General features: G+C 40.3%; 56 protein-coding genes (2 of these 56 running past the window's edge). 14 read left to right on the top strand and 42 right to left on the bottom strand.

What is annotated here, in order from left to right; translation table 11 throughout:
• Positions 1-1,589 carry the 5' portion of a translational GTPase TypA gene (gene typA / locus PCNPT3_RS01340; RefSeq protein WP_015464074.1) on the bottom strand. The gene continues 238 nt to the left of window position 1, outside the view, so 1,589 of the gene's 1,827 nt are visible here — the first part of the coding sequence; its start codon is at positions 1,587-1,589; the stop codon falls past the left edge of the window.
• A 398-nt stretch (positions 1,590-1,987) separates the two neighbouring features.
• Between typA and glnA the strand changes: the two genes are divergently transcribed.
• The 4 genes from glnA (at position 1,988) to glnG (ending at position 6,607) form a co-directional block, all read left to right on the top strand.
• On the top strand, positions 1,988-3,406 hold the full coding sequence (gene glnA / locus PCNPT3_RS01335; RefSeq protein WP_015464073.1) for a glutamate--ammonia ligase: 1,419 nt from the start codon (positions 1,988-1,990) through the stop codon (positions 3,404-3,406).
• Positions 3,407-3,577: 171 nt separating this feature from the next.
• Positions 3,578-4,120 carry a DUF4124 domain-containing protein gene (locus tag PCNPT3_RS01330; protein ID WP_015464072.1) on the top strand — a complete coding sequence of 181 codons (543 nt, stop codon included), beginning with the start codon at positions 3,578-3,580 and terminating at the stop codon, positions 4,118-4,120.
• A 10-nt stretch (positions 4,121-4,130) separates the two neighbouring features.
• Positions 4,131-5,201 (top strand): nitrogen regulation protein NR(II), encoded by a 1,071-nt coding sequence (gene glnL / locus PCNPT3_RS01325; RefSeq protein WP_015464071.1) that lies wholly within the window; start codon positions 4,131-4,133, stop codon positions 5,199-5,201.
• A gap of 11 nt (positions 5,202-5,212) precedes the next feature.
• Entirely contained in the window at positions 5,213-6,607 is a 1,395-nt protein-coding gene (gene glnG / locus PCNPT3_RS01320) for a nitrogen regulation protein NR(I) (RefSeq protein WP_015464070.1), read from the top strand.
• A gap of 55 nt (positions 6,608-6,662) precedes the next feature.
• Here glnG and putP read toward each other — a convergent pair whose 3' ends face one another.
• The 7 genes from putP to fruB all read right to left on the bottom strand — a co-directional run bounded on the left by putP (position 6,663) and on the right by fruB (position 17,592).
• A complete protein-coding gene (putP, locus tag PCNPT3_RS01315; protein ID WP_015464069.1) occupies positions 6,663-8,147 on the bottom strand; it encodes a sodium/proline symporter PutP in 1,485 nt (494 codons plus the stop codon).
• Between the two features lie 296 nt (positions 8,148-8,443).
• Complete coding sequence (recG, locus tag PCNPT3_RS01310) at positions 8,444-10,516, bottom strand: ATP-dependent DNA helicase RecG (protein WP_015464068.1); 2,073 nt, start codon at positions 10,514-10,516, stop codon at positions 8,444-8,446.
• 162 nt (positions 10,517-10,678) lie between these two features.
• Positions 10,679-11,689, bottom strand: a complete 1,011-nt coding sequence (locus tag PCNPT3_RS01305) for a hybrid-cluster NAD(P)-dependent oxidoreductase (protein ID WP_015464067.1) — start codon at positions 11,687-11,689, stop codon at positions 10,679-10,681.
• A 65-nt stretch (positions 11,690-11,754) separates the two neighbouring features.
• A complete protein-coding gene (hcp, locus tag PCNPT3_RS01300; protein WP_015464066.1) occupies positions 11,755-13,416 on the bottom strand; it encodes a hydroxylamine reductase in 1,662 nt (553 codons plus the stop codon).
• Positions 13,417-13,794: 378 nt separating this feature from the next.
• Positions 13,795-15,522, bottom strand: a complete 1,728-nt coding sequence (gene fruA / locus PCNPT3_RS01295) for a PTS fructose transporter subunit IIBC (RefSeq protein WP_015464065.1) — start codon at positions 15,520-15,522, stop codon at positions 13,795-13,797.
• A gap of 16 nt (positions 15,523-15,538) precedes the next feature.
• On the bottom strand, positions 15,539-16,480 hold the full coding sequence (gene pfkB / locus PCNPT3_RS01290; protein WP_015464064.1) for a 1-phosphofructokinase: 942 nt from the start codon (positions 16,478-16,480) through the stop codon (positions 15,539-15,541).
• Positions 16,481-16,482: 2 nt separating this feature from the next.
• Positions 16,483-17,592, bottom strand: coding sequence for a fused PTS fructose transporter subunit IIA/HPr protein (gene fruB / locus PCNPT3_RS01285; protein WP_015464063.1), 1,110 nt, complete (start codon positions 17,590-17,592; stop codon positions 16,483-16,485).
• Between the two features lie 214 nt (positions 17,593-17,806).
• Between fruB and cra the strand changes: the two genes are divergently transcribed.
• Complete coding sequence (gene cra / locus PCNPT3_RS01280; protein WP_015464062.1) at positions 17,807-18,790, top strand: catabolite repressor/activator; 984 nt, start codon at positions 17,807-17,809, stop codon at positions 18,788-18,790.
• Positions 18,791-18,810: 20 nt separating this feature from the next.
• Here the strand turns inward: cra and PCNPT3_RS01275 are convergent, their stop codons facing one another.
• The 4 genes from PCNPT3_RS01275 to PCNPT3_RS01260 form a co-directional block, all read right to left on the bottom strand.
• Positions 18,811-20,178 (bottom strand): DUF3482 domain-containing protein, encoded by a 1,368-nt coding sequence (locus PCNPT3_RS01275; protein WP_015464061.1) that lies wholly within the window; start codon positions 20,176-20,178, stop codon positions 18,811-18,813.
• Positions 20,171-21,589 carry a DUF2868 domain-containing protein gene (locus tag PCNPT3_RS01270; RefSeq protein ID WP_015464060.1) on the bottom strand — a complete coding sequence of 473 codons (1,419 nt, stop codon included), beginning with the start codon at positions 21,587-21,589 and terminating at the stop codon, positions 20,171-20,173. The genes PCNPT3_RS01275 and PCNPT3_RS01270 overlap by 8 nt, the downstream gene beginning before the upstream one ends.
• A gap of 66 nt (positions 21,590-21,655) precedes the next feature.
• A complete protein-coding gene (trmH, locus tag PCNPT3_RS01265; RefSeq protein WP_015464059.1) occupies positions 21,656-22,342 on the bottom strand; it encodes a tRNA (guanosine(18)-2'-O)-methyltransferase TrmH in 687 nt (228 codons plus the stop codon).
• Between the two features lie 214 nt (positions 22,343-22,556).
• The gene (locus PCNPT3_RS01260) at positions 22,557-23,144 is read right to left on the bottom strand and encodes a superinfection exclusion B family protein (protein WP_015464058.1); all 588 of its coding nucleotides are present in this window, start codon (positions 23,142-23,144) and stop codon (positions 22,557-22,559) included.
• A gap of 911 nt (positions 23,145-24,055) precedes the next feature.
• Between PCNPT3_RS01260 and PCNPT3_RS01255 the strand changes: the two genes are divergently transcribed.
• Together PCNPT3_RS01255 and oxyR are read left to right on the top strand one after the other, a co-directional pair.
• Positions 24,056-25,543, top strand: a complete 1,488-nt coding sequence (locus PCNPT3_RS01255; protein WP_041771337.1) for a sodium:solute symporter — start codon at positions 24,056-24,058, stop codon at positions 25,541-25,543.
• Positions 25,544-26,075: 532 nt separating this feature from the next.
• Positions 26,076-26,978: a DNA-binding transcriptional regulator OxyR gene (gene oxyR / locus PCNPT3_RS01250; RefSeq protein ID WP_015464056.1), complete on the top strand. Its 903-nt coding sequence runs from the start codon at positions 26,076-26,078 to the stop codon at positions 26,976-26,978.
• A 78-nt stretch (positions 26,979-27,056) separates the two neighbouring features.
• Here oxyR and rplQ read toward each other — a convergent pair whose 3' ends face one another.
• The 28 genes from rplQ to rpsJ form a co-directional block, all read right to left on the bottom strand.
• Entirely contained in the window at positions 27,057-27,437 is a 381-nt protein-coding gene (rplQ, locus tag PCNPT3_RS01245; protein WP_015464055.1) for a 50S ribosomal protein L17, read from the bottom strand.
• Between the two features lie 39 nt (positions 27,438-27,476).
• Positions 27,477-28,463 carry a DNA-directed RNA polymerase subunit alpha gene (locus tag PCNPT3_RS01240; protein ID WP_015464054.1) on the bottom strand — a complete coding sequence of 329 codons (987 nt, stop codon included), beginning with the start codon at positions 28,461-28,463 and terminating at the stop codon, positions 27,477-27,479.
• A gap of 25 nt (positions 28,464-28,488) precedes the next feature.
• Positions 28,489-29,109, bottom strand: coding sequence for a 30S ribosomal protein S4 (gene rpsD / locus PCNPT3_RS01235; protein WP_015464053.1), 621 nt, complete (start codon positions 29,107-29,109; stop codon positions 28,489-28,491).
• A 33-nt stretch (positions 29,110-29,142) separates the two neighbouring features.
• Positions 29,143-29,532 (bottom strand): 30S ribosomal protein S11, encoded by a 390-nt coding sequence (gene rpsK / locus PCNPT3_RS01230; protein WP_015464052.1) that lies wholly within the window; start codon positions 29,530-29,532, stop codon positions 29,143-29,145.
• Positions 29,533-29,546: 14 nt separating this feature from the next.
• Positions 29,547-29,903 carry a 30S ribosomal protein S13 gene (gene rpsM, locus PCNPT3_RS01225; protein ID WP_015464051.1) on the bottom strand — a complete coding sequence of 119 codons (357 nt, stop codon included), beginning with the start codon at positions 29,901-29,903 and terminating at the stop codon, positions 29,547-29,549.
• 129 nt (positions 29,904-30,032) lie between these two features.
• Complete coding sequence (rpmJ, locus tag PCNPT3_RS13645) at positions 30,033-30,146, bottom strand: 50S ribosomal protein L36 (RefSeq protein WP_015464050.1); 114 nt, start codon at positions 30,144-30,146, stop codon at positions 30,033-30,035.
• 39 nt (positions 30,147-30,185) lie between these two features.
• Positions 30,186-31,514 (bottom strand): preprotein translocase subunit SecY, encoded by a 1,329-nt coding sequence (gene secY, locus PCNPT3_RS01220; protein ID WP_015464049.1) that lies wholly within the window; start codon positions 31,512-31,514, stop codon positions 30,186-30,188.
• A 6-nt stretch (positions 31,515-31,520) separates the two neighbouring features.
• A complete protein-coding gene (rplO, locus tag PCNPT3_RS01215) occupies positions 31,521-31,955 on the bottom strand; it encodes a 50S ribosomal protein L15 (RefSeq protein ID WP_015464048.1) in 435 nt (144 codons plus the stop codon).
• A gap of 2 nt (positions 31,956-31,957) precedes the next feature.
• Positions 31,958-32,140: a 50S ribosomal protein L30 gene (rpmD, locus tag PCNPT3_RS01210; protein ID WP_015464047.1), complete on the bottom strand. Its 183-nt coding sequence runs from the start codon at positions 32,138-32,140 to the stop codon at positions 31,958-31,960.
• A 6-nt stretch (positions 32,141-32,146) separates the two neighbouring features.
• The gene (gene rpsE, locus PCNPT3_RS01205) at positions 32,147-32,647 is read right to left on the bottom strand and encodes a 30S ribosomal protein S5 (protein WP_015464046.1); all 501 of its coding nucleotides are present in this window, start codon (positions 32,645-32,647) and stop codon (positions 32,147-32,149) included.
• 11 nt (positions 32,648-32,658) lie between these two features.
• A complete protein-coding gene (gene rplR, locus PCNPT3_RS01200; protein ID WP_015464045.1) occupies positions 32,659-33,009 on the bottom strand; it encodes a 50S ribosomal protein L18 in 351 nt (116 codons plus the stop codon).
• A 9-nt stretch (positions 33,010-33,018) separates the two neighbouring features.
• Complete coding sequence (gene rplF / locus PCNPT3_RS01195) at positions 33,019-33,552, bottom strand: 50S ribosomal protein L6 (protein ID WP_015464044.1); 534 nt, start codon at positions 33,550-33,552, stop codon at positions 33,019-33,021.
• Positions 33,553-33,562: 10 nt separating this feature from the next.
• The gene (rpsH, locus tag PCNPT3_RS01190) at positions 33,563-33,955 is read right to left on the bottom strand and encodes a 30S ribosomal protein S8 (protein WP_015464043.1); all 393 of its coding nucleotides are present in this window, start codon (positions 33,953-33,955) and stop codon (positions 33,563-33,565) included.
• Between the two features lie 25 nt (positions 33,956-33,980).
• Positions 33,981-34,286, bottom strand: a complete 306-nt coding sequence (gene rpsN, locus PCNPT3_RS01185) for a 30S ribosomal protein S14 (protein ID WP_015464042.1) — start codon at positions 34,284-34,286, stop codon at positions 33,981-33,983.
• 10 nt (positions 34,287-34,296) lie between these two features.
• Positions 34,297-34,836, bottom strand: a complete 540-nt coding sequence (gene rplE, locus PCNPT3_RS01180; RefSeq protein WP_015464041.1) for a 50S ribosomal protein L5 — start codon at positions 34,834-34,836, stop codon at positions 34,297-34,299.
• Positions 34,837-34,848: 12 nt separating this feature from the next.
• Positions 34,849-35,163: a 50S ribosomal protein L24 gene (gene rplX, locus PCNPT3_RS01175; RefSeq protein ID WP_015464040.1), complete on the bottom strand. Its 315-nt coding sequence runs from the start codon at positions 35,161-35,163 to the stop codon at positions 34,849-34,851.
• A gap of 9 nt (positions 35,164-35,172) precedes the next feature.
• On the bottom strand, positions 35,173-35,541 hold the full coding sequence (gene rplN, locus PCNPT3_RS01170) for a 50S ribosomal protein L14 (RefSeq protein ID WP_015464039.1): 369 nt from the start codon (positions 35,539-35,541) through the stop codon (positions 35,173-35,175).
• Positions 35,542-35,715: 174 nt separating this feature from the next.
• Positions 35,716-35,967, bottom strand: a complete 252-nt coding sequence (gene rpsQ / locus PCNPT3_RS01165) for a 30S ribosomal protein S17 (RefSeq protein WP_015464038.1) — start codon at positions 35,965-35,967, stop codon at positions 35,716-35,718.
• Positions 35,967-36,158, bottom strand: coding sequence for a 50S ribosomal protein L29 (rpmC, locus tag PCNPT3_RS01160; RefSeq protein WP_015464037.1), 192 nt, complete (start codon positions 36,156-36,158; stop codon positions 35,967-35,969). The genes rpsQ and rpmC overlap by 1 nt, the downstream gene beginning before the upstream one ends.
• Positions 36,158-36,568: a 50S ribosomal protein L16 gene (rplP, locus tag PCNPT3_RS01155; RefSeq protein ID WP_015464036.1), complete on the bottom strand. Its 411-nt coding sequence runs from the start codon at positions 36,566-36,568 to the stop codon at positions 36,158-36,160. Before rplP ends, rpmC begins: the two co-directional genes overlap by 1 nt.
• Positions 36,569-36,580: 12 nt before the next feature.
• Complete coding sequence (gene rpsC / locus PCNPT3_RS01150; RefSeq protein ID WP_015464035.1) at positions 36,581-37,270, bottom strand: 30S ribosomal protein S3; 690 nt, start codon at positions 37,268-37,270, stop codon at positions 36,581-36,583.
• Between the two features lie 3 nt (positions 37,271-37,273).
• A complete protein-coding gene (gene rplV / locus PCNPT3_RS01145) occupies positions 37,274-37,609 on the bottom strand; it encodes a 50S ribosomal protein L22 (RefSeq protein ID WP_015464034.1) in 336 nt (111 codons plus the stop codon).
• Between the two features lie 8 nt (positions 37,610-37,617).
• On the bottom strand, positions 37,618-37,893 hold the full coding sequence (gene rpsS / locus PCNPT3_RS01140; protein ID WP_015464033.1) for a 30S ribosomal protein S19: 276 nt from the start codon (positions 37,891-37,893) through the stop codon (positions 37,618-37,620).
• A gap of 14 nt (positions 37,894-37,907) precedes the next feature.
• Complete coding sequence (rplB, locus tag PCNPT3_RS01135) at positions 37,908-38,735, bottom strand: 50S ribosomal protein L2 (protein WP_015464032.1); 828 nt, start codon at positions 38,733-38,735, stop codon at positions 37,908-37,910.
• A gap of 11 nt (positions 38,736-38,746) precedes the next feature.
• A complete protein-coding gene (gene rplW, locus PCNPT3_RS01130; protein ID WP_015464031.1) occupies positions 38,747-39,046 on the bottom strand; it encodes a 50S ribosomal protein L23 in 300 nt (99 codons plus the stop codon).
• The gene (gene rplD / locus PCNPT3_RS01125) at positions 39,043-39,648 is read right to left on the bottom strand and encodes a 50S ribosomal protein L4 (protein ID WP_015464030.1); all 606 of its coding nucleotides are present in this window, start codon (positions 39,646-39,648) and stop codon (positions 39,043-39,045) included. The genes rplW and rplD overlap by 4 nt, the downstream gene beginning before the upstream one ends.
• 14 nt (positions 39,649-39,662) lie before the next feature.
• A complete protein-coding gene (gene rplC, locus PCNPT3_RS01120) occupies positions 39,663-40,301 on the bottom strand; it encodes a 50S ribosomal protein L3 (protein WP_015464029.1) in 639 nt (212 codons plus the stop codon).
• A gap of 14 nt (positions 40,302-40,315) precedes the next feature.
• Complete coding sequence (gene rpsJ / locus PCNPT3_RS01115; RefSeq protein ID WP_011771756.1) at positions 40,316-40,627, bottom strand: 30S ribosomal protein S10; 312 nt, start codon at positions 40,625-40,627, stop codon at positions 40,316-40,318.
• A 558-nt stretch (positions 40,628-41,185) separates the two neighbouring features.
• On the opposite strand from rpsJ, the gene PCNPT3_RS01110 reads away from it, so the two are divergent.
• The 4 genes from PCNPT3_RS01110 to PCNPT3_RS01095 all read left to right on the top strand — a co-directional run bounded on the left by PCNPT3_RS01110 (position 41,186) and on the right by PCNPT3_RS01095 (position 48,095).
• Positions 41,186-43,165, top strand: a complete 1,980-nt coding sequence (locus PCNPT3_RS01110; protein ID WP_015464028.1) for a GNAT family N-acetyltransferase — start codon at positions 41,186-41,188, stop codon at positions 43,163-43,165.
• Entirely contained in the window at positions 43,156-43,848 is a 693-nt protein-coding gene (locus tag PCNPT3_RS01105; protein ID WP_015464027.1) for a pseudouridine synthase, read from the top strand. Before PCNPT3_RS01110 ends, PCNPT3_RS01105 begins: the two co-directional genes overlap by 10 nt.
• A gap of 369 nt (positions 43,849-44,217) precedes the next feature.
• A complete protein-coding gene (locus PCNPT3_RS01100) occupies positions 44,218-45,300 on the top strand; it encodes an outer membrane beta-barrel protein (RefSeq protein ID WP_015464026.1) in 1,083 nt (360 codons plus the stop codon).
• An 11-nt stretch (positions 45,301-45,311) separates the two neighbouring features.
• On the top strand, positions 45,312-48,095 hold the full coding sequence (locus tag PCNPT3_RS01095; RefSeq protein ID WP_015464025.1) for an Ig-like domain-containing protein: 2,784 nt from the start codon (positions 45,312-45,314) through the stop codon (positions 48,093-48,095).
• 52 nt (positions 48,096-48,147) lie between these two features.
• Here PCNPT3_RS01095 and PCNPT3_RS01090 read toward each other — a convergent pair whose 3' ends face one another.
• Together PCNPT3_RS01090 and PCNPT3_RS01085 are read right to left on the bottom strand one after the other, a co-directional pair.
• Positions 48,148-50,340, bottom strand: a complete 2,193-nt coding sequence (locus PCNPT3_RS01090; protein WP_015464024.1) for an alpha/beta fold hydrolase — start codon at positions 50,338-50,340, stop codon at positions 48,148-48,150.
• A gap of 208 nt (positions 50,341-50,548) precedes the next feature.
• Positions 50,549-53,791, bottom strand: a complete 3,243-nt coding sequence (locus tag PCNPT3_RS01085) for a DEAD/DEAH box helicase (RefSeq protein WP_015464023.1) — start codon at positions 53,789-53,791, stop codon at positions 50,549-50,551.
• 1,215 nt (positions 53,792-55,006) lie between these two features.
• On the opposite strand from PCNPT3_RS01085, the gene PCNPT3_RS01080 reads away from it, so the two are divergent.
• The 3 genes from PCNPT3_RS01080 to PCNPT3_RS01070 form a co-directional block, all read left to right on the top strand.
• Positions 55,007-56,875: a fructose-specific PTS transporter subunit EIIC gene (locus PCNPT3_RS01080; RefSeq protein ID WP_015464022.1), complete on the top strand. Its 1,869-nt coding sequence runs from the start codon at positions 55,007-55,009 to the stop codon at positions 56,873-56,875.
• A gap of 115 nt (positions 56,876-56,990) precedes the next feature.
• Positions 56,991-57,296, top strand: coding sequence for a PTS fructose transporter subunit IIB (locus tag PCNPT3_RS01075; RefSeq protein WP_015464021.1), 306 nt, complete (start codon positions 56,991-56,993; stop codon positions 57,294-57,296).
• On the top strand, positions 57,296-57,671 hold the beginning of the coding sequence (locus PCNPT3_RS01070) for a PTS sugar transporter subunit IIA (protein WP_015464020.1). The gene runs 395 nt beyond the window's last position; 376 of the gene's 771 nt are visible here — the first part of the coding sequence; its start codon is at positions 57,296-57,298; the stop codon falls past the right edge of the window. Before PCNPT3_RS01075 ends, PCNPT3_RS01070 begins: the two co-directional genes overlap by 1 nt.

Here is a 57,671-nt window from a genome sequence, read left to right as displayed (position 1 = left end):
CGGTTATGCATACCGATGATTTGACCTTCGTATACTTCTGTTGCATGACCTAAGAACAGACGACCACGATCTTGTAAGAAGAACAATGAGTAAGTAACCGCTTTACCCGCTTGATTACAAACTAATACGCCGTTTTGACGTTGACCAATATTGCCACCTTTATGGGGACCGTAATGATCAAAACTATGGTAAAGAAGACCAGAGCCAGATGTCATTGTCATAAATTCAGTTTGGAAACCGATCAAACCACGACTTGGGATCATAAAGTCTAAACGTATACGGCCTTTGCCATCTGGGATCATGTTAGTCAATTCAGCTTTACGTATGCCTAATTGCTCCATGATGCCACCTTGATGCTGATCTTCACAATCAACAGTCAATGTTTCCATTGGCTCATGCAACACACCGTCAATCATTCGTTCGATAACTTCAGGACGAGATACTGCGAGCTCGAAACCTTCACGACGCATGTTTTCAATTAAGATTGCAAGATGTAGTTCACCACGACCTGATACTTTAAATTTATCAGGATCACCCGTTTCTTCCACTTTAAGTGCAACATTATGCACAAGCTCTTTATTTAAACGGTCTAAAATATTACGTGAAGTAACGAATTTACCTTCTTTACCACAAAATGGTGAGTTATTAACTTGGAAAGTCATGGTAACCGTTGGTTCATCAACACTAAGTGGTGGTAATGCTTCAACATTATTTGGTGCACAAACTGTATCAGAAATTTTAAGTTCGCCTAAACCACTGATTGCAACAATATTACCCGCTTCTGCGATATCAATATCGTAACGCTCAAGTCCTAAGTAACCTAATACTTGGCCAACTTTACCTTTACGCTGTTTACCATCACTACCAATTACGGTTACTTGTTGGTTAACTTTAACACTACCACGCATAATACGACCTACGCCGATAACACCAACATAAGCATTATGATCAAGTTGTGAGATCTGCATTTGGAAATCACCATCGCGATCACCTTTTGGTGGTTCAACATGATCTACAATTGCTTGGAATAATGATTCCATGTTTTCTGTTGGCTCTTCAGTTTCTGAATTAGCCCAACCATTAAGTGCTGATGCGTAAATAACTTTAAAGTCTAACTGCTCATCAGTAGCACCTAAGTTATCAAACAAATCAAATACTTGATCCATTACCCATTCAGGACGCGCGCCAGGTTTATCAATTTTGTTAATAATAACAATTGGTTTTAAACCTTGTGCAAATGCTTTTTGTGTTACAAAACGAGTTTGTGGCATAGGGCCATCAACTGCATCAACAAGCAAACAAACACTGTCTACCATAGACATAATACGCTCAACTTCGCCACCGAAGTCAGCATGTCCAGGAGTATCTACGATATTGATGTGGTAACCGTTCCACTCAATCGCTGTGTTTTTAGCAAGGATAGTAATGCCACGCTCTTTCTCTAAATCATTAGAGTCCATGACGCGTTCTTCATTACCGCCACGTGTGTGTAATGTTCCTGATTGCTCTAGCAATTTATCAACAAGGGTAGTTTTACCGTGATCAACGTGAGCAATGATGGCAATATTTCTTAATTTATCTAACGACATGATGCGCCTCAAAATAATAATGGTAGAAAAATACCAATTAGGTTAATTTACAGGGAGTGAAATTGGCCTAATTGGTATCTGTTTGGTTACTTTAGAACACAGTAAATGTATCCGAACCGAAGTGCGCACATTGTAACCATTATTTGAGAAATAGAAAGTTTTAACTACGTCACAATAAATATAAATGCACAATAAATAATTTATTTTGTATATTTGCGTATTTAAGACATATCTCAGCACCATTTATGCGCAAAAAAGCACCTAAATGGTGCAAAGTTCAATTTAATATCATCAAGCCCCTTATAAATGCTACTCTGCAAGTTGGCATGGTTCTCGCTATACTTGTTTATTAGTTATTGTTAAACACATCATTATTTATATCAATTGAGGTTGTAAAAATGTCTGTAAAAACTGCACAAGACGTACTTGATCTGATTCAAGAGCAAGACGTAAAATTCGTTGACTTACGTTTTACTGATACTCACGGTAAAGAGCAACACGTTTCAGTACCCTTTCACCAAGTAACCGAAGATTTTTTTGAAGACGGTAAAATGTTTGATGGGTCATCAATTGCAGGCTGGAAAGGTATTCAAGATTCAGACATGATTTTAATGCCCGATCCAAGTACTGCGGTCATTGACCCTTTTACCGATGAGCTAACGCTAAACTTGCGGTGTGATGTTCTCGAGCCAAAAACTATGCTTGGTTACGATCGCGATCCCCGCTCTGTCGCTAAACGCGCAGAAGCGTACATGCGCTCAACTGGTCTTGCGGATACTATTTTATTTGGCCCTGAGCCTGAATTCTTCCTATTCGATGACGTTCGTTACTCAAACAGTATTAATGGTGCTTTTTATGCGATTGATGCTAAAGAAGCGTCTTGGAACTCTGGCACTGTTTACGAAGAAGGTAATACAGGTCATCGCCCAGGTATTAAAGGCGGTTATTTCCCAGTTTCACCCGTTGATAGTGGCCAAAATATTCGCTCGGCTATGTGTTTGATCATGGAAGAGATGGGCTTGATCGTTGAAGCGCATCACCATGAAGTTGCGACTGCCGGTCAAAATGAAATTGCTTGCCGCTTTAATACCATTGTAAAAAAAGCAGATGAATTACAAATTTACAAATATGTGGTACACAATGTAGCGCACGCTTACGGCCAAACAGCCACCTTCATGCCTAAACCTCTTGTGGGCGATAATGGCTCAGGTAATCATTGTCACCAATCACTTGCGAAAGATGGCGTGAATTTATTCTCTGGCGACCTTTATGGTGGTCTATCACAAATGGCGCTCTATTATATTGGCGGTATTATTAAGCATGCTAAAGCTATCAATGCTTATACTAATGCATCAACTAACTCATACAAACGCCTTATCCCTGGTTTTGAAGCCCCTGTCATGCTTGCTTATTCTGCGGGTAACCGTAGTGCATCTATTCGCATTCCTGTTGTGCCTTCACCGAAAGCATCACGTATCGAAGTGCGTTTCCCAGATCCAACCATGAACCCTTATTTAGGTTTTTCTGTGATGCTAATGGCAGGTCTTGACGGCATTAAGAATAAAATTGATCCGGGTGAAGCGCTTGATAAAGATCTTTATGATCTTCCTCAAGAAGAAGCGGATTCAATTCCACAAGTTGCCGTATCTTTTGAAGAGGCGCTAGCAGCCCTTGATAAAGACAGAGAGTTCCTTCTTCACGGTGACGTGTTCTCGAACTCTTCAATTGATGCTTTTATTAAACTTAAAAAAGCAGAGTGTGAAGCCGTTTCACAAGCAACACATCCAAAAGAGTTTGAATTGTACTACAGCGTATAATTACGTTTCCCATACAATATTAAATATAAAAACCCGCACTTATGCGGGTTTTTTTATATTTTAAAAGGTATGCTTAGTTTTACATGCAAACGAGATAAGCAAATATCGAGTCTCATGCAAAAAAATTAAACACAAACATCGAATACTTTATTTTGTATAAGGAATATACTCATGCCTTTATTCATTTACCTCTTTTTCTTCGGCCTTTTCAGTGCCAGTGTTTACGCCTCCGATACCACCATTTATAAAACTATAGATGCCCAAGGTAATGTGCATTTTTCCGATAAAGCCAATGAAAACAATAAACCTATCGAGATTAAAATCAATAATGTTTTTGCTGTGCCTAACAAAAGTGAAGTGAACACATCGCAACATATCATTGAAAAAAAATCCTTTGAAAAACAAAAAACAAAAATTATCGCTTATCAAGCCAATATCAATTATCCACGCAATGATATGGCACTGCGCAGTAATAATGGGGAACTAAAGGTACAAGTCAAAATTTCACCTAATATGCTCAGTACTCAAAAGTTACAATTATATATAGATGGCGTCAAAGTCGGTAAAGCGCAGCACACAACGACAATCACACAACAAAGCGTTGGCCGTGGCACGCATCTATTGCAGGTTTATTTAATCGATAAAGATAAACAAATTCTCCATAAAAGCCCCGTTATTAGAATGCACCTTTTACGCGCCAATGTTAAAAGATAAAAGATAAAAAATGCTAACAACTCAACTCACCCAGCTACCCTTTGCACTTTTAGAAGAAGCACAAACCGCTTTTCTGGTTATTACGCATAACGGGGAGATCATTTATGCTAACCCCGCCTGTGAACTGCTTCTTTTACAAAGTACGCAGCGTCTCAAAGCGCAAACATTGGCGCAATTAGCAGAGCAGTTTCATTTTGATAAGCGTTACATTGAAAAAGTATTTAAAACACATAATGCATTTACGCAAAGTGAAGTCTCATTACTTATCGAAGGGCGCCCACTTTTATTAAATTTAAGTGTCAGCCCTCTGCTTTTTAATGAGCAAGCCCATGTACTTATTGAAATGCAAGGGATCAGCCAGCAACGTAAATCGAGACAAGTGTATTACCAGCAACACCAACAACAAGTCGCACAAGATTTGATGCGCTCTTTAGCGCATGAAATTAAAAATCCATTAGGAGGATTACGTGGCGCAGCACAATTACTTGAAGCCGAATTAGGTAGTGAAGATTTGAAAGAATTCACCCAAATCATTATTCAACAAGCAGATAGATTAAGTGCGTTAGTAGACCGTTTACTCGGCCCTACCGCCATAGGGACAAGAAAACGTGACAATATACACGTTGCGTTAGAGCAGGTGCGTAAACTCGTACAAATAGACCTTCCGGATAGCATCCACTTACATGTGGATTATGATCCCAGTATCCCCGACTTTGAAATGCAATCGGATCAACTGCAACAAGCTTTTCTTAATATTGTGCAAAATGCAGTGCAAGCTCTTAGTAGTGCAAATACCCAAAATGCAAAAATAACCATACGCACACGCAGTGCGCACCAGATAACCATTAATGGGAGGCCACAACGCCTTGTGGCTGAAATAAAAATAACCGACAATGGCCCAGGTATTAGTAAGCACTTACAAGATACGCTTTTTTTCCCCATGGTGACGGGCAGAGAGAAAGGTACAGGGCTGGGGTTGTCAATCGCACAAACGCTAATAAAACAACACCATGGACGAATTGAATACCAAAGTTGCAGTACACAAACTGAGTTTTTGATCTATTTACCAATCATTTTATAAAGAGAGAAATAATGGCAACAGCATGGATAGTGGATGACGATCATGCCATTCGTTGGGTATTAGAGCGCACCTTAAAAACAAAAAAAATAAGTTATGCCAGTTTTCCCGATGCAGAGCGTTTATGGGAGCAATTACAAATAGAGCAACCTGAAGTCATCATTTCTGACATCCGTATGCCCGGTCAGGATGGTCTTGCATTAATGCAGCGTATTCATCAAAAATTTCCATCGCTCCCCATTATCATTATGACGGCGCACAGTGACTTAGACAGCGCCGTTAGCGCTTACCAAAGTGGCGCTTTTGAATATTTACCCAAACCTTTTGATATTCATGAAGCGAGTACCATGATCCAGCGGGCTATTAGCCATAGTTTGGAATTAAAACAAAAGCGTGCACAGCCTGAAATACCGTTACATACACCTGAAATTATTGGCGAAGCGCCGGCGATGCAAGATGTATTTAGAGTCATTGGTCGCCTTTCGCGATCTAGCATGAATGTATTAATAAATGGCCAGTCAGGTACCGGTAAAGAGTTGGTTGCACACGCATTACATAAACATAGCCCACGTAGCCAGCAAACATTTATCGCCTTAAATATGGCAGCCATCCCAAGGGAGCTTATCGAAGCTGAACTTTTTGGACATGAAAAAGGTGCCTTTACGGGGGCAGTAAATAGTCGAAAAGGACGCTTTGAACAAGCCGATGGAGGCACCTTATTTCTTGATGAAATTGGAGATATGCCACTTGATGTACAAACTCGCTTACTGCGCGTGCTTTCCGATGGACAATTTTACCGTGTTGGGGGCGCGCAAGCGATACAAGTTGATGTGCGTATTATCGCGGCAACTCATCATAATTTAGAAGAAAAAGTAAAAAATGGCGATTTCCGAGAAGATCTCTTTCATCGTTTAAACGTGATCCGCTTACAGCTTCCTGCCTTGCATGAGCGCCGTGAAGATATCCCTTTATTAAGCCAACATTTTTTACAACAAATTGCCCTTGAACTCAAAGTTGAACAGAAAAAAATTAGCAACGCATGTCAAAAACATTTACAGGGTTTATTGTGGCCAGGTAATGTTCGCCAGCTTGAAAATTTGTGTCGCTGGCTAACGGTGATGGCCAGTGGTCAAGAGATACATATTAATGACCTTCCGCTTGAAATCAGCGCTCAAACAGCTGATATGCCAAGTGATACGCCACAATGGCAAAAAAACTTAGTACAGTGGACCTTGGCCGCCTTACAAAATGGGCAGCAAGATTTACTGAGTGAGGCGTTACCTCAACTCGAAAAGTTAATGCTACAAACTACCTTATCCTTTACCCATGGTAAAAAATTAGAAGCAGCTAAAAGACTCGGCTGGGGCCGTAATACGTTAACCCGTAAATTAAAAGAATTTAACCTTTAAAAAAAGGAGACAATAAACATTGTCTCCTTTTTTATTTAATTGAGTTTAATTAAATTTAATCAAACTCAATTAAGTTCTTTTCATACGTAGCATACTGATCCAATACCTTTTGACTCGGTTTTGCGCTCATTAAGCTAGCGACAACAATCGCAATACTTGCAAAAATAATACCGGGTACGATCTCATAAAGATCAAAAATCCCTCCCGTTAACGGCTTCCAAATCAAAACGCTAACGCCACCGACAAGCATTCCCGCTAACGCGCCATTGCGAGTCATGCGTTTCCAATACAAGCTTAGGATCAATACAGGGCCAAATGCGGCACCAAAACCCGCCCACGCATAAGAGACTAATCCTAATACCGAACTTTCTGGCGTCATGGCTAAATAGAGTGCTAATAACGATAAGAAAATAACACCTAAACGCCCCACCAACATAATTTCTGCTGAAGAAGCTTGCGGACGAATAAGTTGTTTATAAAAATCTTCCGCTAATGCAGAGGAAGAAACCAGTAACTGAGAATCTGCCGTACTCATGATAGCGGCTAAAATAGCCGCTAATAAAACGCCGGCCATTAAGGGATGAAAAATAGTATTTACTAAGATCATAAATATTTTTTCACCATCAACAAGCTCGCCCTGCACATAAATAAGGCCAACGAGCCCCACTAAAACAGCACCACACATGGATAATGCCGTCCATATCACCGCAATACGTCTGGCTGCCACGAGATCTTTATTACTGCGCGTCGCATTAAATCGAGCCAATATATGAGGCTGACCAAAGTAGCCTAAACCCCATGCTAATAATGACACAATGGCAATCCATGATAAGGGTTGCCCATCAATACCATTCCATAGCGTTAATAATTCGGGGTTAATTTGATAAAGATCGACGCTTAATTGTGAAAAATCACCTTGCATCGCGGCCAAAGGTACCACTAATAAAGCGGCAGACATTAATAATCCTTGTACCAGATCTGTCCATGCCACAGCTAAAAAACCACCAAATAAGGTATAAGACACCACACAAACCGTGCCTATCACAACAGCGTAGTGATAATCTAAGCCAAAGACTGTTTCAAATAATTTACCGCCAGCAACTAAGCCTGAACTCGTATAAAACAAGAAAAACATCAGAATAAAGAAGGCTGCCATCGTTTGTAGTATTTTAGAGTTATCTTGAAAACGACGTGAGATATATTCAGGGAGTGTTAACGCATCATCCGTTGTAATACTAAAAGTACGTAGACGTTTGGCGCAAATATACCAGTTTGCCCACGTTCCCAATAATAAACCGCCCGCTAACCATAATGATTCTATCCCCGCAGCATAGGCATAACCGGGTAGCCCCAGTAGTAACCAGCCACTCATATCAGATGCACCTGCAGAGAGAGCTGCCGGCCACGGCCCGAGTGTCCGTCCACCTAAAAAGTAATCTGCCGAATTTTTTGTACGTTGATATGCATACCAGCCAATAAATAACATCACCAAAAGATAAGCTATAAAGACAGAGGTGATCGCGAAATTATTCTCAATCATAAAAGTTCCTGATCATTAAAAGGGTGATGAGCATAACAAAATTCAACATTTTTATCCTCTCATCTATATATCAACAAAACAAAAGTCATTGATACTCAAGGTGAAAAGTTAACTTTGAAGTGTAAAATTCAAACAGAGGGGATCTACCTTGATATTTTATAACGACAGGTCAAAAACAAAGATAAGTTTGATTGCCTTTGGAGTAAAAAGATGCACTTTTAATAAGTATTTTTACTCCTCTCTGATAAAACATTTTTAGGTGACATAGGTATAAAACTTCCACCTAAAATTTTTCTCTATACTTGTCCGTAATCTTGCTTATCACCGAGCCAACGCGTCGTTAACGGCGTGATATATTGTGGATGTTGAGTCAGTAATAGCCCCGCTAAACGTTGCACGTCCGGCAGCAAGCTTTGGTCACGCAGTAAATCAGCAATTTTAAAACTTGCTACACCTGTTTGCTTGGTACCTAAAACTTCACCTGGGCCTCGAATTAAAAGATCTTGCTCTGCAATATAAAAGCCATCATTACTGCGTCGTAATATTTGTAAGCGTTTTTTGGCAACATTCGATAACGGATCTTTATAAAGTAAAACGCAATGACTCGCAACAGTGCCTCGACCCACACGGCCGCGTAATTGATGTAATTGCGCAAGACCTAAACGCTCCGCATTTTCAATGATCATTAAACTCGCGTTAGGAACATCAACTCCGACTTCAATCACGGTTGTTGCCACCAGTAAATCTAATTCACCACTTTTAAAGGCATCCATAACATACTGTTTTTCTAACGCGCTCATTCGCCCATGTACTAAACCAATGCGTAAATCAACTAATGAAAGTTGTAAATTATTCGCAATATCTTCGGCCGCTTGGCATTGCAACACTTCCGACTCACAAATTAACGTGCACACCCAATAAGCTTGGCGACCTTGATTTTTACAGGCTTGATAAACACGCTTGATAATATCGCCTCGACGCATTTCAGGTAACACCGTAGTTTGCACCGGCATGCGCCCCGCGGGTAGCTCATCAATTACCGAAATTTTCAAGTCTGCATAAGCTGTCATCGCCAAAGTACGGGGGATAGGTGTCGCTGTCATGGTCAATTGATGTGGCGCAACGTCACCTGATTGCCCTTTACTGAGTAAGGCCAGCCGCTGATGTACACCAAAGCGATGTTGCTCATCAACAATGATCAATTGTAAGTTTTTAAATACGACGTTATCTGAGAAGAGTGCATGCGTACCAATCACCATTTGCGCGAGACCCAATTGTATATCTAGCGTTTGTGAGCGCTTCTCTTTGACTTTCATTTTCCCTGATAACATGCCAACGCGAACTCCAAGTGGCGCAAACCAGTTTTGAAAGGTCAAACGATGTTGCTCAGCCAATAACTCGGTGGGTGCCATTAATGCCACTTGATAACCCGCTTCTATCACACTTAATGCAGCGAGTGCTGCAACTAAGGTTTTCCCAGAGCCCACATCGCCTTGTACGAGGCGCATCATCGGAATGTTTTTTTGTAAATCATCGGCTATTTCAATGCCAACTCGTAGCTGGGCCTGCGTTGCAGTGAATGGCAACGCGTGCAGTAATTTTGGCGCAAGTATTGTGCTTTTAGCAATGTCCATGCTTTTATTTTTTTGCACCGCGCTACGCATCATTAACATATTGACTTGTTGTGCTAATAATTCTTCTAAAATTAAACGTTGTTGGGCAGGATGACTGCGCGCTTCAAGTTGTTCAATGCAGGCATCGGTAGGTGGTTGATGCAAATAAAGTAGCGCATCTTGTAGGCTTAAAGGATGGCTCAGCAAATGCGTTGGTAACACTTCTTCTATGCCATTTTGCTGTAAAAGTTGTAACGATTGTAATACTAATTTACGTAAATTATTTTGCTTTAAGCCGTCGGTACTAGGGTATACAGGCGTTAAGTGACCACCTTGTGTGTTTTCCTGACGTTGGTCGATAAAATGATACTCAGGATGAGTGACTTCAACACCTTGATAGCCTCGCTTAAACTCACCAAAACATTGTATCAGCCGACCTTCTGTAAACGCATTTTGTTGAGCCACATTAAAATGAAAAAAATTAAGACAAGCAATACCACTCTCATCACGAATTTTACATTTTAAAATGCGTCGTTTTCCCTTTTGTACTTGGCAACTGACAATACGCCCAGCAATACTCACTTGCATGCCATCTTGTAATTGTGAAATGGGATATACACACGCACGATCTTGGTAATGTAATGGTAAATGAAAAAGAAGATCAACAACATTATGCATGTTTATTTTGGCTAATTTTTCTAACATCTTTATGCCAACACCATGAAGAGCACTTAATGGAATTTTTTCTAGTTTCATATTTATCCTAACGCATTACATCACAATGATATTTTACACTGTTTTATAAACTATAAGATAATAAATAAAAATGCCATTATCTTTTTAAGGATATGGCACAATAAAAAGTGTATTTCATCCTAATACCATAAAATACAAAATTAAGATTTTTTAGCATAAAATTTAAAGCTCAACCACTAAATCAGAATAAGCTCGACTACTGCAACTCAGAACATAACCTTGTTTGATTTGCTCCGCACTAAGCATCGCCTCACTACTGCTTTTAACATCGCCAACCACTTTACATTTACACGCGCCGCAAACACCAGAGCGACAAGCTCCAATTATCGGCACACCCGCCATTTCTAATGCTTCGAGTAATGTTTGATTATTTTTTATGGTCAAACTTTTCCCATATTGTGGTGCGAAAATCTGAAATGTCTCTGTCTCGTTATGCTCTTCTACTGTGTTTTTTAGCGCAACAAAACTTTCTTTGTGAAAAAATTGCATATCGAAGTCATGCTCTATCAACAATGATTTCAGAACATCCATATACGCAGTTGGTCCACACGTGAAGATTGTTTTCCCTTTAAGATCAGGAACCAGCTGTACAAAGTTAGTTTCGTTTAAACGTCCTTTTATTCTACCCTCATGATCTGTTTCCTCTAAAATAAACGAAACACGAAAATTATCATAGCGCTGATGCAGTGACATTAACTGTTTTTCCATAATAATATCTTTATCACTACATGCACTGTAAATAAAGTGAATATTTACCGCTTGTTCTGTGTCTAAAAGATAGCGCGCAATCGATATACAAGGCGTAATACCACTACCAGCACTAAACAGTACAATCTCGTTTGTTAACAGATTATCTTCAAGCGTAAACTCTCCCGCCGGCGCCATAGCCGGTAAGCCTATACCCGCTTGTAAATTATCAAGTAAATAATTAGATACTTTACCACCCGCTACTCGTTTGATGGTGATCGAGATTGATTCAGGTTTTGAGGGTGTTGATGCAAGCGAGTATGCACGATATTCCAACTCACCGGCGACATCTACAGCAAAAGTAATAAATTGTCCGGCTTTATAATAAAAGACACTATTATCGAGTTTTTTAAATTCAAAGGTGCTGGCATCCGACGTTTCATCGGTACGTTTTACACAGATAATAGATTCAAATTGAGATTGCATGTTTCATCCTTCTTTTGGCTAATTAATCATTAATTAATTAGCCATCATTAATTATTTAGCGAGTATTATTTACCAAGCATTGTTTTTAGATCTGATTCAACATCCGTTATCATCGTTAATCCAAATTTCTCATTTAATATATTGAGTAAATTGTCTGTAAGAAAAGCAGGTTTAGTGGGTCCAACACGAATATCTTTGATCCCTAAAGATAATAAAGTGAGTAATACCACAATAGCTTTTTGCTCAAACCAACTTAAAACGATACTTAAAGGCAGATCATTAACACCACAATCAAACTCTTTAGCCAGTGCTAACGCTAATTGAATTGCAGAATAAGAGTCATTACATTGACCGACATCCAATAAACGTGGGATCCCATTTATATCCCCAAAATTTAATTTATTAAATTTAAATTTACCGCATGCCAATGTTAAAATAAGGCAATCTTGTGGGATAGCTTTAGCGATATCGGTATAATAACTACGCTCAGACCTCTCACCATCACAACCACCCACTAAAAACAAATGTTTAATATTACCCGCTTTAACTTGTTCAACCACAGCAGGCGCTGCATCCATCAAAGCATTACGTCCAAAACCGATAGTGATTTCATGAGGGATTTCAGAATATTTAAATCCTTCTGATGCTAAAGCAGATGCAATTACAACGCTAAAGTCATCCTCTTCAATATGTTTTACGCCCGGCCAGCCAACGATACTGCGAGTGAATATACGATCAATATAATCCCCTACATTAGGGTCAATAATACAATTTGAAGTCATCACAATAGGGCCAGGAAAACGTGAGAATTCTTCTTGTTGGTTTTGCCATGCACTACCGTAATTCGCCACTAAATGAGAATATTTTTTCAAACCGGGATAAGCATGAGCAGGCAACATTTCACCATTGGTATAAACATTAATCCCCGTACCTTCGGTTTGCTTTAATATCATCTCTAAATCACATAAATCATGACCAGATACTAAAATAGCTTTACCGGCTACAGATTTTACGTTGACGGTGGTAGGTTGTGGATGACCAAATTTAGTTGTCTCACCTAAATCTAGTATTTCCATTATTTTATAATTCATAAGCCCAATTGCCATACTTATTTCAAGCAATTTACCCAGATCGTCAGGATCAGTTGCAAGCCATGCAAAAATCTTATGAAATTCAGCATTGATTGTCTCACAACTTTGACCAAGGATATAAGCATGCTCCATATAAGCGGCAGCACCTTTTAATCCATACAAGCATAATAGGCGTAAGCCCATAACATCTTCAGAAACCAGCTCTTTGCCTCGATTAACGGCAACACTTGATGCCTGTTTAAGCAACATTTCACGATCACTTGCCAACGTGAATGTAGACACTTTAGTCTCTGCTACTGGTTTTTTACCCGAAACTAAACAAGCAGCTTCGTATTTACCTTTAAGCTGCTCACGATATTTTTGCGCTTGATAAGCGTAACCTTCTATTCTATCCGCTTCAAAATTAACATTGGTTAATGTAGCAAAAAAAGCCTTAGGGACAAAGGCATCAATAGTTGCATCTATAATGCCAAATTCACGCGCTTTTTCAGCATAAAAAGAAGTACTTTGTAATGCATAAATTAGCAAATCTTGTAAATCTGATACCTCTTCTGTTTTACCACACATACCTTTTGAGTATGAGCAGCCATCGGCAACAGGTGTACGAATAGTTTGTTCACATTGAATACAAAACATAATTTTCTCTTTTTTTGTTGCTCTATAGCTTGTCTATTAATAAAGCGATAGAGATATTAAACCTCAATTTCGAAAAGAAAATACCATAGCAAATTACTCAAGTATTGATCTGGATCCTCTTTTAATTGGAAGTTATTTAAAAAATACGAATTATTTTATGTAGTGATAATCAATAGTATCTGGCGGGTAAAAAAGCAGGTGTAACAAGTAAATTATTTTTTATCATTAAAGAAAGAACAGTTTTAAATTGCCCGATGCAGTCTCGATAAACTTGCAGATTGAACATTAATATCGTTTTATTTGCTGACTTTGAAGAAGAGTCACACCCCTAAATTTTAAATGCCTCAGGAATAAAAACGGAGGCATTTAAAGTATGTTTTATATAGAGACGCTTGGCGTTACGTCTTGTTTTTTAAGTAGGGCGTAACTTATTCCCGTCACTAAGGTTCCCGCTATAATTGCAAAGACATATAAACCAACCGGTGTAATAGCGTGTGGAATAAATAACACGAATAACCCACCGTGTGGCGCCATTAACTGCGCCCCAAAATACATTGATAAAGCCCCTGTTAATGCACCGCCGGCAATACAACTTGGAATAACGCGCATGGGATCGCGCGCAGCAAATGGGATAGCCCCTTCTGAAATAAAGCACAATCCCAGAACGAAAGCAGCTTTACCCGCTTCTTGCTCACTCTGATTAAATTTACGTTTCATCAGGAACGTTGCAAGACCCATACCGAGTGCAGGCACCATACCGGCAGCCATAACAGCGGCCATTGGCGCATAAGTTTGCGATGCGAGTAAACCCACACCAAAGGTATACGCGGTCTTATTAACAGGGCCACCTAAGTCAAAGCACATCATTGCGCCTAGAATAAGACCTAGAATAACCGCATTGGCAGATCCCATATTATTAAGAAATTCAGTTAATGTGGTCATCGCAAAGGCCACCGGGGTACCGACGACATAAATCATGATAAGACCGGTACTTAAACTTGCAAAAAGTGGGATCACTAAGATGGGTTTTAAGGCTTGCATTGATTGTGGTAATTTTAATTTATCCGCAATAAATTTAGCAATATAACCGGCTAAGAAACCCGCAATAATACCCCCTAAGAAACCAGCGCCCGTTGAACTTGCTAGCATGCCACCTATCAACCCTGGCGCAAGACCGGGTCTATCTGCGATAGAAAAAGCAATAAATCCAGATAAAACAGGGATCATCAATGCAAAGGCAGTGCCACCACCGATAGTCATTAAGGCGGCAGCCAATGTGCCCTCCTCTTTAAACGCTTCAATACCAAATATAAAAGACAGTGCAATAATAAGTCCACCTGCCACAACGATAGGTAACATATGCGACACACCTGTCATTAAATGCTTGTAGATACCTTTATCTGACGACGCAGATGCATCACCATTTTGTGTATTACCATGGCGATATAAAGCCCCCTCTGTGAACGCTTTTTCAAGCGTTTGGGTGGTTTTTTTCAACGCTAAACTGGTGCTTGTTTGATATATTTTTTTACCGTCAAATTGCGCCAGGTTAATATCAATATCAGCAGCGATGATGACAATATCAGCCTCTTTAATGTCTGTCTCGCTGAGTTTATTTTTAGCCCCCACCGAGCCACGTGTTTCAACCTTAATGTGATAACCTAAACGCTCGCCTTCTTGTTGCAACGCTTCGGCTGCCATAAAAGTATGTGCAACCCCTGTTGGGCACGCGGTGATCGCCACAATTTTTTTAATAGTGCTCACTTTATCTTGGTTTTCTAGCTCGACACTTTTGGTCAAGATCTCAGCAGATTTAAGCGCCACACTTAAATATTTTTTAGCATCTACAAAAACGGCGTCAATCGATGAGCGGTACACTTTATGGCCAATAAACCGCGCGTCATCAATGTTCACATCCGTTGCCAGCACAATGCAATCTGCTTGTGCGATTTGCTCAGCACTTAATAGCACGATATCGGTGACGCTCGAATGGCATTCTATATCGGCGTGTAAGTTTAAATCTTGTGCTGCTTTTTCTAATAATCCAGCAGCAATTAAGCTATTGGCTATGCCTGTCGGGCAAGCCGTTACAATTGCAATTTTCATTATTTTTGTCCTTAAATTAAGAAATGACGATGTCTGCGCTCATGGCGACAACTACCTTGATGTCTTGCACTCCAACCCCTACTTGGGTGACAGCTAACGCTGAAAGTGCCGTTGCAAAGCGTAATACTTTTTCTTTACTCCATTGATTCAAATATCCCCAACATAACGCTGCTACTAACGTATCTCCCGCACCGACCGTACTCACGACGTTCATTTTTGGCGCGCGCGCACATAGCCAGCCTTCATGGTTTAACCACATTAGCCCCTCTGCGCCGAGTGAGATCACGACATTTCCAATCGAAGAATCCAATAACTGTTGGCCGGCGTGGCGGCGCGAATGCTCGCTACTTAATGCATGGCCAACATATTGCTCTAATTCATCAATATTGGGTTTAACCAGCCAAGGTTTCGCTTTAAAACCTGCGCTTAAGGTGGCATTACTGCTATCAAAAAAGACTTTTTTACCTTGGGCCTTTAATTGTGCGATCCACTTTGCACATAATTGCGCGCTAATTCCCGGCGGTAAACTGCCTGCAAGTACGAAAACATCATGACTTAAGGCAAGTTCTTGTAAGCGTTTTTCAAATTGACAAATAGCGTCACTATCAATGCTTATGCCGGGGAAATTAATATCACTGACACAATTGTTTTCTTCGACCACTTTGACATTAATGCGCGTATTGCCCGCCACTCTAATAAATTCATCTGCAACGCCAAGACGTTTAAATAATGCGCAAAAGTCAGCGTCGTTACCCATACCAAGAAATCCGGTAAGGGTGACCTTCGCGCCTAATTCAGACAATACTTTACCGACATTGACGCCTTTACCTGCCGGCTGAAAAGCCGATTTTAATACATTATTAACAGCGCCTTTATTAAGACGCGTCAAATGCCCCGTCAGATCTAATGCGGGATTTAACGTAATCGTGACCACTTTTAATGCTTTGATTTTATCCATGCTTATTCTTCTCCTAAGCCTAAATCGATAGCGACAGATAAAGCGTCGAGAGCTACCTGCGCATCAATTCCGTCCGCATGGAAAGTTAATAAATCACCACAATTGACGCTCAAAGAGATAACTTTCATTAAGTTCTTCGCATCGACTGATAACCCTTGCGCATTGCTCACTTGAATAGCCGCTTTATATTGCTTTGCTATCTTCACAAGCATCGCGCTTGGGCGCGTGTGCAAACCATGCTTATTGTTAATTTTGAAACTTGCAGATAGGCCTTGTTGCCTTTTTTCACTCAGTAAGCGTATGATTTCAGGTTTAGTTTGTTGATATAATTTATGCACCTCTTGGCCGTAAATCACATCCACTAAACACTGCATATTGACGTGATGCTGCTCATCACATCCCGCTAAAATTAATAAACCTTGTACTGGATGGCCTTCTTCTTTAAACGCCTTTAATGGCGTCACAAAAGCCAGTGCACTTTTTTGAACACTTGTTGCTGTTTTAGCAAGCCATAAACCTTGTCCTAAATAAGTCACTTTTTGAGTAATAACATCAACAACCCCCGCTTTGCTGATAGCGTCTTGGTTTTTTAATAGCCCCGCGCTTACCGCGCACAGTTGCACTAAAGAGTTCACCGGAAAATCTAATTCGATCAAGGCGTCATTAAGCATTAAAGGCGACGCTTCTTGGGTATTTAATATTGCTAATAATTGGGTTTTGCTTTGACAGTTCTTTAACGCCTCTTCCACCCCAGTGGCGCTTAACACTTTGGTTAACTGTTTTAAAATACTTAAATGTTCATCCGATTTAGCGGCAATGGCGATAGCTAAATAAACGCGTTGACCCTTTCCCCAATCAACACCCTTAGGAAAATGATGTAATTGCACGCCGGTTTTTTTAACCAATGATCGCGTCTCTAATGTGCCGTGGGGGATTGCAATCCCATTGCCTAGATAAGTGGAATGTTGTACTTCTCGGGCCTGCATGCCACCGCCATAAGTTTTTTCTACGTAACCCTTTTCATATAAATTTTTCGCTAAATTTTCAATGGCAATTTCTTTATTGATGGGCGATTGATTTAACTCAATATCATTAACCGAAAGTGACAACATGATTGAACTCCTTGAACGCTTACATAAACTGAATCGTTTCAGCTAATTATCAAAAAAAGAGATCTCAGTATTAATATAATTAAATACACTTGCTGAAACCTTTCAGCTATTATACTGAAGCATCTTTATACAGATCTCAATTGTTCTTCATGTATTGTGTTGAGAAACTATGAGGCACTGCACAAAATTGTAATTATTATAGGTATGATAATAGATGACATTAGATAAAATCGCCAAACTTGCGGGCGTTTCCCGTACGACGGCTAGCTACGTAATAAATGGCAAAGCCAGTAAATATCGCATTAGTCAGAAAACGCAGCTGAAAGTGATGGAGATCGTTAAGCGCTACAATTTTAGTGTGAATCCTGCAGCACGTGCACTGCGAGGCGGAAGCAATCATTTATTAGGCCTTATCATCCCGGATCTTGAAAATAATAGTTATTGTAAACTTGCCAAATTACTTGAGCGTAATGCACGTCAAGCGGGCTATCAATTAATTATTTGTTGCTCTGATGATGATATGCAAACAGAAATGAAAGTGGCGAACACGTTACTGAGTCGACGTATTGACGCTCTGTTAGTCGCCACCTCTTTACCGCTAGATCACGCTTTTTATTACGATATACAAGCAAAGGGCGTACCTATTATCGGTATTGATAGAGCCCTGAATGATGAAGTTTTTGCTTCCGTGATCAGTGAGGATTTAGAGGGATCTTATGCATTAACCCAATCCCTGCTCTCCAAAAATATTAACAGTATTGGTTTAGTCGGCGCAGTGCGCGATTTGGGAATATCAAAAGAGAGAGAGCAAGGTTTTTTAGCAGCGATTAAGCAATACCAACCCAATATTCAATATTCCATAGCCTATGGCGATCACTTTAGCCCAGAGCAAGGCCAAGCACAGTTACAAAGTTGGGCGCGTAATAATCACTTTCCTGATGCTATTATTGCCACGTCATATACCTTATTTGAAGGAGTGCTCGATCATTTACTATTACATCCAGAATTAATGAAGCGCACTAAACTTGCCACCTTCGGTGAGCATCGTCTACTTGATTTCTTACCCAGTAAAATACAGTCTTTAGAGCAGAAATTTGAACTCATTGCCGAGCGCGCCTTAACACTGGCGTTGCAATCTATTAAAACGAACGTACAGCCGGGAATTGACGTCATTACCCGAAAAATAATTCGCCGATAAAGCGCGATATATTGGTATTATTATATATTAGCGACCAACTTATCTTTGAATTTTTGGCGTTTAGCTAAGTGCGAATTAGATGAATGCGCATTTAATGATGACCACTGCGGGTAGCGGTGTAATGTTTTTTGATATTGAGCACATTGCTGTGCAATGCTTTTACTCACCGGCGTTGCGCCTACTTGAAATTCAATCTTATCCAGACTTGCATGCCCACGTTGCTGCAAAACATGTAGCAACTTTAATTGGCGTAAATACAAAACTTGTAACGTCTGAAGATCTAAACAAATATAACGCTCCCCTTTAATTTTTGCATGGATCTCATCATAATAACGCGCTTTAACGCTCCAAACCGCCCCGATAATACCACCAGACAATGCGGCTGCGCCGAGCGTTATTCCGCCCACTGCTAAATCGATAGCAAGACCAACACCGGCGCCTTTTGCTACCAAACTTCCCAGTTCAAGCCCATATTCTTGTATATTTTCACCGGAAAAAAGATCTAGCTGCCAAGCGCCTTGCGTAATACTTAATTCACTTTCCTGTAAATCTTGTTGCCTAAATTGATACAAGGCTAATAACTTTTTAACACATGCAGACTCCGCCACGCGCACTTTCTTTTGTAGCATTAACATCGCACTATGACAGGCCTCTTGCGTATCTTCCACGCTATAACGCAACGCCCCACATTCAATAATAAGCTCTGCCATCAATTGCTTTGCAAGCGTTAATAATGATTGCCACTGCACTTGGCGCTGCGCTATCAACGCACTTAATAAGGTTTCTTTCTCTGCCAGTAAGGTTTGCATTTTGTGATAAATTTTTAATTCATCACTAAATTTAAAATTAACATTATCAAAGCCAACATACGCATGAAAATTTAAGCGAGCTAATTGCGCCACCCAACGCGCCGTATTTTCTTGCTCACCTTTAATAAAGTTAAGCACGGGTATGATAGGTTTTGCGGCATAACTTAATATTTGTAACTCATCGCGATACTTACCCAATGTTGGGGCGCGTACATCAATGACATAAAAAATCAGATCATTTGTTAATAAAGTGCGCAACACTTTCGCTTCTTGTTGCAAGTCGTCATGATCGGTAATGTGTTCTAAAAAGTATTGTAAACGCTCAATACCATCAACGCGTTGCTCTTTAAAATAAGAGTCTAATACCTCTAACAAGCGGCTACTATCTTCGAGCCCTGGGGTGTCATAAAGCGCTAATTGTTGCGAGGCATCAATTACTAAAGCGCCCCCTTCTACATGCCTCGTGGTCCCCGCACTGTCTGCAACTTCGCCAAAGGTAACATCGCGCAACAAAGTGCGTATTAATGATGTTTTTCCCGCATTCGTATGCCCTACAACCGCTACGGATAAACTAATCATGTTGACTCCTTAACTGCATAATATTATCTAAACTAATATCGGCTTGTAATAACAATTGATACCACTGACTTAAACGCTGCGCACCTTGCGCTACCGATATACTGCCATCATCAATCAAAAGGACATACAGTGTTTTTTTAGAAGAGGAGTGAAGTAAGGTTAATAGACGTTTTAGACCTCTATCTGGGAGTTGCTTTAATGCCACATAAATGACGATTGTAGGTACTTGGATCTCATTGATAGCGTCAATAAACTTTTGTTGCTGGCGATGATCACAAATATTTTCTAGTTGGGGATCTAAGCCCTGCGTTTTTAAATGCCGAGATGCTATTGCCATCGATGCATCTGAAAGCTCTATGGCAAGCGCAAAAAAATCAGAGGGTAAAACAACCGAGTGCGCAGTTGGATCGGGGATGGAGGCAGTAATTGAGCCTTCCTTATCGGCATCGACCACCCCTAAATTAATGCTGTTAGGTAATAATTTTTGGCGTAATTGCACATAATAAAAAAGACTTTCATCAATAGCATAGTGTTTATGCTGTCGGCCTAATAAATAATGCATCAATAGCAATAAACATAAACGAGGCAAAGCCCCATAAAGCGCGAAACTACTGATCAATAGCATTGACCATACAAAACGTAAATCACCCTCATTTAAGGCGCTTTGTATACCGAGATGACTGCTCGCTATCTGCTCTGCACTGGGCACTGGGATCCCTAATAAATGCGGGATGGTAGCCAGACTTTGGGTAAAGGTTTGTAAATGCGCTGCCGACAATAAACTACTTTGCCAAATAAAATCAACTTGATGGGTAGCCAGCATTAATAGCAGCATCAATATTGCCCCACTAAAATAACTAAACCACAACAGATGCGTTAAACACGATAATTGGTAACGGCCTATTTTCCCACTAAAAGCATAACCAAAGTAAGCCTTAAAAACACACCAAAAATGTACATGACGAGGTGCACTACCTTGTCTATATTTTTCGAATCGATTAATAAAAAACAAACTAAGTCGCCCTAAAAAGGGGGATTGTAAGGACAGGGGACGGAAAAATAAAAATAACCAGACAAAAAACATGATCAGATTAGGTAAGAAAAAAAGAGAAAAAGCCCAAAAAAAGTTAACTTGCATGCCCTGTGCACTAAAGAAAAACTGTTGCACGGCACTCGCACCTAAACAGAAAAACAATAGGCCAAACAAACAAAAACACTTTTGAGTTAATCTTTTGAAATTATGTAATAGAGGGGATATGTTTAATGCTTTATCTAAACGTAAACTACGTTGGCACAGTAACGTTGAAAAATTACTTTCCACTTTTGGTTCTGATTGCACGTCTAACGTGGGGAGATCTTGCTCAATTTCTCGGATAATATCCGCAAGCAAATAGGGCTGAATCTTTTGCAATACACACTCCAGTAGTGATAGGCGCTGCTTTAAGTACAATGACGACCTAAAGCAACGACAACTATTTTATTTTTTAGTTTGACGGATCTCTTGCCACCATAAATCAGGTGCATCTATTTGCCCTTCACTATCTAGTGCAGGATAAGGGATCTTTTTTTGTTTACATAATTTCGTAAAAATGGGATGCCCACCCTCGAATAAAATGCGATGTTTCTCAGCATCACTAAGACGACACTCACCGTACATACCCGCATTTTCACGCTGACGTTGCGCTTCATATAATATAAGCGCAGAAGCCACCGAAACATTTAAAGACTGACACATACCCAGCATTGGTATGATCACATCTTGATCTGCAAGCGCTAATGCCTGCGCACTAATACCTGTTTTTTCTTGGCCCATCAAAATAGCCGTGGGCTTAGTATAATCTACCTCTCTAAAATCAATCGCTGTGTCCGAGAGATTAGTCGCAATGATTTGCATGCCTTGGGCGCGCAACGCCGCAATTGCATCTTCAATATTTTCATGAGTATGTATTTTAACCCAGTTTTGACTGCCTGTTGCCGTCACGCCACATACTTTAGTCGTTTTCGTTTCGCGCGTTGCATGTACGTCATTAACGCCAACCGCATCTGCCGTGCGCACAATCGCCGCCAAATTGTGAGATTTATGCACATCTTCTAATAATACCGTCAATTCAGGCTGGCGATGGTTTAGCATATTAGTAATGCGAGCAAAACGTTCTGGAGACATAAGGGTTCTCAAAATAAGATAAAATAAATAAGGAAGGATTATAGCAGGCATTGAGAGCAGACTGAAATAGGCTTAACCTGCAAAATAGTGACATGACGGGACGTATTTTATTAAAAGAGGCTTTAAAAGAGAAAAAAGTGAAAAGAGAAAGTAAATACCCGTTCGCATTTAAGATGCAAAGGAAGGCAGTACCTTTTGCATCTTAATAAAAATATTATAGAGAGATATAATTACTGCGCGCGTATTCAGGGCGGGCCGCCTTTAATAGCGTTGCTTCTTCTTCTGTCAATTTTCCAACCGGTAAGCCTAACACTCTAAGGGTTAATAACTGACGTGCGTCGATGGCAATAGACAACTTAATGATGCGTGAGTTACCTTTGATTTCTTGCGTCTCAAAAGACGGCACCAATACACCTGATTCCATTAAATTACTGATAGCCGGCTCACTCATTGGCAGTGCTAATACATTTTTGCGTTGGATAATAAATTCACGTAAAACGGCTTTTTCTTCAAAATCTAATTGGCGGATCATCTTATTACGACGATCGCTCAGTTGACGCTCTTCAACGCGTCGCTTAAAAGTGCCAAAAAAACCACGAAGACATATTGTTAATAGATAAGAGCCTGTCAATAAAGCTAATACCCACACATAAGGGGTTGTCAAAAATGAGGCATTATCAACATTGCTTTTTTGAAAGACAGACGTCGGCAAAGTTAACAAGGTTGCACAGACGATACAGATCCAAGCCATTGTAGTGGCGATGCTTTGTTGCTCTTTAATACGTTCGATGAATGCTATCATGTTCGGGCTCCTGCCAAAAATTTGTAAGACCCTTTTACTTAAGCAACTTACATGCCAACTTACATACCAACTTAAACATAAAAAGAGATGTAAAACAGAAACCTATAACCCCTTAATAAAAAAACGGACATTAAAAACAAATCACAGAGATCATTCTTTCCTTGCTCGGTCGAAAATTCGAATTATGTGGCACTAACATCAGAAGATACTTTTCCTGACATACAATGATGTAGCTAACGCATAAAACGGTGCACCAGCGTCATAGCTTAAGCGAGATCACCTGTCCGAGTTTGATCATTGACATTCGTCACACCGGCTAGCGTCGACAACATACCAAACCAAGACTTACATCTTAAACATTAATGCCTCTTACCTTTCTAATCTGATGGTTTTGTTCAGCAATATGATGAGGTATTTAACAGCCAACACATCAATCATACAGAGCACATTTCCACCTAACCAAAGGGAACTATTTGATAAACCACGATTTAAAGTTAAATGCTCAAAATAAATATTTCGATCCGAAAATATATATTCCTGACAACAACTTGCTTTACGCCGTCAACTGAGCACAGAGCCGCATTTCTGCAATGGCTGTTTTTCACTTTTCTGTGACTCTTATAATGATCTAGTTCGCATTTGAAATATTAATCAATTGAAGTTTCACTCCAAAAAATACAACATGAAGCGAATATTTAAAATACAGTTTACTTTTGGAGTTTAGCTACATACAAAGTAATAGCGATTGTTTCTGCTATGGCACAGGCGAGTCTCTATGGTGGTGTTTGCTACCTTTCAATGTGAAATTATAATAGCCATTAATTGGTGTTTGTTTATGGGCACAAGAGTAAGAAAAGGATGTTTTATGCTTGTTTTTTAGATTTGTTATTACAAATAAAGGTTATCTTATTATGCATATACAAGCTTTTGGAACATTAAATTATATTGTTGTCTTTTTGTACTTAACGGTAATATTAGGTATCGGAGTTTATTTTTCGCGTCGACAAAAATCAGCAGATGATTATTTCAAAGCCGGAGGGCGAATACCTGGTTGGGCTGCGGGGATCAGTGTTTTTGCAACGACATTAAGCTCCATTACATTTATGTCTATCCCCGCTAAAGCATATACGGGTGATTGGACTTTTTTAGCCGGGCAATATGTTGCTATCGCGGTCTTACCCTTTGTATTTTGGTTTTATATTCCCTTTTTTCGAAAATTAAATTTAACGTCGGTTTATGAATATTTAGAGTTGCGTTTTGATGTGAAAATGCGTTTATTTGCTAGTTTTTCCTTTATGATTTTTCATATTGGGCGCATTGCTATCATTACCTATTTAACCGCGCTTGCCTTAATTCCGTTTATTGAGATCAACCCGCTTACCATTGTGTTTGTGATCAGTATATTGTGTATCATTTATACATTTTTAGGGGGTATTGAAGGGGTTATTTGGACAGACGTAATACAAGGGATCATGTTGTCGTTTGCGGGCGTGTTAGTCTTTGTCATGATCTGCTTTAATGTTGATGGCGGTGTAGTAGAAGTTTTTAATATGTCGGCAGATGCCGATAAATTTTTCCCCATGGATAAATTTTCTTGGAGTTGGACAGATTCAACCGTGCCCGTTGTCATGATTGGTTTCTTTTTTGCTTCCTTGCAACAATTTACGGCCAGTCAAGATGTCGTACAACGCTATATTGTGACAAAAAATCTAGAAGAAACGAAAAAATCATTAGTGATGAATGCCAAATTAGTGGCTGTTGTACCTGTCTTTTTCTTTGCCGTAGGCTCAGCTTTATTTGCTTATTATTCGCAACAACCTGACCTCTTACCGGATAATTTTAATACGGGTGGTATTCTGCCTTTTTATATTATTTCACAAATGCCAGCAGGTATTGCAGGGCTCATTATCGCTGCTATTTTTGCAGCCTCACAATCGAGTATTTCGAGTAGCCTAAATAGTATTTCAGCCTGTTTTACCTCCGATGTATATTGTAAAATTAATAAACAGGCCTCATCAGTACAACAATTACAAATAGGTCGATATGTCACTGTGGGTGCGGGACTCCTAAGTATTACGGCATCATCTTATTTAGTTTTAGCGAACGAAAGTGAAATATGGAATACCTTTAACAGCCTATTAGGTTTATTAGGAGGCCCCATGACAGGATTATTTATGCTCGGTATCTTCTTCCGCAAAGCAACAGCTAAAAGCGCAATGCTAGGTGTGATAGTCAGTGTTATTAGCGTGCTGTTTGTCAAAGAATATACGCATCTTAACTTCTTCTTTTATGGCGTCATTGGATGTATTTCCGTCGTTATTGTTGGGGTTATCGTCTCCTTTTTTGACAAAGTAAATGAGTTAAACGTTGATAGCTCGTTAACCATATCTACAAAATAATAATATTAGTTTCCCCAAACGATAGCGTTTTATATTCGCTTTAACCTAAAGCATCACAGCAAGTCATAAAGCAGATGTCATATTGATTAAAATCGATATTTAAAGAGAGTCGTGATGAAAGTTCATCGAAAATTAGCACTCTTATTGGTAACGGAGAGAGGCGGATATAAATTTTATTTAATCCGCCTTAATTTAATGACTTGCCCAATCTTAACCATAGCAATACTTTACACCTGCTAACGTTAATTGCGCGCCAACCCAAAAATGCCATTTTAATCTTGATAGTCCTATTCTTAATATTTGGGAAAATATCGCAACCGAGCAACCGCTTAGCTTACGCCATCGACGGCGGGAAAAACCCCTTCCTTTTACTCAAAAGCAGTAAACACACCCCCATTGCAATAGATAAGACCTATTGATATTTTGAAAACTTAAGACTTCTCCATTGTCATTTAACACAGAGTTGGCGATAATGGTTTTTCTCACTATAAAATATCAGTCGCGTATTTATCTATAACAGAAGGTTTTCATTATGAACTTTAGAGATTTAGAGTATTTGATTGCACTCGAAGAACTCAAACACTTTCGCAAAGCAGCTGAAAAATGTTTTGTTAGTCAGCCCACTCTAAGTGGTCAGATCCGTAAACTAGAAGAAGAGCTCAATGTGCAATTAATGGAGCGCTCATCACGTAAGGTGATTTTCACGCAAGCAGGATTAGACATTGTTGCCAAAGCTAAAAACATTTTAGTTGAAGCTAAATCGCTTCGTGAGATAGCAAAAAGTCATAATCAGCCGATGCACGGACAGCTACATATTGGCTTGATCCCGACCGTTGCCCCTTATTTATTACCCTTGATCATTCCGAGTATTAGAAAAGAATTTCCAGACTTAGAAGTATTTTTGCATGAAAATCAAACCAAAGTACTGCTTAAACAATTAGAAAGTGGTGAATTGGATTGCTTAATGTTGGCTCTTTTGCCGGATATGCAAGCATTTCACAACTACCCTTTGTATGTAGAGCCATTAGAGCTGGCTTTATCTGAGACGCATCAATGGGCGAATGAACATCAAATCGATATTAAAAAACTTTCTGGTGAGCGGGTGTTAATGCTCGCAGATGGGCATTGTTTACGTGACCAAGCGCTCGGATTTTGTTTTGCAGCAGGCGCTATTGAAGATAATAGCTTTAAAGCGACTAGTTTAGAAACGTTGCGACATATGATAGGTGCAGATAATGGCCTTACCTTGCTACCACAACTTGCGATACCACTTAATCGCCATCAAGCTGGCATTAAATATATTCCTTTTATGGCGCCTATTCCCACACGATCTATTGTTTTATTGTGCAGAAAAAACAGCGTGCGCACACAGTGTTTTGAACAACTATCAACATTGATAACCAGCAAGGTCAACAAACAGCTAAAGATGTATTAAATCTAAACACACTCATAAATATCAGACACAAAAAAGCCGAACAACTGTTCGGCTTTTTTAATGTAACTTAAAAGAGGCTTACGCTTCTTCGTCTGCTACTACTGGGCGATCTACGAACTCGATGTAAGCCATTGGGGCTTTATCACCAGTACGGAAACCACATTTAATGATGCGTGTGTAACCACCAGGACGGTTCGCGTAGCGAGGTCCTAATTCATTAAATAGTTTAGCTACGACCGCGTTATCACGCGTGCGAGCAAAAGCTAAACGACGGTTAGCAACGCTATCCGTTTTAGCTAGTGTAATTAAAGGTTCAACTACACGACGAAGTTCTTTTGCTTTTGGTAAAGTAGTCTTAATTACTTCATGCTCAACAATTGAACTCGCCATATTGCGAAACATAGCCTGACGATGGCTGCTGTTTCGGTTAAGTTGACGTCCACTGTGACGATGACGCATGACTTAATCCTTATTATTCGTTATTCGACGATTGGTAAATTAATCTTCGATTAGGCTTGCAGGTGGCCAGTTTTCTAAGCGCATGCCTAGAGACAGTCCACGTGATGCAAGAACATCTTTGATTTCAGTTAGTGACTTCTTGCCTAAATTAGGCGTTTTAAGAAGTTCAACTTCTGTACGTTGTACCAAATCACCGATATAGTGAATCGTTTCTGCTTTCAAACAGTTAGCAGAACGAACAGTTAACTCTAAATCATCTACTGGGCGCAAGAGAATTGGATCAAACTCAGGTTTCTCTTCTTTCTCAACAGGTACATTAGCTTCACGTAAGTCAACAAATGCGTCTAATTGCTCAGCTAAAATTGTAGCTGCGCGACGAATTGCTTCCTCAGGATCTATCGTACCGTTTGTTTCCATATCGATGATAAGTTTGTCTAAATCCGTACGTTGTTCAACGCGAGCAGACTCAACACTGTAAGCGATACGCTCAACAGGACTGAAACATGCATCAACGAGTAAACGACCGATTGGACGCTCATCTTCTTCACTATGGATACGTGTTGAAGCCGGAACGTAACCGCGACCTGATTCAATTTTAATACGCATGCTGATTTCAGCATTGCCCGTTAAATGACAGATCACATGTTCTGGGTTGACTATCTCTACATCACCATCATGGATGATGTCGCCTGCAGTAACAGGACCAGCGCCAGACTTAGTTAAGCTAACTAGAACTTCGTTTTTACCTTCAAGCTTAACAGCAAGACCTTTAAGGTTAAGAAGAATCTCAAGGATATCTTCTTGAACGCCTTCCTTGCTGCTGTACTCATGTTGTACACCATCAATTTCGACTTCAGTTACCGCTGCACCAGGCATAGACGATAATAAAATACGGCGAAGTGCATTACCTAGAGTGTGGCCGAAACCACGCTCAAGTGGCTCTAAAGTCACTTTGGCTCTTGTTGCGTTGACTTGTTCGATATCAACTAATCTTGGTTTTAGAAAATCAATTACAGAACCCTGCATTTGTGTCCTCTCTTAGCAGTTAACTTTACTTAGAGTAAAGCTCGATGATTAACTGTTCGTTAATCTCAGCAGATAAATCTGAACGTTCAGGTTGACGTTTAAACTCGCCTTCCATCTTCGTTGTATCAACTTCAACCCAAGCTAGGGCTTCACGCTGACCAGCGATCTCTAATGCAGCACTAATACGAGCTTGCTTTTTAGATTTTTCACGGATTGCGATAACATCGCCAGCTTTCACGTTGAAAGAAGGTATGTTTACAACTTTACCGTTAACAGTTAGCGCTTTATGGCTAACTAGTTGACGAGATTCAGAGCGAGTAGCACCAAAACCCATACGGTAAACAACATTGTCTAAACGACCTTCAAGAAGTTGAAGAAGGTTTTCACCAGTGTTGCCCTGTAAACGAGCTGCTTCTTTGTAATAGTTACGGAATTGCTTTTCTAGTACACCGTAAATACGACGAACTTTTTGCTTTTCACGTAGTTGTAAACCGTAGTCTGATAGACGAGGTTTACGTGCACCATGTACACCAGGTGCATTATCTATCTTACACTTAGATTCAATCGAGCGGACACCAGACTTTAAGAAAAGATCTGTTCCTTCACGACGGCTAAGCTTCAGCTTAGGACCTAAATATCTTGCCATTGTTCTTTCTCCAATTACCTTAGAAAGTTGCGATTAAACGCGACGTTTCTTTGGTGGACGACAACCATTATGAGGGATTGGCGTAACGTCAGTAATATTAGTTACACGAAAACCCGCCGCGTTTAGTGCGCGAATCGAAGATTCACGACCAGGTCCTGGTCCATTTACAAAAACTTCTACGTTTTTAAGACCATACTCTTTTGCTGCTTCAGCAGCACGTTCTGCTGCAACCTGAGCTGCGAACGGAGTAGATTTACGTGAACCACGGAAACCAGAACCACCGGCAGTTGCCCAAGAAAGAGCATTACCTTGACGGTCTGTAATAGTTACGATTGTGTTGTTGAAAGACGCATGGATATGAGCCATACCATCAACGACTTGCTTTTTAACGCGCTTGCGAGCACGAGTTGGAGTCTTAGCCATTATCTCTTACCCTCTTATTTGCGAATAGCTTTGCGCGGACCTTTACGAGTACGAGCGTTCGTTTTAGAACGCTGTCCACGGACAGGCAAGCTGCGGCGATGGCGAATACCACGATAACAACCAAGGTCCATTAGACGCTTGATGCTCATAGATACTTCACGACGTAAATCACCTTCAACGGTGAAATTTGCTACTTCTTTACGAAGAGCTTCGATTTGTGATTCTTCCAGATCGTTAAGCTTTGTAGATTCAGCAAAACCAGATGCAGCACAAATTTTCTGTGCGCTAGTTTTACCAATACCAAAGATTGCAGTTAATGCAATTACAATGTGCTTATGATCAGGAACGTTAATGCCAGCGATACGGGCCACTATGCACTCCTTTTATTATTAATGATTCATTTGCGAAAAGCCCGGTAGGATACTCTACAAATGACGATTTATCAAACAAATAATGCTTAGATAGCTTTTCTACCTAAGCATTTGATCCAAAATCTGTAATTAGCCTTGGCGTTGTTTATGCTTTGGCTCTACACAGATAACACGCACCACACCGTGGCGCTTGATAACTTTGCAGTTACGACAGATTCTTTTAACGGATGCACGAACTTTCATTGCAACACTCCGTAGTTAGTATAACTTTTCCAGAAACGGTTATTTACCGTAATCCTTTAAGTTAGCTTTTTTCAAGACAGATTCATATTGATTTGACATCAAATGCGTCTGTACCTGTGCCATAAAGTCCATGATAACAACAACAATAATTAATAACGACGTACCACCGAAGTAGAACTGCGTATTCATTGCGACCATCATAAACTCGGGAATCAAACAGATAAAGGTAATATATAACGCGCCAGCTAATGTTAGGCGTGTCATCACTTTATCAATGTAACGTGATGTTTGTTCTCCGGGACGTATACCTGGAATAAAGGCACCGCTTTTCTTCAAGTTATCTGCAGTTTCACGTGGATTAAACGTTAACGCAGTATAGAAGAAGCAAAAGAAGATTATAGCAGCAGCATATAACATCATATGCAACGGTTGTCCTGGCTGAAGCGCCAAAGAAACATCCGATAACCAGCCTAAACCTTCAGTTTGACCGAACCAAGCAGCTATTGTACCAGGAAAAAGGATAACACTCGAGGCAAAAATTGCAGGAATTACACCAGCCATGTTTAATTTCAATGGCAAGTGCGTACTTTGAGCTGCAAAAACCTTGCGGCCTTGTTGTCGTTTGGCGTAATTAACGACGATACGTCGTTGACCACGTTCAACAAATACGACAAAAGCCGTAGTTGCAAAAACGATAACAATTAATGCGAGTAACACGATAAGATGAATTTCACCTTGACGTGCTTGCTCAGCAGTTTTGCCGATTGCACTAGGCAAACCCGCAATAATACCTACAAAGATAATGATAGAAATACCATTACCGATACCGCGTTCGGTAATTTGCTCACCTAGCCACATAAGGAACATCGTTCCCGTGACTAAGCTCACAACTGCCGTGATATAAAATGCCATGCCTGGATTTTCAACCAGACCGGGCATCATCGTTGGCAAACCGGTTGCAATACCAATTGCTTGGAATGTACCTAAGACTAAGGTACCGTATCGTGTGTACTGGTTTATCTTACGACGACCAGATTCACCCTCTTTCTTTAGCTCAGCTAAAGGAGGATGCACTACCGTTAACAGCTGGATAATAATTGACGCAGAAATATACGGCATAATACCCAGTGCAAAGATAGAGGCACGCGACAGAGCACCACCAGAGAACATGTTAAACATCTCTATGATGGTACCCTTCTGTTGGTTAAACAGATCAGCTAGGACAGCGGCGTCAATACCAGGAATCGGAACGAAAGAGCCCATACGGAACACTAAAATAGCACCCAAAACAAACAAAAGTCGTGTTTTGAGTTCGCCTAACTTAGCGCCTTGCATTGCTTTAGGATCTAATCCTGGTTTCTTAGCCATTACCTATTATTCCTCGATTTTTCCGCCTGCAGCTTCAATAGCAGCACGAGCACCCTTCGTTACACGAAGACCCTTAACTGTTACTGAGCGAGAGATTTCACCAGAAAGAACTACTTTTGTAAACTTAATAGTGTTTACAAGTAGGCCTGCCTGTTTCAACGTTTCTAAAGTTACAACATCACCCTCTACTTTAGCTATTTCGTTCAAACGAACTTCGCAGCTAACAAGAGATTTACGTGATGTGAAACCGAATTTAGGTAAACGTTGTTTCAAAGGCATTTGACCGCCTTCAAAACCTGGACGTACTTTACCGCCTGAACGAGCTTTTAAACCTTTATGACCGCGGCCACAAGTTTTACCATATCCAGAGCCGATACCACGACCAACACGTTTAGCAGAAGGCTTCGAACCAGCTGCTGGAGATAGAGTATTTAGTTTCATAATTACCCCTCAACCTTAACCATATAGAATACTTTATTAGCCATACCACGTACTGCAGGAGTATCTTCCAACTCTACAGTATGACCGATGCGACGAAGGCCTAGACCTTTGATACACGCACGGTGCTTTGGTAAACGGCCAATTGCACTTTTGGTTTGGGTTACTTTAATCGTTTTAGTAGCCATGCTTAATTACCCCAGTAATTCATTAACAGATAGGCCGCGTTTAGCTGCAATCTGCTGTGGAGAATTCATCTTCTCTAGAGCGTCAAGCGTAGCGCGAACTACGTTAATTGGGTTAGTAGAGCCGTAAGCTTTAGCAAGTACATTTTGTACGCCAACAACTTCTAATACGGCACGCATTGCACCACCTGCGATGATACCAGTACCTTCAGATGCTGGTTGCATATACACTTTAGATCCAGAGTGACGACCCTTGATCGGATGTTGCAGAGTGTTACCTTTAAGTTGGATTTCGCTGATATTGCGACGTGCTTTTTCCATAGCTTTTTGAATAGCTGCTGGAACTTCACGTGCTTTACCATAACCAAAGCCAACTCGGCCACTGCCATCACCAACAACTGTTAGTGCTGTAAAGCTAAAGATGCGACCACCTTTAACTACTTTTGATACACGGTTCACTGCGATTAGCTTTTCGTTCAGATCACCGGCTTGAGATTCTACTTTAGACATAATCTTTACCCTTAGAACTGAAGACCAGCTTCACGAGCTGCTTCAGCTAATGCTGCTACACGACCGTGGTACTGGAAACCGCTACGGTCGAAAGAAATTTTAGTAATTCCTTTTTCAACTGCGCGTTCTGCAACCAATTTTCCAATTAGTTGAGCTGCTTCTGTGTTACCACCGTTGCTCACTTGAGCGCGTACTTCTTTTTCTAAAGTAGAAGCACTTGCTACGACTTGTGCGTCAGCTGTAATTACCTGCGCGTAAGTATGGCGAGGTGTACGGTTGATCACTAGACGAGTAGCACCAAGCTCTTGTAACTTCTTACGTGTGCGAGTTGCACGACGAAGACGAGATGATTTCTTATCCATGTTCTTACCTTACTTTTTCTTCGCTTCTTTACGACGCACGATTTCATCAGCATAACGAACACCCTTGCCTTTATAAGGCTCTGGTGGACGGAACGCACGGATCTCTGCAGCTGCTTGACCGACTTGTTGAATATCAGCACCTTCCAAAATAATTTCTGTTTGGCTTGGCACCGTAACAGTAATTGATTTTGGTAATGTGTATACAACAGGGTGAGAGAAACCTAAAGATAGGTTTACATCTTGGCCTTTAACTTGTGCACGGTAACCAACGCCTTTTAGAAGAAGAGTCTTCTTAAAGCCAGTAGTTACACCGATCATCATGTTGTTAACGTTAGCACGAGCAGTACCTGCTTGTGCCCAGGCATCTTTAATGCCTTCGACAGGTGCAAATGTAATTACACCGTCTTCTAGTTTAACAACAACAGCATCATTAAGAGTACGAACTAATTCGCCTTTACCACCTTTAAGGGTGATCTCTTGACCGTTTACTTTAACTTCTACGCCAGCAAGAACAGTAATTGGTGCCTTAGCAATACGAGACATAAACTACTCCTTATGATACGTAACAGATGATCTCACCGCCGATGCTCGCTTTACGCGCAGCACGGTCAGTCATAACACCATGTGAAGTTGAAATAATCGCGATACCTAAACCAGCCATAACTTTTGGTAAGTCAGACGCACCTTTGTAGATACGTAGGCCAGGACGAGAAACTCGTTTAATAGTATCGATAACTTTTTTGCCTTCGAAGTACTTTAAAGTAACTTCTAATTCAGGCTTTGTGTCACCAGAAACAACGTATTCTGTAACATAACCTTCTGCTTTAAGCACAGCTGCAATTGCAACCTTTTGCTTAGAAGAAGGCATCTTTACAGATACTTTGCTTGCTGCTTGACCGTTACGAATACGCGTAAGCATATCCGATATAGGATCTTGCATGCTCATAACTTTTTACTCCGTGATTGATTGATTACCAGCTGGCTTTTTTCAGGCCAGGGATTTCTCCGCGCATCATATGCTCACGAACCTTAATACGGCTCATGCCAAATTTACGAAGATAACCATGTGGACGTCCAGTCACACGACAACGGTTACGTTGACGAGATGAGCTTGAATCACGAGGTAGCGTTTGAAGCTGTAATACTGCATTCCAACGATCTTCATCGCTAGAGTCAATACCACTGATGATTGCTTTTAAATTAGCACGCTTTTCAGCGAACTTTGCAACAAGCTTCGTACGTTTTACTTCACGCGCTTTCATTGATTGTTTAGCCATTATTTACACCTTACTTACGGAATGGGAAGTTGAACGCTGCAAGTAATGCATGCCCTTCTTCGTCAGTCTTAGCTGATGTCGTAATTGTGATATCTAAACCACGTACTTTATCAACTTTATCGTAATCAATTTCAGGGAAAATGATTTGCTCACGTACACCCATAGAGTAGTTGCCACGACCGTCAAATGACTTAGCATTTAGGCCACGGAAATCACGTACACGAGGGATAGCGATTGTTACCAAACGCTCAAAGAAATCCCACATACGTGCTCCACGTAATGTTACTTTACAACCAATTGGGTAGCCTTCACGAATTTTGAAGCCTGCCACTGAGCGGCGTGCTTTAGTGATCATTGGCTTTTGACCTGAGATGAGTGCCATATCTGACGCTGCATGCTCTAGGACTTTTTTATCAGCCAGTGCTTCACCAACACCCATGTTAAGGGTGATTTTCTCTATTCGAGGGACTTGCATAACAGACGTGTAGCCGAATTGCTTTTGCAAATCAGACACCACGTTGTCTTTATAGAAATTATGCAGTTTCGCCATCGTAAACTCCAGTTACTTCACAAGTTCATTATTAGACTTGAAAAAACGGACTTTTTGTTCGTTCTCAATTCTAAATCCAACACGATCCCCTTTACCCGTTGCTGGGTTAAGGATCGCAACATTTGATACTTCGATTGGTGCTTCCTGAGTAATAATACCACCAGTTACGCCCGCTTGCGGGTTTGGCTTTTGATGTTTCTTAACAGTGTTCACACCTTCAATAATTATTTTACCGTTCGCTAAAACTGTAGAAATTTTCCCAGTTTTACCTTTGTCTTTACCGGCTATTACAATTACTTCATCGTCACGCTTTAATTTTGCTGCCATTTCGATTCCTTACAGTACTTCTGGCGCCAGTGAAACAATCTTCATAAAATTATCATTACGAAGTTCACGAGTTACAGGGCCAAAGATACGTGTACCGATAGGCTGGTTGTTTGCATTCAGCATGACCGCAGCGTTGCGATCAAAACGAATTACAGAACCATCGGGACGACGTACACCTTTTCTGGTACGCACTACCACAGCAGTGTGAACATCACCTTTTTTTACTTTACCGCGAGGAATTGCTTCCTTCACAGATACTTTGATGATGTCACCGATTGCTGCATAACGGCGATGCGAGCCACCAAGGACCTTAATACACATTACGCGTCGAGCGCCGGAATTATCGGCTACGTCAAGCACACTTTGCATCTGGATCATTACAGTGCTCCGCTATTTTACAATTGATACTCTCTAACTAAGAGTGGTTTACCCCTTAAAATAAGGGAACGGCATCATACCATCACTTTTCTTAGAAAGATAGTTTAAAAAAACGGCACCCTCATGAGCGCCGTTTATACATATGTAACTATTGAGTAATTTATTACAAATAAATTACGCTTTAGTTACGATTTCAGCCAATGTCCAAGACTTAGTCTTAGATAAAGGACGACATTCGCTAATTTTAACGAGATCGCCTTCACTACATTGGTTTGTTTCATCATGTGCATGTATCTTAGTCGTACGCTTCATGAATTTTCCGTATAACGGATGCTTCACTTTACGTTCGATAGCTACAACGATAGATTTATCCATCTTAGCACTGATTACTTTGCCTTGAAGAGTACGAGTATTACATTCGCTCATTACGCACCTGCCTTCTGAGTTAGTACAGTTTTAACACGGGCAATGTCACGACGCAAATTTTTAACTGCGTGTGGTTTTTCTAACTGACCAGTGCTCAACTGAATACGTAAGTTAAATTGCTCACGTAATAAGTTTAAAAGCTCAGCTTCAAGCTCTTCAACACTTTTATCTTTAAGTTCGTTAGCTTTCATTACATCACCTTACGAGTTACAAAAGTTGTAGATAATGGCAATTTAGAAGCAGCTAAAGCAAATGCTTCACGCGCTAGAGCTTCTGGTACACCCGCCATTTCATACAGAACTTTACCTGGTTGAGTTTGAGCAACCCAATATTCCACGTTACCTTTACCTTTACCCTGACGCACTTCAAGAGGCTTCTGAGTAATCGGTTTATCAGGAAACACACGGATCCAGATTTTTCCTTGACGCTTCACGTGACGTGTCATTGCACGACGCGCAGCTTCAATTTGACGAGCAGTAATACGACCGCGACCAGTAGCCTTCAGTCCGAACTCGCCAAAGCTTACTTCCGTACCTTTAGAAAGACCGCGGTTGCGACCTTTCATCATTTTACGGAACTTCATACGTTTTGGTTGCATCATTAGATATTACTCCTACTTACCGCGACCTTTGCGTTTTGGTTTAGATGGTTGCTGTTCTTGTTGTAGTGGTAAACCACCTAGAACTTCACCTTTAAATATCCAAACTTTAACACCGATGATACCGTAAACTGTTAACGCTTCAGACGTTGAGTAATCGATATCAGCACGAAGAGTATGTAGAGGTACACGACCTTCACGATACCATTCAGCGCGTGCGATTTCTGCACCACCTAAACGACCACTAACTTGAACTTTAATGCCTTTAGCGCCAAGACGCATAGCATTTTGAACCGCGCGCTTCATCGCACGACGGAACATTACACGACGCTCTAACTGAGATGAGATTGAATCTGCAACTAGTTTTGCGTCAAGTTCAGGTTTACGAACTTCTGAAATATTGATTTGAGCTGGAACGCCGGCCATTTTAGCAATAGCTGTGCGTAGCTTCTCAACATCTTCGCCTTTTTTACCAATTACAACGCCTGGACGTGCAGTGTGAATAGTCACACGAACACTTTTAGCAGGACGTTCAATTGTTACTTTAGACAAAGAAGCATTTTTCAGTTTCTCTGTTAAGAATTTACGAATTAGATGATCACTAAATAGATTATCTGCAAATTCTTTTTTGCCAGCATACCAAGTAGAGCTAAATGCTTTAGTGATACCTAGGCGAATACCGTTAGGATGAACTTTCTGTCCCATTGCTTAACCCCTGTCTGATACCACTACTGTGATGTGGCAAGAACGCTTCATAATACGATCGGCACGGCCTTTCGCACGAGGCATAATACGCTTCATTGTTGGACCTTCGTCAACACAAATTTTTGTGATAACTAGTTCATCAACATCAGCGCCTTCATTATGCTCAGCGTTTGCGATAGCAGAATCAACTACTTTCTTGATTAACACAGCAGCTTTCTTAGGGCTGTATGCTAAAAGTTCAAGTGCTTTTTCTACTGTAAGACCACGTACTTGATCCGCTACCAATCGTGCTTTCTGAGCAGAAGAACGAGCGTATAAATGTTTAGCTAAAGCTTCCATAATAACCTCTATTTCTTCGCTTTCTTATCCGCGACATGGCCACGGAAAGTACGAGTTGGTGCAAATTCACCCAGTTTCTGGCCGACCATTTCGTCGGTTACAAATACTGGCACGTGTTGACGCCCGTTATGGACAGCGATGGTTAGACCAATCATATCTGGAATGATCATTGAACGGCGAGACCAAGTCTTAATTGGTTTTTTCTCTCCGCTTTCCATCGCTTTCTCTACCTTCTTCAGCAAGTGTAGGTCAATGAATGGACCCTTCTTGAGAGAACGTGGCATGGCGATACCTCTGCTTATTTCTTATTACGACGACGAACAATGTACTGATCAGTACTCTTGTTCTTACGAGTTTTGTAGCCTTTCGTTGGGACACCCCAAGGAGACACAGGATGACGACCACCCGATGTTTTACCTTCACCACCACCATGTGGGTGATCTACTGGGTTCATTACAACACCACGAACGGTAGGACGAATACCACGCCAACGCGTAGCACCAGCTTTACCTAATTGGCGTAGCATATGTTCTGCATTACCAACTTCACCGATTGTTGCACGACACTCAGAAAGGATTTTACGCATTTCACCACTACGTAAACGTAGAGTTACATATGCACCATCACGAGCTACAATTTGGCTGTAAGCACCAGCTGAACGTGCAATTTGTGCACCTTTAGCAGGTTTCATCTCTACAGCATGTACTGTTGTACCTACTGGAATATTACGCATTGGCAAAGTGTTACCCACTTTGATCGCTGCATCTTCACCAGATTGGATCATATCACCAGCAACTAGGCCTTTAGGCGCTAGTATATAGCGACGTTCACCATCAGCATAAAGAACGAGTGCGATGTTTGCACTACGGTTTGGATCATATTCCAAACGCTCTACTTTTGCTGGGATACCGTCTTTATTACGTTTAAAGTCAACAAGGCGATAGTGTTGTTTATGACCACCACCAATATGACGAACCGTAATACGACCACCATTATTACGACCACCAGATTTAGATTTTGCTTCTAAAAGTGGAGCGTATGGCTTACCTTTGTGCAGTTCGTGATTTACCACTTTAACTAAGTGGCGACGACCTGGCGAGGTAGGTTTACATTTTACAATAGCCATTTATAATTCCTCTACTCAGCGCCAGCGAAATCGATGTCTGCACCTTCAACAAGTGTAACGTATGCTTTTTTCCAGTCGCTGCGGCGACCAATACGTTGACCTGTACGCTTGGTTTTACCCTTCACGTTTAGTGTGCGAACACCAGTCACTTCAACTTCAAATAGTTTGTGAACTGCTGCTTTGATTTCTGCTTTAGTTGCATTACCTGCAACTTTGAATACAACAGTGTTGTGATTCTCAGCAGATAAAGTTCCCTTTTCAGAGATATGCGGTGCTAGGATCACTTGTAATAAGCGTGCTTCACTAATCATGCTAAGCTCTCCTCAATCTTTTTAACTGCGCTAGCAGTTACCACAACTTTATCAAATGCGATAAGACTTACTGGATCAATACCTTGAACATCACGAACATCTACTTTGTAGAGGTTACGTGCAGCTAAGAATAGATTCTCATCTAATTCTTCAGTAATAATCAGAACGTCTTTCAGATCCATTTCTTTAAGTTTCGCTTTAAGCTCTTTGGTTTTCGGAGCTGAAACAGTAAAGTTCTCTACAACGATTAGACGATCCTGACGAACAAGTTCAGACAGAATGCTTCTCACTGCACCGCGGTACATTTTACGGTTAACTTTTTGGCTGTGGTCCTGAGGACGCGCAGCAAAAGTAACACCACCACCAACCCAAATAGGGCTACGGATTGTACCGGCACGAGCTCGGCCCGTTCCTTTTTGACGCCATGGCTTCTTACCGCCACCGCTAACATCAGAACGATTTTTCTGAGCACGAGTACCTTGACGAGCACCAGCTGCATAAGCAACGACTACCTGATGAACTAGGGCTTCGTTGAATTCACGTCCAAAGGTAGCGTCAGAAACTTCAAGTGCACTTTGTGCATCTTTCAATACCAATTCCATTACTAAATCCTTGGTTATGCTTTAACAGCAGGTTTAATGAACACGTTACCGTTTTTCGCACCAGGTACTGCGCCTTTAACGAGCAGTAAGTTACGTTTAACGTCAACACGAACAACTTCAAGGTTCTGAGTTGTTACACGCTCAGCACCCATGTGACCAGACATTTTTTTGCCCTTGAAAACACGACCAGGTGTTTGACACATACCAATCGAACCATTAGAACGATGTGATAGTGAGTTACCGTGAGTTGCGTCTTGCATAGAGAAGTTCCAACGCTTAATACCGCCTTGGAAACCTTTACCTTTTGACTGACCTGTTACATCTACTTTCGTAATATCATTGAAAAGCTCAACACTTAGCTCAGCGCCAACTTTGATATCTGTACCTTCGTTTTCTTCAAGACGAAATTCCCAAAGACCACGACCCGCTTCAACACCTGCTTTCGCAAAGTGTCCAGCTTCTGGTTTAGTTACACGACTAGCTTTCTTAGCGCCAGTTGTTACTTGGATAGCTTGGTAGCCATCAGTATCAAGTGTTTTCACTTGAGTAACTCGGTTAGGTGTACATTCAAGAACTGTAACTGGGATAGAAACACCATCTTCAGTGAAGATGCGAGTCATACCAATTTTACGACCTACTAGACCGATTGTCATTGTTGTAACTCCTTCTAGCCCAAGCTGATTTGAACATCAACGCCAGCAGCTAAATCTAGCTTCATTAGTGCGTCAACAGTCTTTTCAGTTGGTTCTACGATATCAATCAAGCGCTTGTGAGTGCGGATCTCATACTGGTCACGCGCATCTTTGTTTACATGCGGTGATACTAGTATGGTGAAACGCTCTTTACGAGTAGGTAGTGGGATAGGACCACGTACCTGAGCACCTGTGCGCTTTGCAGTTTCAACGATTTCCGCCGTTGATTGATCGATCAGTTTGTGATCAAAAGCTTTAAGGCGAATACGGATTCTTTGGTTCTGCATGGACCAAAACTCCAATAGTTAAAAATACGACATACAAATAAACACCTGACAACCCATGCGAGATGGATTTCAAGTGTCTATTCAAACTTATGCTTCCCAATCGGAAGCTTTTGATAACCTAAAGTCTAAACTTTAATTTCAGGTTATGGGCCTGTTGCCCGCCTGCTACATGAGCAGGTGAAGGCATAATACAGTACAGCGCACATAAAGCAAGCTTTTATTAACTGTGTTGCACAATAAACAAACAAAAGGATCATGCATACCCTTGATACTTCAAGATGCAAAATCAGCAAGCCAGATTGGCTTAGCTTCTCGGCATAAAATCGAAACAGTATTATTCAATATTGATATTTTATAACAACATATCAACGTCTACGATAAGTTCAAGTTGGCTTGCTCTTCGGGGCGCTAGCTCGAATAACACTTGTGCGTTGCAAGCAATGAAAAGGGAATAACCATTAACAAGGGTGGCGCCTTGAATTGCTATCTGAGCTCTCACCTGATAAAGCATCTTGAGGTAACATGGGTATAGATCATCTGCTAGACTAGGATCTTCGAATGTTCAATATAGGATCACAGGTGCATATCAATCATATTAATAATCATCGCCAATTAATTCGTTTACAGGGATCTCTCTCTTGGTGTTATAAGGAAGCGCAACGCATTATAGCGGAAATACACGCGCCTTATTTTTGGTTAGGTGATGCGCCCAGTGCAATACCAACACAACAATATGCTCAGATCCTAGGCCAAGAAACCTCGGTGCTTATCATTAATGCACACCAACGCTTTGATGCTAATTTGTTTGCGGCCAGCAGTGGTACGCTGCGCGGTGGCGGTATACTCTTATTATTAGGCCCCGCGCAGATAGATAAAAACGATCACTTCTATCAATATATAGATATGCAGCTCCAACATTATTCCTTCCCAGCTTTCCAAGAAGGCGCCCTGCAAGTGCCAAGCATCGAAATTCAAGATGCGCATAAAAAGGACTTACACTTAGAGCAGCAACAACTCGCTATCGACGCCATTATTAAAACCGTTACAGGTCGGCGGCGTAGACCGTTAGTTTTAAGCGCCGACAGAGGCCGAGGAAAATCAGCAGCCTTAGGGATTGCAAGCGCACAATTAATTGCGATGGGTTATAAAAACATACTGATTTGCGCGCCCAATAAAAAAGCCAGCGCAACGCTCTTTCGTCACTGCGCTCAAAGTGCGGGGATCTCTTTTATCGCCCCTGATGCCCTTATTGCGCAACTGCCCTCTTGTGATTTACTGATAGTTGATGAAGCAGCCGCTATACCTGTGCCTTTATTAATGCAAATCAGCATTCATTACTCTCGTTTAGTATTTGCCACCACATTAGATGGTTATGAAGGCTCCGGCCGGGGCTTTGCATTACGCTTTCAAAAAGAACTCACTAACATTGCACCGCAATGGCGCGCGTTACGCTTAGAGCAGCCGATACGCTGGGATAACTTTGATCCCCTTGAAGCCTTTACTTTAAATTCATTATGTTTAACCAAGAGTAATACGCCAGATCCCCGTTATAACAAACAGCAAACACTACAATTGATACAAATGAGTGCGCAACAGCTACTTTGCGATCCGCCTTTATTAAATACGCTCTTCGCCCTTCTGGTTAACGCTCACTATCAAACTAAGCCTTCCGATTTAGAACAACTTCTTAACGACCCTCAATTGTCGATTTTTCTACTCTGCCAACATGAGCAAGTTTTAGGGGTTAGCATTATTAACCATGAAGGCGCATTAGACTCTGCTTTGTGTACACAGATTTATTTAGGGAAACGGCGTATTAAAGGGCATTTAATTGCGCAGTCGTTAACGTTCCACTGTGCACAGCGCTTTGCTGCCACGCATCGCTATGCACGTATTCAGCGCATTGCTATTCATCCGACGTTACAAGGCCAAGGTTTAGGACATGTCTTTGTTCAAAAAATAAAAGACTGGGCAATACAAGAAAACATGGATCACCTCTGCGCAGCCTTTGGGGCAACCCAGCAATTACTGCCCTTTTGGCAACGCTTAGGCTTTCGCACTTTACGTATTGGCATAACCCTAGATAAAAGTAGTGCAACGCATTCGTTTATTGTCAATCAAGCCCTATCAGCGCGCGCAAAAGCATTGCATTGCATTATTGAACTACAATTTCAACAGCAACTCGCCATGCAAATAAGTCGGCATCTACAGCAACTTGATCCCTTTTTATTGATGATCCTATTAATAGAAGGACATAAGAATAAATTCACAGAGGCACAAGATTTTGAGCGACTGCACAGTTATATTAATGGCGACCTACCTTATGAGTTTGTAGAGAAAAGTTTAGTTGAACTTATTTTCAACAACTCATTAAGTGTACTGGATAAAAACCAACAAAAGATTACAATACAAAAAATTCTACAAAATAGAAATTGGGCCGATATTTGTTTGCATTGCCACCTGCAAGGAAAAACGCAAGCTCAGCTTATTTTACGCACCACCATTAAACAATTAATAGAAGAAATATCATGCGCTTAGATAAAACCATTTGTGAGTCAACCACACTCACCCGTAGCCAAGCTAAAAAAGTCATTAGCCAAGGCCGCATTACTTGCGATGATAAAATCATCCGAAGCTGTGCTTTTAAACCACGTAAAGATGCTGTGATCGTTTTCGATGGTAAAACCATTGCGATCCGCGGTCCTCGTTATATGATGCTCAATAAACCGGAAAACTTTATCTGCTCTAACGTAGATGAACAATTACCGAGTTTATTTAACTTAGTTGATGTTGATAAAAAAGAACTGCTATTTATTGCAGGACGCTTAGATGCAGACACAACAGGTCTTACCTTGATAACAGATGATGGCAAATGGTCACATAAAATTACCAGTCCTCGTAATAAGTGCATTAAACGCTACCGCGTTGGATTAGACGCGCCTATTTGTGAAGATGCAGTCGCACTTTTTAAAGCCGGCATCCAACTTAAAAGTGAAAATCAACCTTGTCTACCTGCAGAGCTTAATATTTTGTCTTCTACTGAAGTGATCTTAAGTATTTCCGAAGGTAAGTACCATCAAGTAAAACGCATGTTTGGTGCGATTGGTAATGTTGTTATTGAGCTACATCGCGAAAAAATTGGTGATATTGAATTAGATAATACGTTGGCGCTGGGTGAATGGCGTTATTTAACCGACAAAGAAGTCAGTAGTATCAAATAATAACAATCATTATTGCACCGCCATGAATAAACATGGCAGTGCATATAATAAACCCTATCAACGTTTCAATAACGCTGATCGACGAATTTACTCAGCGTATACCACACCACCCCTCCTCTTTATAAATAAAACATAAATATAATCCCGATCAGTGCAGTCCCTCTCTCACTTTTAAAATATATTGCGGATATTTTATATCAAACAAAAAACACAGACTAATCTATAAAAACCAACATAAAATACAACTTATCTTTACATGGCTTTAGCATGTAGATTACAATTCAATGATAAATACGATCAACAACTGATCAGTGCTAAGCATAAAAACAGACGACCATTACAAAAATAAAACTATGAAGGATTATCACATTGATATCTATAATAAAATCACATGAGCATTTAAATCTAAAGAAAATGTATCTCCTTGCTTTTCATCCTCTGCTCACAAAACCTTTTATTCTCCTGATGGTGTTGTTATTTAGTTTGTGCATCTCAATGAGTGCGAATGCAATACAAAAAAAAGATAATGAAAACTTGAGCGCCCTACAGCAACATGCTTTTGCCTATGTCGGCGCGAAGTTATCAGTAAACCATTATCAAAACGCTTGTCAGTCTTGGGCTATCGATTGTGATGCAACGGATATTGCAGGTGGTTTTTATGCCGGCTATCAATTTAATAAATACTTCGCCTTAGAGGCCGCTTATTTAAACTTAGGAAAAGTAGATGCGATTTATCCTATTAATGAGGCAGAAAAAAACTTTACAGGCTCAATGCAAGGCATTGAAATATCCGCATTAGCTTTATATCCCTTGAGTAACGATTTCAACGCATTTGCTAAAGCAGGTGTTTTTAACTGGCAAGCAAAAAGTGAAGGTGGACCACTCACTCAAAAAGATTATGGCCTTTCCCCAACAATAGGCCTTGGGCTGAGTTATCAAATATCGAAGCAATGGCAGGCTCGTTTAGAATATCAATATTTTGCAAATATAGGTAGCGCTGAAATTGGTGGGGCAAATGCGCATTTGAGTAGCCTCGGTATTAGTTATCAATTTAAGCACGAAAAACGTATTTTAAGCAAACCGGCTCCGCTCGAAATTGTGTACTTAGAGACAATACAAAGTCGTATTTTATTTGATTTTGCACAAACAGATCTACTTTTAGAACACGATCTAGATATAGCAATAACACGCCTCACCACCTATAAAAAAGCAACCGTCGTTTTAACGGGTTATACCGATAACACGGGAAAAGAGACGTTTAACTTACAACTTTCTAAACAGCGCGTACAAAGCATCAAAAAAACACTCTTAGATCGTGGCGTACAAGCCTCACAAATCACAGAAGTTTATAAAGGCGAAAGCGACCCCATTATTGGAAATGATAGTCGTGAACATCGCCACCTAAATCGGCGCGTCGATATTTTATTACCCGCCCTTAATTCTAATCAGTAAGTGAAATGATCATGCCTAAAATAAAACAACTCAATATCCTATTTTTATTTCTTTGTACTTTATTCTTAAGTGCTTGTGATAATACCGACTCGGGATTTCCTGGGCCAACCTGTGATCCTCAACATTCTCCTTGTTTTGATCTATCCTATTTAATGATTTCACCCAACAAGGTATCGCTATTAACGGGTATGACACAGCAATTTAATGTGTATTCTATTTTTACGGATGGCAAAAAAGAAGATGTATCAGATCAAGTAAAATGGAGTTTAAGCGATCCTGAACTCGCTGCCATCGACAAAAATGGCAGGCTAATTGCTAAAAAAATAGGGGACGTGATCGTCTCAGCCCAATATTCTGGGCACTTGGCAAAAGCGCAATTAACTATTATTCAAGGCAGTTTAAAAACAGTTAATATTGTGCCAAGTACACAGATTTTAAGTAAAGGCACCAGTAAACAATATAATGCTTTTATCCTTTTAACCGATGGACGCTCTATTGATATCACAGAAAATAGTGATTGGAGTGTTGAAAACAAAAATATTGCAAGCGTCAATGAGCAAGCTTTAGTCAGTGCGCTAGAGGAAGGTAATACAAAAATAAAGGTGCAATTTAATAACCAAGCAAGCGCTCAAACACTCAGTGCAAGCGCCTCACTTCAGGTCTCAAATGCAAGCGTAAAAAGTATTTCTATCTCTCCCGATAATGGTATATATCCCGTGGGGAAAATGGGTGTTTATCACGCTAAAGCCAATTATAGTGATGGAACAACCCAAGATATTACCCGCGATGTTACCTGGCACAGTGATGATACGGGTGTAGTACGTATTGTCGAATCGGGTATCAATGCTGGGGACGCCATTGCCAGTACAATAGGTCTAACAGATATTAGTTTAACGTTTAACTCGATGAGCGCGACAACCGCTGTCACCGTAAATGATGCTGTCTTAAAGAAAATCAATATTACACCTATTAATAAAACAACTCAGCTAGGTAATGAAGTCCAATATCAAGCTTATGGCACTTACTCTGACATGCATAAATACGATATTACAAAACAAGTACAATGGGTTTCTGATGATACTGATATTGCAAAAATTGATAGTAACGGTAGCGCCAGCACATTTAAGGTTGGTAGCACAAATATTTCAGCAATTTATCAAGGAGTAACAAAAACCACTACCTTGAATGTTGATGATGCTATCCTTACCTCATTACAAATTACCCCTCAAAATACAAAAATAGCAAAAGGTCACAGCGTGCAGTTCGAGGCGCTAGCAACCTATTCGGATGATCAAACTGAAGTGGTTAGCACTCTCGTTAATTGGTCAGTGAGTGATAGCCGTATTGCATCGATTGTACCTTTAGGTGATCACGGCGGATTTGCTGAGGCTCTCTTAGTGGGCGAAACTGACGTCATTGCTACTTTTAAAAATATACAAGTTAAAACCAAATTCACTGTAACAAGTGCCACACTTGAATCAGTGATCTTAAGTCCTAAGACTGCCAAGCTTCCTGTCGGTGTCAGCCAACAATACCAACTTTTCGCCCTGTTTAGTGACAAAACAAGCAGTCTTCAAACCCAACACGCGTCTTATCAAAGTAATGACCCGAGCAGTGTCAGCATTAATGACGAAGGCCTTGCTAGTGTTCTCACATATTCTGATGCCCCCATTATTATCACTGCAACTTATCAGGATAAGCAAAGCACTGCAGCATTAACAACCCTAGATACGACTCTTGACAGTTTGCGCATCACACCAGAAAAATTATCAATGCAAGTTGGCCAAAAAAATAAACTTATCGCTATTGCACATTATAAAAATGGTAACGACATCAACGTCACTAATTTAGCAGCGTGGTCAGTGAGCGATGATGATGTTGCTTCTATTGATAACAGCGCAGATAAATCAGGCACTATCGTAGCATTAAAGGTAGGTTCAACCGTCGTTAGCGCTACTTTTTCAGGTGCTACCGCCATCAACAATACGACAGTCAGGAAATCCCCTATACGCTCTATTGAGATACAACCTTTAAACGAAACTCTCATCGTAGAAACCACCCTGCAATATAAATTAATTGCGACCTATGACGATGATTCGACAGAGGATGTGAGTAAAGATGCACAATGGCTTTCCAGTAACCCTGATCTCGCTAGTATTGACCAGATAGGGTTAGCAACTGCCATAAAAGTAGGTCAAGTGAGCATCCAAGCAAGCTATCAAAAATTAACTGAAAATACATCTCTAAGTATAAGAAATGTCGAATTAACAGAGATTATCGTGACGCCTGACGATACGACGATAAACGCGACACAACATGTTTTTTATAATGCACGCGGTTTATATTCTGATTCATCAGAGAGTGATATCACCAAGCTTGCAACATGGACCACTGGTGATACAGAGATTGTGAGTATTGTCACGTCTGGCGAGCAAGGGGGGCTTGCTACGCCTGAAAATATTGGAGATTCATATGTTCAAGCAAGTTTTAGCGGTATTAGTAGTCCTGAAGCGCAGATTCATATTACGGCTGCGTGCACTCCAAACGTACAAATAACACCCAACAATCCAAATATCCGAGTGGGGGAGAAATTAACCTATACTGTCACGCGTAGTTATCCCGATTGTTCTCTCATTGACGTCACTAGCGAGTCGACATTAACGAGTTTACAACCTGATATTGCAAACTTTATTGATGCTAATACTATCGTCGCTTATCAACTCGGGGCCGTTGATATCCGCGCCACTTACCTTGATTTTGAGGTTGAACAAGAAACGTTAAATGTCATAGAATAATTCACATTGGCGGTGCATTAAAATATCATTTTATTTGCACCGCCAAAGGGATTTAATCAGGTGCATTCACGCCTTCTAATTTCTCGATAAATTGATGGATCAATTGTCCAATGAATTTACCCTCATCGCGATAAATCAAATGATGATCGGCACTTTCCACACATAATAATTGTTTATCTAATGACGCCACTTTTTGAATTATTTGCTGCGCACCCTGTATATCAACAATCGGATCATTATCTGATTGGATAATTAATAAGGGTGTTTTAATTTTATCGAGAGCCTGCGCCGATTGCTCCTGTAATTGCGTCAAACAGCGCACCCCTGAAATATACATTTTCGTATAATTTGTGTCTTTATATTGGGTTTTATTCTCGATGTAGTTAAATTTACCCGCCGGTAAGGATAAATATTGCATCGCTTGATCCCAATGTTCAATAAAGGGAGATAATGAGGCACTTTTTTGATGTAACTTGAACGCGGGGTTGATGAGCACCGTTGCTAATATATTTGTATTGCCCTGCGCAGCCTTTTGTAACGCCAATAAAGCGCCCGCAGAAAATCCCGCCAATAATACTTGATCATGATACTGACTTAAAATCGAATAAGCACGCTGATATGAGAGTTCCCAATCACTTAACGAAATATCTTGTAATGCTTTAGGATGCGTCCCATGGCCGACGAGACGTACGCAATAAACACCATAACCTAACTTATTTAAAGCCTGCGCAAGCATTGATACTTCACCTGGTGAGGCTAAAAATCCATGTGCCAACACAATGCCTATTTTACCTTTATTACCCTTAAATAAACGTGGTTTTCCAGCATCCTTGCTTTGCAGATACTCTTCTTTACTATAGCGTTGTCTTTCTTGTTCAAAAATACAACGGTCTCTTTGCTCGGTCGCTTGCCCTACTTCTTGATCTAATTTCTTTTCTGAATAACGGCTAATTTTTCGGATCAAGGCAACCGAATATTTCATCACTTCAAATTCATTTGCCAAGACAGCAATCATATTGTCAATACGCATTCGATGAAAAGACACATTAGAAAACAGCGTCTCTTTGCGCACAAAAAGGCGTTTATCTTTAATAGAGACCACCTTTTCTTGAAAGGCGAGTGCCATAAAATTATCGTAGGGTTGATAAACATCTGTTGTTATCAAATTAATAATATGATTATTTAAACTATGATGCACCCGTCGCTGATCACGCGACTTTATACTTATGCAGGCTAAATAGATTTGTTTTTTAAACGTAGAAACGTCAATACCCGCCAAGGGGATAACGCGTAACGTAGTAGCAATGATATGATCCATATTAATCGATAAACGCCGATAAATTCGCCCCATAAACAGCTGTGTCAAACGCGATCCCATCAATTTAACTAACCAGTTAATACGTACTTTAGGGGATAAAAAAGGCAGTAGATATTCAAAAGCGCGTCGATAGGGTTTACTAAAAGTATGTAGCTCAATTGCCCTGCCGAAGGTGACCGAGATATCACTGTCTTTGAGTAATATTTTGCCTTCCACTAAAAGCTCTTCTTCGAGTTTAGGTGACAAGTCTTTAAGCAGTAAATGGGCGCTACTGGACAATAGGTTTTTACCCGGCCGTAAGGGGTAATAAGTAATATTAACGGGAATAATACACAAATCTAATGGCGCGAGATCGTTTACGCCATGTAAATGGTAGGTGCTTTCATAATACTGTATCAATGCTTTATTATTTTCGGCTAGTGCTTTTTTATACTCTTTTTTTATTAAGTAACATTTTAACGCAAGGGTCGCGGCCCCCGTATGTGGCGACCTAATATTATCGCTTAAATGTAATTGAAAACGCCCTTTACCCACTACCTTCTTGTTTTTAATCATGGCGCCTTCTGGAAAGATTATCCAGTTATGCGATCCGCGCATTAACTCTGCAATGATTTTTTCATCACGTCCAGGCATATCCACAGGATACGCTCCAACCGACTCTAAATATTGTGCAAACTTCCCAACAAAGAGCGCGCTATCGGCGAGCGAATGCACCATTTGCTCGTTATAGCTATGCAATATTTGTGGCAGTAACCCCGTTTCTAGGCGCGTAAAATGATTGATCACAAAGAGTGTGGGGGCGCTGCGCAAATTTTCTTGCCCTTCAATCGACACAGAGGTACGACTAAAGCGCCGAATAGCGCGAACAAGTAAAGCTGAAAAACGAAAAGAACGACTGGCTTTTTCTAAAGTAGACTTGGAAAGCATGCCTTCTCCTGTTGCTATCTTATCCTATTAAACGTGATGTTTAGGGTCTCTAAATGCAGTGACGCTACAAGTATAGATGAAATAAATAAGTCGTTACGGGGAAAGTCAGGAAGATAACGATATATCAATGTGGCAACAGTCACTTTGTAAACAAAGCACCTGTGCCACATCAAAATATCGCTTTTAGCATTGCATGTAAAAATCGATTTTAATAGCGCTCAAATAATTTTAATAAAGCATCGCTGTTATCAGGTGCATATTTAACATTTTGATCTTTACCATAAACACTATCCGCCAGTTTTTGCTTGCGAGCCTGCAACGCAAGTACGCGCTCTTCAACGGTCTGTTCACAAATTAATTTATAAACAAAAACGGGTTTATCTTGGCCAATACGATACGCCCTATCCGTCGCTTGATTCTCGACCGCAGGATTCCACCATGGATCATAATGGATAACAGTATCAGCAGCCGTTAAGTTTAAGCCCACACCGCCCGCTTTTAATGAAATCAAGAATATCGGTACTTCACCACTTTGGAAACGCTCAATAATGGCGCCACGATCCCGTGTTTGGCCCGTCAATTTCACAAAATCAATGCCTTTTTCGATTAATTCTTCTTCAATTAAAGTCAGCATCGTTGCAAATTGAGAGAAGATTAAAATACGTCTTCCTTCTTCTACCATCTCTGAAACCATGTTCATTAAAAAGTCTAATTTAGCAGAGCTTTTCACTTCTTTAGCATGCTCTAATTTAACTAATCGAGGATCACAACACGCTTGGCGTAATTTAAGTAATGCATCTAAAAATTCAATACGGCTACGCGCCATACCTTTTTCTTTTAATAAATCACGTACCTTGGCTTCCATTGTAATACGAATACTTTCATATAATGTACGTTGATCATTTGGCAGTATAATTTTATGTATTATTTCTGTTTTCTCAGGTAATTCTTTAGCAACTTCATCTTTAGTACGACGTAATAAAAATGGCTGCGTTTTTTGTATTAACCAATCTTGTATTTGTTGATTACCCTCACCTTCAATCCCTTTACGATAAACACGATTAAACGTCGTGTAATTTCCAAGAAATCCGGGCATTAAGAAATCAAATAATGACCATAATTCGCCTAAATGATTCTCCATTGGCGTACCCGTTAGACATAATCGACATTTAGCATTTAGCTGCTTAATGCTTTTGGTCATTTTAGCTAATGGATTTTTAATGGTTTGCGCTTCATCAAGAATAAGATCGGAAAAAACAATTTCATTCAGATGTTTAAAATCACGACCAATAAGAGGATAAGTGGTGATCACCAGATCATACTGCAATATCGAGTCAAAATGTTGATGTCTATCTACACCATGTAACACTAATACTTTAAGCGTCGGTGTAAATTTATGCGCCTCATTGAGCCAATTACCAATTAATGAGGTAGGGCAAATCACTATTGCTGGCTCAGTGCACATGTTATGCTCTTTTTTATATAACAAATAAGCCAAGGTTTGCACGGTTTTCCCCAAGCCCATATCATCTGCTAACACGCCAGAAAATCCATACTCATTTAAGAAAAGAAGCCAGTTTAAACCCTGTAATTGATAATCACGTAATGTGGCGCATAACGAACTTGGAACTTGTACTTCTTGTATCCCTTTAAACGTGGTTAATTTATTCGCCAACGCCTGGATATGCTCTCCACCGATCCAATTATTAATATCAGGTAATTGTGCCAATAATGCGGCATGGCTTTGAGGTAGCTTTATCGACTCACTATGCACTTCACCGAGTTCTTGCAAAATAGATAAAATAGGCTGAATAGAGCTACGTTTTACGCGCAGTGGACGTGAATTTCCTTGTACTAAAAGGATATCAAAATCATTTTGTTGCCAATTTTCATTGTTACGCAACCATTCTAGCAATAAAGGAAGTAACTCAATACGCTTACCTTCGACTTCAATTGACACGCCTAAATCGAACCAATTACCTTGTTCCGAAATAGCAATATCAATGCTATCTATCTTTTCACTACTTAGGGCGAGATCAGCCGCTAAATCAAATTTCCAACCTAAGATCTCTAAGCGAGCTTTATGCGCGGTTAACAATGATAACCACTGAAACTGTTGAGATCCCCCAAGCTCAGGTGCTAGGATCCCCTGTAAATGCGTCGTTTTCGTTTGCTTGGGATCATACATATACACATCTAATAAACACAACTGCTCAAACTCATAAGCGGCTAATTTCTCGCCTTCAATATCTCGATTGATATTGATGATCTCGCCCTTAAGCATAAATTGAGTACGCTCAGGTGCTTCTAGAACAATCGGATCCAGTTGTAATTCTGCATAATAAAAACAAAGACGCGCGACAAAAATAGCTTCGCCTTTTATTCTTTTCTCATTCAGCGAAAAGACCACTTTTAAAGGGGATGATATCTCTCGACTTGGATAGACAATCGGGTTAGAAAGTACTTTTTGTGGAAACAATAATGCCACTTCTTGGGTAAAATGTTGGCATTGCTCTTTGGCAAGGGGCGGTGTTTGTAAAAAGGATAATATCCATTCACGCCCAAAAGGACTTTGGATCTGACCAATGTCACCACTGTCTATATCAATATATAAAGGTTGTGGCGTCGGCACTAACAACCAATTTTCAATTCCTTGTAAATCTACTTGCAGTTGCTTCAATTCATCTTCATCGTGCCAATCTAATGTAAGATCTTTAGAGCCGGCTGATTGCAACGGCAGGCTCAGATGTTTCCAAAAACAGCGACCTGTTGCTAATATTTTTTGTAGCGCTAATTGATCATTTTCCGTATGTAGGGTCGTTTTCAATAACTTAGGTACACGCCCTTCTTTAGCGAGTAATAACTGTAATATATTAATATCTTCAGCTTTAACCCATTTATAGCTTTCCATCCAAGATTCATTATCAACAATCGATATCAAATCTTTTTCAACAAAAACACTGACGTTTTCACCTTTGAGAAAACGTAATGAGCCATATTCAACTTGAATGTATTGCAAACCATGATCATAAGCTGTTTTTATAAAAGAGAGGCGGAAATAGCCTTGATAAGCACTATGCACTTCGGGCTCTTTTTGCTTATGCAGTTGTCCTTGCAAGGTTTCGAACCAAGTTTGGTAGCTATTTTCAATATTATAATTAGGAGTATCGGCTTGATACGCAAGTAATAAGGCAACCGCATGTTTACAGTTCCAACCTACCGGACAAGCACAATGACTTTGAATGATAAAGCCACCTTTATTAGAGACTTTTATGGTAGCACTTGTTTGATAAGGTGTTTCTTCTCGGCCTTTGACACTGCCACTCAGTTTGCTATTTTCTTCATCGAATTCACAAGATAACACGCGACTTTCTTTAAAATAGCGCGTGCCTCGCTCAATAATATTACGGCCAAAACTAGTGGATATATCGTGTGCAGTGATCTTAGGCATGTAAGTAACCAACGGTAAGAATGGATCCATTATATTAAAGAGGTATTGCTTATAAATAAAGAGCTAATCCGACTTTTTAAAATAAATTATTCGTTTATTTAAAAAAATATGGAGGAAAAAATAAAAACAAAAAAAAAGAAAGAACTAAACATATGATTTATAAGAGAAGATTGTTATTTTTTTTATATTCGGTTAGATCAGAGATACTTATGATAAGGCTGAAAATACAAAAGCGAGCCAAAAAACGACTCGCTTAAATTAATCAAAACACGATAAAGTCACCGCAATAAGACTTATTGACACGTTATTCACTCAACACATAGAGTATTTTTTGTGCAATTTAAGTGTCTATTTCTCATTCATACCTACACCAAAAAATAAACACACCTTAATATTTACTCTATTATCTTATGCTACGATCGACTACCTGCTTAGAAAAAAAGATGATTAATAAACCTATTTAGGCAATGAGTCACTTAGGCTCGTGATCTCCTAACATTGATCACCTTTTTTAAAAACGGATATGAAGCAATAATACATCCCTCCTCTGTTAGTAAATAAGTTGTCAGCAGTTTTCTATTGTCACTTTTTTCGACAATAAAAAGACCTCAGCTTGATCCCCGTTGGGCATAAGTGTTGCGCGTTAAACACTTTCTTTCGTGCTGAGCTCTTACTAAAAACTGATACGCGGTAATAACAAATCCCCCGTTTTCACAGTGATTGACTATCTATAATCCAACAGCTTCTCTTTATTTAATTAAAAGTCGCTGAGTTGCTAATACATACACTCTTGTTTCTTATCTAGCTTTTCTAACAGGTAAAAACAAACGTTTGCTTTGTGCTATCTACCTGTATAAAGCATAGGCCTAATTAAGGGGATTACCAGAGCCCAGCCCCAACAAACTGTATTTTTATTAAGCGCATCACATTTTATTTTTTACAACTATTTTTCAGCGCTTAATAAATGATTTACATTTGTTTTAAGCCCGAAAAGCATACATCTAACACTTTGAATTTTAAATGAAAAAATAAATTGTAGGCATTCGCTAGCATTGTGAGATGTATCCCTATAAAAAAGGGAAATTTGCGAAATAACTCACAAGTTTATACAGCGGGTACAAAAATCCAGTTTATGCCTTTTTTATCTTCTATTCGAAAAGTGATTTTTAAGTAAAATTTAGGTTTAAAAATAAACCAAATAATATGGAGAGTAATATGAAGATTGGATCGGTCATCACCCCAAATTTAATTTGCTTGGACTTACAAGCAACAAATAAATCAGATGTGCTACTTGAAATGGTCGATTTGTTAGATAAAGCGCAGTGCTTATCGGATAAAGAAGCCTTTTTAAAAGATGTATGGGCAAGAGAAGAAATCGCAAATACAGGCTTTGAAGAAGGTATTGCTATCCCGCACGCGAAAAGTCATGCAGTTCTAAAACCTGCCGTTGCAGTAGGTATTAGTAAAAATGGCATTGATTATGGTGCTGATGATAATGAAAAATCGAATGTGTTTTTTTTAATTGCCTCTCCTGAGGGCGGTGATAATCAGCACATTGAAGTCTTAGCGCAAATTTCAACAAAATTAATTGAAGATGGCTTTATTGATAAACTACGTAACGCTACCAGTATTGCAGAAGCGTATGCATTAATTACTCAACCACAAAAAGTAGTCAAACCCGCACCGGTTAAAATGGCCCCAAGACAACCGATGGCGCCACCACCTTTTGCGGTGCGCATGAAACAACATTTATTATTTGGCACCTCACACATGATCCCTTTCATTGTGGCAGGTGGCGTATTGCTCTCCTTATCCGTGATGCTACTCGGTAAAGGCGATGCTCCAAAAGAGGGCGTTCTCCTCGACATTTGGGATATGGGTATTGCCGGACTTACTTTATTTACCGCCATACTCGGTGGCTATATCGCCTATTCCATTGCAGATAAACCGGGCTTAGCTCCGGGTATGATTGGCTCTTATATTGCCGTTAATCAATATCATACGGGTTTTCTTGGCGCTATCATTGTGGGATTTTTAGCCGGCTTTATTGTGCTGCAGCTAAAGCGCATCAAACTACCCGAAACAATGACCTCTTTGGGCACTATTTTTATCTTCCCTCTGGCGGGCACCTTTTTAACCTGCGCTGTCGTCATGTGGGTTATTGGCCAACCCATTGCGAATATGATGGAAGCATTAAACCTTTGGTTAAGTGGCATGGCTGGCAGTGGTAAAATACTATTAGGCGCAATCCTTGGTGGTATGACCGCTTTTGATATGGGTGGACCTATCAATAAAGTAGCCACTTTATTTGCACAAACTCAAGTACAAGAACAACCTTGGTTAATGGGAGGCGTTGGCATAGCAATTTGTGTGCCGCCACTTGGTATGGCGCTCGCGACTATTTTATCACCAAAACGCTACAAAAAAGATGAACGCGCTGAAGGTAAAGCAGCGGCTATTATGGGCATGATTGGTATCACAGAAGGCGCTATTCCTTTTGCAGCTGCAGATCCTCTCCGCGTTATTCCCGCCATTGTCGCAGGTGGCATGGTCGGAAATATCGTTGGCTTTACAATGGAAGTTATCAACCATGCGCCTTGGGGTGGCTGGATTGTATTACCGGTTGTTGATGGGAAAATAGGTTATATCGTCGGTACGATTGCCGGCGCACTCACCACTGCCATCATTGTTAATTTACTTAAAAAACCTATCACTGAAGATGATGATATAGAAGAATATGCAGAGCAACCACTCACTGAGATAACCGATGAAGGTGTTGCTCAAGTCCTTGCGCTTACTGCCTGTCCTTCGGGCGTCGCACATACTTTTCTGGCAGCAAAAAGTTTAGAAAAGGCTGCGCGTAAATTAGGTATAAAAATAAAAGTAGAAACGCAAAGTGGTAATGGCATCGGTAATCGCTTAACCGCACTTGATATCAGTAATGCTGAGGTTATCATTATGGCGCACGATATTGCGGTCAAAGATGCACATCGTTTTACCAATATTGCGTGTGTTGAAACAACGACTAAAGAAGCAATGCGTAATGCGGAGAAAATATTACAAGCTTACGTAAAAAATAAATAAGCATAAAGATAGGCAGATGCTTATCTAACTTATAAAATGCTTAACAGCCTTGGTTGTTAAGCATTTTTTTTGCGCCTACTAACCTCTTATCATTTAATCATAAAGAAGATATCTTATGCAAAAAATAGTCGCTGTCACCGCTTGCCCTACTGGGATCGCACATACTTATATGGCAGCAGAAAAATTAACCCAAGTGGCACATGCGATGGGCTTACATATTAAAGTTGAAACTCAAGGTGCTATGGGAATTGAGCATAAATTAAGCGCCCTTGATATAGCCAGTGCCGATGTTGTTATCATCGCCTCAGATATAAAGATCAGTGAGCTCAATCGTTTTGAGCATAGTCATATATTTACCTTAAGCATTGAAGAGATCCTAATTGATGCCAGTAAAGCACTTAAAAAATGCTTATCTAAATAATGCAAAAACATATTTTGTTTTTGATCCAAAAACCCGCGTTAGAAATGTCCGAAATAAGCGCCCTAAAAAGAGGGGCTAATTATTTTAAATCCTTAATTCAGATACATAATGTGCGCAGAGGCACCTATGCCAACTGCAAAAATGCATTGCAAGTCATGAGCCTCATCTGGCGGGCTGGCGATCTATGCCAAATAAAAATAGAAGGCTTAGATGCAGAACTCAGTTGTATGGTATTTACTGATTTGATCAATGATCATTTTAAGATGCTTTACACCAATCATCGCTACATCGCACATGACTTCACTCGCCCTTATCAGCAACAACTGAGTCAGCCTTTTAGCTTTCATTTTCATCAACAAAGCATTGATCCCGCAA

This window comes from Psychromonas sp. CNPT3 (genome assembly GCF_000153405.2).
Classification (GTDB): domain Bacteria; phylum Pseudomonadota; class Gammaproteobacteria; order Enterobacterales; family Psychromonadaceae; genus Psychromonas.
The sequence above is the reverse complement of the archived record's forward strand: the minus strand, read 5'-3'. Positions and strand labels throughout refer to the sequence as shown.

Bases quoted from the DNA above. Each gene is read 5' to 3' on its own strand.
- rplX (WP_015464040.1), bottom strand. From the start codon at position 35,163: ATGGCAGCAAAATTAAAGCGTGACGATGAAGTAATTGTAATAGCCGGT.
- rpsQ (WP_015464038.1), bottom strand. From the start codon at position 35,967: ATGAGCGAATGTAATACTCGTACTCTTCAAGGCAAAGTAATCAGTGCT.
- trmH (WP_015464059.1), bottom strand. From the start codon at position 22,342: ATGTCTCCAGAACGTTTTGCTCGCATTACTAATATGCTAAACCATCGC.
- secY (WP_015464049.1), bottom strand. From the start codon at position 31,514: ATGGCTAAGAAACCAGGATTAGATCCTAAAGCAATGCAAGGCGCTAAG.
- PCNPT3_RS01105 (WP_015464027.1), top strand. From the start codon at position 43,156: ATGCGCTTAGATAAAACCATTTGTGAGTCAACCACACTCACCCGTAGC.
- PCNPT3_RS01240 (WP_015464054.1), bottom strand. From the start codon at position 28,463: ATGCAGGGTTCTGTAATTGATTTTCTAAAACCAAGATTAGTTGATATC.
- pfkB (WP_015464064.1), bottom strand. From the start codon at position 16,480: ATGGATAAAATCAAAGCATTAAAAGTGGTCACGATTACGTTAAATCCC.
- rpmC (WP_015464037.1), bottom strand. From the start codon at position 36,158: ATGAAAGCTAACGAACTTAAAGATAAAAGTGTTGAAGAGCTTGAAGCT.
- glnA (WP_015464073.1), top strand. From the start codon at position 1,988: ATGTCTGTAAAAACTGCACAAGACGTACTTGATCTGATTCAAGAGCAA.
- cra (WP_015464062.1), top strand. From the start codon at position 17,807: ATGACATTAGATAAAATCGCCAAACTTGCGGGCGTTTCCCGTACGACG.
- fruB (WP_015464063.1), bottom strand. From the start codon at position 17,592: ATGTTGTCACTTTCGGTTAATGATATTGAGTTAAATCAATCGCCCATC.
- rplC (WP_015464029.1), bottom strand. From the start codon at position 40,301: ATGACAATCGGTCTAGTAGGTCGTAAAATTGGTATGACTCGCATCTTC.
- PCNPT3_RS01085 (WP_015464023.1), bottom strand. From the start codon at position 53,791: ATGCCTAAGATCACTGCACACGATATATCCACTAGTTTTGGCCGTAAT.
- rplQ (WP_015464055.1), bottom strand. From the start codon at position 27,437: ATGCGTCATCGTCACAGTGGACGTCAACTTAACCGAAACAGCAGCCAT.
- PCNPT3_RS01305 (WP_015464067.1), bottom strand. From the start codon at position 11,689: ATGCAATCTCAATTTGAATCTATTATCTGTGTAAAACGTACCGATGAA.
- rplE (WP_015464041.1), bottom strand. From the start codon at position 34,836: ATGGCGAAACTGCATAATTTCTATAAAGACAACGTGGTGTCTGATTTG.
- glnL (WP_015464071.1), top strand. From the start codon at position 4,131: ATGCTAACAACTCAACTCACCCAGCTACCCTTTGCACTTTTAGAAGAA.
- rpsH (WP_015464043.1), bottom strand. From the start codon at position 33,955: ATGAGCATGCAAGATCCTATATCGGATATGCTTACGCGTATTCGTAAC.
- rplN (WP_015464039.1), bottom strand. From the start codon at position 35,541: ATGATCCAGATGCAAAGTGTGCTTGACGTAGCCGATAATTCCGGCGCT.
- putP (WP_015464069.1), bottom strand. From the start codon at position 8,147: ATGATTGAGAATAATTTCGCGATCACCTCTGTCTTTATAGCTTATCTT.
- PCNPT3_RS01275 (WP_015464061.1), bottom strand. From the start codon at position 20,178: ATGATTAGTTTATCCGTAGCGGTTGTAGGGCATACGAATGCGGGAAAA.
- PCNPT3_RS01075 (WP_015464021.1), top strand. From the start codon at position 56,991: ATGCAAAAAATAGTCGCTGTCACCGCTTGCCCTACTGGGATCGCACAT.
- rplW (WP_015464031.1), bottom strand. From the start codon at position 39,046: ATGATTAGTGAAGCACGCTTATTACAAGTGATCCTAGCACCGCATATC.
- rpmD (WP_015464047.1), bottom strand. From the start codon at position 32,140: ATGGCTACTAAAACGATTAAAGTAACCCAAACCAAAAGTGCAATTGGC.
- rplO (WP_015464048.1), bottom strand. From the start codon at position 31,955: ATGAAACTAAATACTCTATCTCCAGCAGCTGGTTCGAAGCCTTCTGCT.
- rplR (WP_015464045.1), bottom strand. From the start codon at position 33,009: ATGGATAAGAAATCATCTCGTCTTCGTCGTGCAACTCGCACACGTAAG.
- oxyR (WP_015464056.1), top strand. From the start codon at position 26,076: ATGAACTTTAGAGATTTAGAGTATTTGATTGCACTCGAAGAACTCAAA.
- PCNPT3_RS01095 (WP_015464025.1), top strand. From the start codon at position 45,312: ATGCCTAAAATAAAACAACTCAATATCCTATTTTTATTTCTTTGTACT.
- rpsE (WP_015464046.1), bottom strand. From the start codon at position 32,647: ATGTCTAAAGTAGAATCTCAAGCCGGTGATCTGAACGAAAAGCTAATC.
- rplD (WP_015464030.1), bottom strand. From the start codon at position 39,648: ATGGAATTGGTATTGAAAGATGCACAAAGTGCACTTGAAGTTTCTGAC.
- hcp (WP_015464066.1), bottom strand. From the start codon at position 13,416: ATGTTTTGTATTCAATGTGAACAAACTATTCGTACACCTGTTGCCGAT.
- PCNPT3_RS01090 (WP_015464024.1), bottom strand. From the start codon at position 50,340: ATGCTTTCCAAGTCTACTTTAGAAAAAGCCAGTCGTTCTTTTCGTTTT.
- rpsK (WP_015464052.1), bottom strand. From the start codon at position 29,532: ATGGCTAAGACTCCAACTCGTGCTCGCAAGCGCGTTAAAAAGCAAGTC.
- rpmJ (WP_015464050.1), bottom strand. From the start codon at position 30,146: ATGAAAGTTCGTGCATCCGTTAAAAGAATCTGTCGTAACTGCAAAGTT.
- rpsJ (WP_011771756.1), bottom strand. From the start codon at position 40,627: ATGCAGAACCAAAGAATCCGTATTCGCCTTAAAGCTTTTGATCACAAA.
- PCNPT3_RS01255 (WP_041771337.1), top strand. From the start codon at position 24,056: ATGCATATACAAGCTTTTGGAACATTAAATTATATTGTTGTCTTTTTG.
- rpsS (WP_015464033.1), bottom strand. From the start codon at position 37,893: ATGCCACGTTCTCTCAAGAAGGGTCCATTCATTGACCTACACTTGCTG.
- rpsD (WP_015464053.1), bottom strand. From the start codon at position 29,109: ATGGCAAGATATTTAGGTCCTAAGCTGAAGCTTAGCCGTCGTGAAGGA.
- PCNPT3_RS01330 (WP_015464072.1), top strand. From the start codon at position 3,578: ATGCCTTTATTCATTTACCTCTTTTTCTTCGGCCTTTTCAGTGCCAGT.
- rplF (WP_015464044.1), bottom strand. From the start codon at position 33,552: ATGTCTCGTATTGCTAAGGCACCAATTACTGTTCTTGCTGGCGTAGAA.
- PCNPT3_RS01080 (WP_015464022.1), top strand. From the start codon at position 55,007: ATGAAGATTGGATCGGTCATCACCCCAAATTTAATTTGCTTGGACTTA.
- recG (WP_015464068.1), bottom strand. From the start codon at position 10,516: ATGAAACTAGAAAAAATTCCATTAAGTGCTCTTCATGGTGTTGGCATA.
- rpsN (WP_015464042.1), bottom strand. From the start codon at position 34,286: ATGGCTAAACAATCAATGAAAGCGCGTGAAGTAAAACGTACGAAGCTT.
- rplP (WP_015464036.1), bottom strand. From the start codon at position 36,568: ATGATGCAACCAAAACGTATGAAGTTCCGTAAAATGATGAAAGGTCGC.
- rplB (WP_015464032.1), bottom strand. From the start codon at position 38,735: ATGGCTATTGTAAAATGTAAACCTACCTCGCCAGGTCGTCGCCACTTA.
- glnG (WP_015464070.1), top strand. From the start codon at position 5,213: ATGGCAACAGCATGGATAGTGGATGACGATCATGCCATTCGTTGGGTA.
- rpsC (WP_015464035.1), bottom strand. From the start codon at position 37,270: ATGGGACAGAAAGTTCATCCTAACGGTATTCGCCTAGGTATCACTAAA.
- PCNPT3_RS01110 (WP_015464028.1), top strand. From the start codon at position 41,186: ATGTTCAATATAGGATCACAGGTGCATATCAATCATATTAATAATCAT.
- PCNPT3_RS01260 (WP_015464058.1), bottom strand. From the start codon at position 23,144: ATGATAGCATTCATCGAACGTATTAAAGAGCAACAAAGCATCGCCACT.
- fruA (WP_015464065.1), bottom strand. From the start codon at position 15,522: ATGAAAATTGCAATTGTAACGGCTTGCCCGACAGGCATAGCCAATAGC.
- rplV (WP_015464034.1), bottom strand. From the start codon at position 37,609: ATGGAAGCTTTAGCTAAACATTTATACGCTCGTTCTTCTGCTCAGAAA.